Source organism: Fusibacter ferrireducens, assembly GCF_015352425.1.
GTDB classification, from domain to species: Bacteria; Bacillota; Clostridia; order Peptostreptococcales; family Acidaminobacteraceae; genus Fusibacter_A; species Fusibacter_A ferrireducens.
Genome location: NZ_JADKNH010000007.1, coordinates 173,015 through 230,685, shown reverse-complemented (window position 1 = coordinate 230,685; position 57,671 = coordinate 173,015). Strand labels below are relative to the sequence as shown.

At 36.9% G+C, this 57,671-nt stretch carries 47 protein-coding genes and 1 riboswitch (2 of these 48 running past the window's edge); of the genes, 44 read left to right on the top strand and 3 right to left on the bottom strand.

The features are described from left to right. The 24 genes from ISU02_RS13065 to rpoN form a co-directional block, all read left to right on the top strand. A protein-coding gene (locus tag ISU02_RS13065) for a methyl-accepting chemotaxis protein (RefSeq protein WP_194702277.1) crosses the window boundary here: on the top strand, positions 1-454 show its 3' end. Its footprint begins 1,688 nt before the window's first position; only the last 454 of its 2,142 coding nucleotides appear in the window; its start codon lies off the left edge, out of view; the stop codon is at positions 452-454. A gap of 25 nt (positions 455-479) precedes the next feature. After that, positions 480-1,139 carry a phosphate signaling complex protein PhoU gene (gene phoU, locus ISU02_RS13060; protein ID WP_194702276.1) on the top strand — a complete coding sequence of 220 codons (660 nt, stop codon included), beginning with the start codon at positions 480-482 and terminating at the stop codon, positions 1,137-1,139. Between the two features lie 208 nt (positions 1,140-1,347). Continuing rightward, entirely contained in the window at positions 1,348-2,370 is a 1,023-nt protein-coding gene (locus ISU02_RS13055; RefSeq protein WP_194702275.1) for a lysylphosphatidylglycerol synthase transmembrane domain-containing protein, read from the top strand. A 20-nt stretch (positions 2,371-2,390) separates the two neighbouring features. After that, positions 2,391-3,539 carry an aminotransferase class V-fold PLP-dependent enzyme gene (locus tag ISU02_RS13050; RefSeq protein WP_194702274.1) on the top strand — a complete coding sequence of 383 codons (1,149 nt, stop codon included), beginning with the start codon at positions 2,391-2,393 and terminating at the stop codon, positions 3,537-3,539. Between the two features lie 16 nt (positions 3,540-3,555). Beyond that, positions 3,556-5,343 (top strand): HD domain-containing phosphohydrolase, encoded by a 1,788-nt coding sequence (locus tag ISU02_RS13045; RefSeq protein WP_194702273.1) that lies wholly within the window; start codon positions 3,556-3,558, stop codon positions 5,341-5,343. A 98-nt stretch (positions 5,344-5,441) separates the two neighbouring features. Continuing rightward, a complete protein-coding gene (locus ISU02_RS13040) occupies positions 5,442-7,103 on the top strand; it encodes a glutamine--tRNA ligase/YqeY domain fusion protein (protein ID WP_194702272.1) in 1,662 nt (553 codons plus the stop codon). Between the two features lie 109 nt (positions 7,104-7,212). Then, positions 7,213-7,563 (top strand): PilZ domain-containing protein, encoded by a 351-nt coding sequence (locus tag ISU02_RS13035; protein ID WP_194702271.1) that lies wholly within the window; start codon positions 7,213-7,215, stop codon positions 7,561-7,563. A 25-nt stretch (positions 7,564-7,588) separates the two neighbouring features. Next, on the top strand, positions 7,589-9,361 hold the full coding sequence (pepF, locus tag ISU02_RS13030; protein WP_194702270.1) for an oligoendopeptidase F: 1,773 nt from the start codon (positions 7,589-7,591) through the stop codon (positions 9,359-9,361). Positions 9,362-9,429: 68 nt separating this feature from the next. Then, positions 9,430-9,523: riboswitch (THF riboswitch) on the top strand. Between the two features lie 61 nt (positions 9,524-9,584). Then, on the top strand, positions 9,585-10,343 hold the full coding sequence (locus tag ISU02_RS13025; RefSeq protein ID WP_194702269.1) for a folate family ECF transporter S component: 759 nt from the start codon (positions 9,585-9,587) through the stop codon (positions 10,341-10,343). 122 nt (positions 10,344-10,465) lie between these two features. After that, positions 10,466-11,107: an endonuclease III gene (nth, locus tag ISU02_RS13020; protein WP_194702268.1), complete on the top strand. Its 642-nt coding sequence runs from the start codon at positions 10,466-10,468 to the stop codon at positions 11,105-11,107. Next, positions 11,104-13,191, top strand: a complete 2,088-nt coding sequence (locus tag ISU02_RS13015; protein ID WP_194702267.1) for a cell division FtsA domain-containing protein — start codon at positions 11,104-11,106, stop codon at positions 13,189-13,191. Before nth ends, ISU02_RS13015 begins: the two co-directional genes overlap by 4 nt. Before the next feature lie 18 nt (positions 13,192-13,209). After that, positions 13,210-13,914: a DUF2225 domain-containing protein gene (locus ISU02_RS13010; RefSeq protein WP_207736299.1), complete on the top strand. Its 705-nt coding sequence runs from the start codon at positions 13,210-13,212 to the stop codon at positions 13,912-13,914. Between the two features lie 3 nt (positions 13,915-13,917). Next, a complete protein-coding gene (gene cobC, locus ISU02_RS13005) occupies positions 13,918-14,514 on the top strand; it encodes an alpha-ribazole phosphatase (RefSeq protein WP_194702265.1) in 597 nt (198 codons plus the stop codon). 263 nt (positions 14,515-14,777) lie between these two features. After that, positions 14,778-15,242 (top strand): chemotaxis protein CheX, encoded by a 465-nt coding sequence (locus ISU02_RS13000; RefSeq protein WP_194702264.1) that lies wholly within the window; start codon positions 14,778-14,780, stop codon positions 15,240-15,242. A 17-nt stretch (positions 15,243-15,259) separates the two neighbouring features. Further along, positions 15,260-15,730 carry a tRNA (uridine(34)/cytosine(34)/5-carboxymethylaminomethyluridine(34)-2'-O)-methyltransferase TrmL gene (gene trmL, locus ISU02_RS12995; RefSeq protein ID WP_194702263.1) on the top strand — a complete coding sequence of 157 codons (471 nt, stop codon included), beginning with the start codon at positions 15,260-15,262 and terminating at the stop codon, positions 15,728-15,730. A gap of 307 nt (positions 15,731-16,037) precedes the next feature. Beyond that, on the top strand, positions 16,038-17,690 hold the full coding sequence (locus tag ISU02_RS12990) for a Na/Pi cotransporter family protein (RefSeq protein WP_228727814.1): 1,653 nt from the start codon (positions 16,038-16,040) through the stop codon (positions 17,688-17,690). A gap of 148 nt (positions 17,691-17,838) precedes the next feature. After that, positions 17,839-18,780, top strand: a complete 942-nt coding sequence (gene trxB / locus ISU02_RS12985) for a thioredoxin-disulfide reductase (RefSeq protein WP_194702262.1) — start codon at positions 17,839-17,841, stop codon at positions 18,778-18,780. Between the two features lie 10 nt (positions 18,781-18,790). Continuing rightward, complete coding sequence (locus tag ISU02_RS12980) at positions 18,791-19,108, top strand: thioredoxin family protein (protein WP_194702261.1); 318 nt, start codon at positions 18,791-18,793, stop codon at positions 19,106-19,108. Between the two features lie 327 nt (positions 19,109-19,435). Beyond that, the gene (locus ISU02_RS12975) at positions 19,436-20,542 is read left to right on the top strand and encodes a BMP family lipoprotein (protein ID WP_194702260.1); all 1,107 of its coding nucleotides are present in this window, start codon (positions 19,436-19,438) and stop codon (positions 20,540-20,542) included. Between the two features lie 237 nt (positions 20,543-20,779). After that, a complete protein-coding gene (locus ISU02_RS12970) occupies positions 20,780-22,303 on the top strand; it encodes an ABC transporter ATP-binding protein (RefSeq protein ID WP_194702259.1) in 1,524 nt (507 codons plus the stop codon). A gap of 45 nt (positions 22,304-22,348) precedes the next feature. Beyond that, entirely contained in the window at positions 22,349-23,464 is a 1,116-nt protein-coding gene (locus ISU02_RS12965; RefSeq protein WP_194702258.1) for an ABC transporter permease, read from the top strand. After that, entirely contained in the window at positions 23,464-24,393 is a 930-nt protein-coding gene (locus ISU02_RS12960; RefSeq protein ID WP_194702257.1) for an ABC transporter permease, read from the top strand. Before ISU02_RS12965 ends, ISU02_RS12960 begins: the two co-directional genes overlap by 1 nt. Positions 24,394-24,549: 156 nt before the next feature. Then, on the top strand, positions 24,550-26,562 hold the full coding sequence (locus ISU02_RS12955; RefSeq protein WP_194702256.1) for an EAL domain-containing protein: 2,013 nt from the start codon (positions 24,550-24,552) through the stop codon (positions 26,560-26,562). 190 nt (positions 26,563-26,752) lie between these two features. Then, complete coding sequence (rpoN, locus tag ISU02_RS12950) at positions 26,753-28,192, top strand: RNA polymerase factor sigma-54 (RefSeq protein ID WP_194702255.1); 1,440 nt, start codon at positions 26,753-26,755, stop codon at positions 28,190-28,192. Positions 28,193-28,388: 196 nt separating this feature from the next. Here rpoN and ISU02_RS12945 read toward each other — a convergent pair whose 3' ends face one another. Then, the gene (locus ISU02_RS12945) at positions 28,389-30,122 is read right to left on the bottom strand and encodes an IS1182 family transposase (protein ID WP_194702254.1); all 1,734 of its coding nucleotides are present in this window, start codon (positions 30,120-30,122) and stop codon (positions 28,389-28,391) included. A 505-nt stretch (positions 30,123-30,627) separates the two neighbouring features. Here ISU02_RS12945 and ISU02_RS12940 point away from each other — a divergent pair. The 9 genes from ISU02_RS12940 to ISU02_RS12900 all read left to right on the top strand — a co-directional run bounded on the left by ISU02_RS12940 (position 30,628) and on the right by ISU02_RS12900 (position 41,118). Continuing rightward, entirely contained in the window at positions 30,628-31,713 is a 1,086-nt protein-coding gene (locus tag ISU02_RS12940; protein WP_194702253.1) for a sugar-binding transcriptional regulator, read from the top strand. A gap of 19 nt (positions 31,714-31,732) precedes the next feature. After that, positions 31,733-32,743 (top strand): type I glyceraldehyde-3-phosphate dehydrogenase, encoded by a 1,011-nt coding sequence (gene gap, locus ISU02_RS12935; protein WP_194702252.1) that lies wholly within the window; start codon positions 31,733-31,735, stop codon positions 32,741-32,743. A gap of 125 nt (positions 32,744-32,868) precedes the next feature. Next, complete coding sequence (locus ISU02_RS12930; protein ID WP_194702251.1) at positions 32,869-34,059, top strand: phosphoglycerate kinase; 1,191 nt, start codon at positions 32,869-32,871, stop codon at positions 34,057-34,059. A gap of 10 nt (positions 34,060-34,069) precedes the next feature. Beyond that, positions 34,070-34,816, top strand: coding sequence for a triose-phosphate isomerase (gene tpiA, locus ISU02_RS12925; RefSeq protein WP_194702250.1), 747 nt, complete (start codon positions 34,070-34,072; stop codon positions 34,814-34,816). A 7-nt stretch (positions 34,817-34,823) separates the two neighbouring features. Beyond that, complete coding sequence (gpmI, locus tag ISU02_RS12920; RefSeq protein ID WP_323985046.1) at positions 34,824-36,350, top strand: 2,3-bisphosphoglycerate-independent phosphoglycerate mutase; 1,527 nt, start codon at positions 34,824-34,826, stop codon at positions 36,348-36,350. 88 nt (positions 36,351-36,438) lie between these two features. Beyond that, positions 36,439-37,728: a phosphopyruvate hydratase gene (gene eno, locus ISU02_RS12915; protein ID WP_194702248.1), complete on the top strand. Its 1,290-nt coding sequence runs from the start codon at positions 36,439-36,441 to the stop codon at positions 37,726-37,728. 236 nt (positions 37,729-37,964) lie between these two features. After that, on the top strand, positions 37,965-38,201 hold the full coding sequence (gene secG, locus ISU02_RS12910; RefSeq protein WP_194702247.1) for a preprotein translocase subunit SecG: 237 nt from the start codon (positions 37,965-37,967) through the stop codon (positions 38,199-38,201). A gap of 449 nt (positions 38,202-38,650) precedes the next feature. Further along, a complete protein-coding gene (locus ISU02_RS12905; RefSeq protein WP_194702246.1) occupies positions 38,651-40,633 on the top strand; it encodes a sodium-translocating pyrophosphatase in 1,983 nt (660 codons plus the stop codon). A 251-nt stretch (positions 40,634-40,884) separates the two neighbouring features. Continuing rightward, the gene (locus ISU02_RS12900) at positions 40,885-41,118 is read left to right on the top strand and encodes a hypothetical protein (RefSeq protein WP_194702245.1); all 234 of its coding nucleotides are present in this window, start codon (positions 40,885-40,887) and stop codon (positions 41,116-41,118) included. A 5-nt stretch (positions 41,119-41,123) separates the two neighbouring features. Here ISU02_RS12900 and ISU02_RS12895 read toward each other — a convergent pair whose 3' ends face one another. Further along, on the bottom strand, positions 41,124-42,272 hold the full coding sequence (locus tag ISU02_RS12895; RefSeq protein WP_194702244.1) for a GGDEF domain-containing protein: 1,149 nt from the start codon (positions 42,270-42,272) through the stop codon (positions 41,124-41,126). Between the two features lie 191 nt (positions 42,273-42,463). Here ISU02_RS12895 and ISU02_RS12890 point away from each other — a divergent pair, with 191 nt between their 5' ends. From ISU02_RS12890 to ISU02_RS12870, 5 genes are all read left to right on the top strand, one after another. Next, the gene (locus ISU02_RS12890; protein ID WP_194702243.1) at positions 42,464-43,012 is read left to right on the top strand and encodes a helix-turn-helix domain-containing protein; all 549 of its coding nucleotides are present in this window, start codon (positions 42,464-42,466) and stop codon (positions 43,010-43,012) included. Between the two features lie 232 nt (positions 43,013-43,244). Beyond that, on the top strand, positions 43,245-45,614 hold the full coding sequence (locus ISU02_RS12885; RefSeq protein ID WP_194702242.1) for a glycyl radical protein: 2,370 nt from the start codon (positions 43,245-43,247) through the stop codon (positions 45,612-45,614). A gap of 21 nt (positions 45,615-45,635) precedes the next feature. Further along, the gene (locus ISU02_RS12880; protein WP_194702241.1) at positions 45,636-46,541 is read left to right on the top strand and encodes a glycyl-radical enzyme activating protein; all 906 of its coding nucleotides are present in this window, start codon (positions 45,636-45,638) and stop codon (positions 46,539-46,541) included. A gap of 340 nt (positions 46,542-46,881) precedes the next feature. After that, positions 46,882-48,996: a ribonuclease R gene (gene rnr / locus ISU02_RS12875; RefSeq protein WP_194702240.1), complete on the top strand. Its 2,115-nt coding sequence runs from the start codon at positions 46,882-46,884 to the stop codon at positions 48,994-48,996. Positions 48,997-49,142: 146 nt separating this feature from the next. Next, the gene (locus tag ISU02_RS12870; RefSeq protein WP_194702239.1) at positions 49,143-49,961 is read left to right on the top strand and encodes a Cof-type HAD-IIB family hydrolase; all 819 of its coding nucleotides are present in this window, start codon (positions 49,143-49,145) and stop codon (positions 49,959-49,961) included. 300 nt (positions 49,962-50,261) lie between these two features. On the opposite strand, the gene ISU02_RS12865 is transcribed toward ISU02_RS12870, so the two are convergent. Next, entirely contained in the window at positions 50,262-51,593 is a 1,332-nt protein-coding gene (locus ISU02_RS12865; protein WP_194702238.1) for a WG repeat-containing protein, read from the bottom strand. Positions 51,594-52,109: 516 nt separating this feature from the next. Between ISU02_RS12865 and ISU02_RS12860 the strand changes: the two genes are divergently transcribed. The 6 genes in view from ISU02_RS12860 to cas3 are tightly spaced (at most 59 nt apart) and all read left to right on the top strand, a layout consistent with a single transcriptional unit that may run on beyond the window. Next, positions 52,110-53,063 carry a helix-turn-helix transcriptional regulator gene (locus tag ISU02_RS12860; RefSeq protein WP_194702237.1) on the top strand — a complete coding sequence of 318 codons (954 nt, stop codon included), beginning with the start codon at positions 52,110-52,112 and terminating at the stop codon, positions 53,061-53,063. Positions 53,064-53,122: 59 nt separating this feature from the next. Further along, positions 53,123-53,854 carry a CRISPR-associated endoribonuclease Cas6 gene (cas6, locus tag ISU02_RS12855; RefSeq protein ID WP_194702236.1) on the top strand — a complete coding sequence of 244 codons (732 nt, stop codon included), beginning with the start codon at positions 53,123-53,125 and terminating at the stop codon, positions 53,852-53,854. A 12-nt stretch (positions 53,855-53,866) separates the two neighbouring features. Next, positions 53,867-55,576, top strand: coding sequence for a type I-B CRISPR-associated protein Cas8b1/Cst1 (cas8a1, locus tag ISU02_RS12850; protein ID WP_323985044.1), 1,710 nt, complete (start codon positions 53,867-53,869; stop codon positions 55,574-55,576). Beyond that, positions 55,576-56,448: a type I-B CRISPR-associated protein Cas7/Cst2/DevR gene (cas7i, locus tag ISU02_RS12845; protein WP_194702235.1), complete on the top strand. Its 873-nt coding sequence runs from the start codon at positions 55,576-55,578 to the stop codon at positions 56,446-56,448. Before cas8a1 ends, cas7i begins: the two co-directional genes overlap by 1 nt. Further along, entirely contained in the window at positions 56,435-57,181 is a 747-nt protein-coding gene (cas5b, locus tag ISU02_RS12840) for a type I-B CRISPR-associated protein Cas5b (protein ID WP_194702234.1), read from the top strand. The genes cas7i and cas5b overlap by 14 nt, the downstream gene beginning before the upstream one ends. Before the next feature lie 9 nt (positions 57,182-57,190). After that, on the top strand, positions 57,191-57,671 hold the start of the coding sequence (gene cas3, locus ISU02_RS12835; RefSeq protein ID WP_207736298.1) for a CRISPR-associated helicase Cas3'. It continues 1,748 nt past the right edge of the window; 481 of the gene's 2,229 nt are visible here — the first part of the coding sequence; the start codon lies at positions 57,191-57,193; its stop codon lies beyond the right edge, outside the window.

The following is a 57,671-nucleotide window of genomic DNA, read 5'->3' as shown; positions in this document are numbered from 1 at the left end:
TTTTTCTGTGGTGGCCAATGAGATCAGACTCTTGGCGGAACAGTCTAAAGTGTCTACTGGCATCATCAATGCGATCATTGACGACTTGACTGAAGATAATCGGAATATAATCACTACAGTTGAAGAATTGATTTCCATTTCAGAAGATCAGATGAAAAGTGTGGGCATTACGAGAGAAAAATACAATGAAATTGCAAGGTCAATTAAAAATATTGAAAATAAGCTGGGTTTGCTTGAAGTTTCCAGGGTAAACATTGAAGAAGCACGATTAGAAGTCGAAGAGATGATTCACTCGCTTTCTGCAGTAAGCGAAGAAAACTCTGCGAGTACGGAAGAAGTTGTGGCATCTGTTGAAGAACAAAGCAATGTGATCAATGGTATCTTTAATGCTTGCGAGAGACTTAGCAAATTGGCTGAGAAGATGGATGATACGATTCAAGTTTTCAAATTATAAATAGTGGATTACAAGGAGAATATAAATGAGAGTCATGTTAGATAATGAACTTAAGTCCATTCATGTGGATATCATCAAAATGGGCACATTGATTGAAAAGACAATTGATGAAACAATTAACGCGTTGGTGGATCATGATATCGAAATGGCAAGGAGGATCATTGAAGGTGATGACCGATTTGATAAAATGGAACTCGAGATAGAAAGCAAATGTATCAATGTAATTGCAAGACGACAACCTGTTGCAACGGATTTGAGAAAATTGATGTCCATTTTAAAAATTGTTACTGATCTTGAACGCATTGCAGATCATTGTCAAGATATTTCAAAATTGACAATTGACTTAGCTGGGAAAACGTATGTTAAACCTCTTATTGATCTGCCGAATATGGCGAAGCAAGTGAAGAGCATGGTAAAAATGACCATTGATTGTTATATTGATGAAGATGTTGAAAAAGGTAAACTCATCTGCGCAAATGATGATATTGTAGACGATTATTATGATATGATTTTTGCTGACCTAGAGAACATTATGAAAGAAAATCCGAAAGAAATTAGACAATGCATGGACTTTATGATGATTGCAAAGTATTTCGAGAGAATGGCTGATCATGCAACCAACATTGCAGAATGGGTTATTTATGGTGTTGAAGGCAAACATTTTGATATTAATGAGACGATTTAATATCAAGTTAATCCATTTAGCCATCTATCTAAAAAATTATTCATGACCCACCTAAAATAGAAAAAGGCGACCCTAAGAGTGATTCTGAATCCTCTTGGGGTTCGTCTTTTTTTCTTGAAATTGTTTTTATAACATGTGATATAATAATCTCATGTATAATTATTTCGCATGCATATTCCATTTGATTTTATACAGAAGGTGATTTAATTTGACTAAAAATGACATTTCTTTAAAAAAGTATCTCGTGCTTATGCTGGTTTTTATAGTAATTTCCGTTGGGTCTGTCATCGGCATTAGCAAATTTTTAAAACACGACATCAACCTCCAGGGCATCCCCTACTATTGGTACTTTATCTTAAGTGCAATGACTTTAATCTACGTGTTATTAGATGGCTTTAGATTTTATATAATCTTGAAGACCCTTAAGATCAACTTGACGTATAGGTTCGTTGTAAAACAAGCGGTTATAGGGACTTTTGTCAGCAACGTAACGCCCTTTTTAGCAGGAGGGAGCATTGCTCAAATTTACTTCCTTAAAGAGCATGGTATTCCAATTTCAGAGGCGGCAGCAGCTACCTCTATTAGAGCGATTTTAGCCTCGGCTTTTTTCTTTATTTCTCTGCCTTTAATGGTTTATTTCAACCCCGAACTCTTGAGTCGATTGAATATTCAATCCCCTAAGATATTGCCCTTTGTCTCGCTTTTCTATTTGCTTTGGACGGCGTTCATTGTGATCGTTGGAAAATACAGAGAGAAGAGTATGCATTATTTAGGAAAGCTCATCTATAGATTACCTTTAAAGGAAACTCATAGAACGAAATTGTATGCGGGGTTAGATGACTTTCTGCTTCATTTAGATTTATTTCTCAGAGGCGATAAAAAACATTTGCTTTTGAGTTTTTTAGTGACCGTTTTGCATTTTGGATTTGTCTTTATGTTTTCTGTGGTTATATTGGGCCTCTATGGCTATCATATTTCACCACTGATTGTGATTTCCGGGCAAATGCTTTCCAATTTTATCATGTATTTCGGGTTTACACCTGGCGCATCTGGATTTGCGGAAGGGGGATTCGCCTACTTTTTTTCACAGATTGTGGACGAAAAGGATCTTGTCAATATTGTATTTCTTTGGCGTGGCTCAACAGTATACCTGACCATGATTATGGGTATGTTTTTATTCGCAAAGGAGAGCTGGCATATTCGTATGAAGCATCACAAGGCACATGAATGAAAGGACTTAGGGGTATAAATATGAAAACAATTTATCTTGATAATGGCGCAACATCGTTTCCAAAACCAGAGACTGTGAAAACGGCAACACTGGATTATTTTGATTTTGTCGCTGGAAATGCTGGTAGGAGCACTTCTTCTTCAAGAGGTGTCGATAGAATGATATATGATCTTAGAGAACACCTTGCACAGTTTTTTAATTTTGAATACTCTGATCACGTAATCTTTACAAAGAACATCACGGAGTCGATTAATACCATACTTTACGGTTACTTAAAAGAAGGAGATCATGTGCTCATATCCAACTATGAACACAATGCAATGCTCAGACCCTTAGTTGCCCTTGCCAAGTCTAGGCATATAGAGTTTGAATTTATCCCCTTTGACCTCTATGGCGAAGTGGATGCGATGGATGTTCAGGCGATGATTAAACCCAACACGCGCCTTATTGCGAGTTTACACGCTTCCAATGTCACAGGACAGATACTGAACGTTGAAAAATTAGGGACAGTGGCAAAACAGAATCATATCAAGTTCTTGCTAGACACGGCTCAGACAGCTGGATTTTTAGAGATAGATATGAAAGCGCTCCATATAGACTGTCTCACGTTCACAGGGCACAAGTCTCTTATGGGGCCAACAGGAACAGGTGGTTTTTTGATCTCACCTCAAATGGCCAGTGAAACGCAACCTCTTGTTTGTGGGGGCACCGGCAGTTTATCGGAGTCATATGAGCAACCGGAAATAATGCCAGATCGGTTTGAGTCGGGCACTCTGAATTTAGCAGGGCTTATGGGGCTTTATGCGGGCCTTAGATGGCTGGATGAAAAAGGTTATGAATTGATCCAGTGCCATGAGAGAAGTTTAATACAGAGGCTTGAAGCGGGATTAGAGCCTATAGAAGGTGTTGTATGTCACAATGAGGTGCCTTTTACTCAGAGGACCGGTGTTTTGGCCCTTTCATTTACGCATAAGGATGCTTCATGGATTGCCCATGCGCTTCATCAAGAGTATGGTATTATAACGCGTGTGGGCTTACAATGTGCACCTGTGGCACATAAAACCATGGGCACATATCCATCAGGTGTCCTCAGGATAAGTGTATCCCCTTTTAGCACAGCGGATGAAATCGATCAATTGATTGCGGCAATAAAAACGTTGATGAAATAAATTTATGGAGGTGCTTATGGCTCGTCTTCCAGATGTAATCTCAATGGATTTACAAGAAGCTTATGATATCATCAAGCAGACTAATTTGGTCATTTTTAAATGGACAATGTCAGGAGATATCCCCACTGATTTCGTGTCCGATAACATTTCAATATTTGGTTATAAACCAGAAGACTTTTATACGGGGGCACTTAAAGATTATTGGGCTTTTGTCTATGAATCTGATCGAGAAAAAATTCAAAATCTGTTTTACGATTTGAGTGAACAAAATTTAAGTCACTTTAAGAATCAATATAGGATTGTTTGCAAAGATGGTGAAGTGAGATGGGTTGAAGAATGTGTTATTCATGAGAGAGACAGTTCTGGCCAATTGATTCATAAAAAGGGCATCCTAAGGGATATTCACGATGCCGTACTCATTTCAGAAAAGCTTAAAGAAAGCGAAGCGAAATACAAAGAACTCTTTGATAATGCATCGGCCATCATTTTTACTTTTAACAAGCAGGGTGAAATTACCAATTACAATAAAACCTTTGTAGAGACGCTTAGAATTAAGAACAGTTCTGAAAACCATCTCATAGAAGATTTTTTAACGCCTTATTATAGGGACCATTCTCTGTTTACTGAGTGTGTTCAGAAGGTTGGCACGCGATTTGAACTCGAGATCATAGATCTTGAAGGGCAAAAGAAATTTGTTGAGCTCAACTATAGAATTGTTTACGAGGCGGGAGAACCATCTGTGGTTCATGCTGTGGGGCAAGACATTACGGTACGCAAGCTCGCCACAGAAAAAGTAGATTTTTTGACTTCACATGATGCACTGACAGGACTTCATAATAGGACCTATTTTGATCAGAAACTGTTGGCTTACAGAGAGGATGAAGAGAAGCCTGTATCCATTATCATAGGAGATGTCAATGGCCTTAAAATGGTAAACGATGCCTTTGGGCATAAACTTGGAGATGAGCTTTTGGTTAGAATGGCTCTCATTTTCAAAAGTGTTTTTTATGCGCCTAAAGACGTGATTGCAAGACTCAGCGGAGATGAATTCGCCATTATTACAGAGCGCAGGCATATTGAGGCATTAATTGATCGAATTCATGAAAAGTGCAATGCTGTGGTGGATTTTCCATTTAAAATTGATATTTCACTGGGATACTCAAGTCGCAGAAAATCCAATGTGGATATTGAAGGTATTTTTCGGGAAGCAGATCATCAAATGTATAAAAATAAGCTGAAAACCTCTAAACACATCAAGGCTACAATGATTCAAACCTTACAGCAGAAATTGTCTGAAGAGTCATTTGAGACGGTTGAACACACAGAACGTATTAAAATACTTAGTGAGAAAATAGGCAAATATCTTAATTTGAGTGAAACAAGCATGGAAGAGCTTGACCTGACGGCCATCATGCATGATATTGGGATGATTTCTATTCCAAAAGAAATTTTAAATAAACGTGGCAAGCTCACTCCAAAGGAAATGAAGGAAGTTATGAAACATGCTGAAATAGGCTACCATCTCTTAGTGGCAACCCCTAATTTGGCTGGCATTGGGGATTATGTTTTGGCGCATCATGAGAATTATGATGGCACGGGGTACCCTCAGGGATTGAGTGGCGGCGATATTCCTTTGATATCGAGAATTATTTCTGTTGCAGATGCCTATGAAGCCATGACGAACGTCCGCAATTATAGAGCAGTAAAAACACATAGACAAGCTGTTGATGAAATACTTCACCTGTCGGGAACACGATATGATCCTAGTGTTGTGCATGCTTTTTTGAAATCAATTGAAAAATAGAAAGGTTTTTCTGTGTAAATCAATTTTATATGGATTTTGGCTGTAATTTTTCTGGTTTTTAAGTATAATAGAGCTATGATTACTTTGGGAGGCAATTTATGAAAGACGAAACCATAATGGCATCAAATTTTATTCACAACATGATTGATGCAGATTTAGAAAACGGAAATGTAAAGAAAATCCATACGCGCTTTCCACCTGAGCCAAACGGTTATTTGCATGTGGGTCATGCGAAAGCGATTTTGATAAACTATTTGACCGCAAAAAAATATGGTGGGGAGTTCAATCTAAGATTTGATGATACAAACCCAGTAAAAGAAGACGTCGAATATGTCAATTCCATCAAAGAGGACATTCAATGGCTTGGATGTCAGTGGGATCACCTTTTCTACGCGTCAGATTACTTTGGTAAAATGTATGATTATGCCATGGAACTGGTCAAAAAAGGATTGGCTTTTGTGGATGATCAAACGGCAGAAGAGATAAGTGATACCAGAGGTTCACTAACGGAACCCGGTGTTGAAAGCCCATATCGCAATAGAAGCATCGAAGAAAATGCAAGTTTATTTGAAAAAATGAAAAAGGGTGATTTCCCAGATGGGTCACGTGTTTTAAGGGCAAAGATTGATATGAGTAGTCCTAATATTAACATGAGAGATCCTGTTATTTATCGAATTGCAAGGGCTACGCATCACAATACAGGTGACGAATGGTGTATTTATCCTATGTACGACTTTGCGCACCCCATTGAAGATGCCATTGAAGGCATATCGCACTCGTTGTGTTCTCTTGAATTTGAAAACCATAGACCACTTTACGATTGGGTTCTCATGAACCTTGACGATTATAAAGTGGAGAGACCAAGACAAATTGAGTTTGCAAAACTTTTCATTAAAGACTCTGTTTTGGGCAAACGCTATCTAAAGAAATTGGTGGATGACGGTAAAGTCGAAGGCTGGGATGATCCAAGGCTTGAAACGATATCGGGCATGAGACGAAGAGGGTTTACGCCAGAGTCTCTTAGAGACTTTACTGAAAGAATTGGTGTGGCGAAGAGCAATAGCATTGTGGATAGAGCGCTTCTTGAGTACTGTGTCAGAGAAGATTTGAAATTAAAAGCAAAACGCAAGATGGCCGTTCTTAAGCCGCTTAAAGTGACGATCACTAATTATCCAGAAGGGCAAGTTGAATGGCTTGATGATGAGGATAATACAGATAATGAAAACATGGGCGTTAGAAAAGTGCCATTTTCAAAACATCTCTATGTAGAGCAAGAAGATTTCATGGAAAATCCACCTAAAAAGTATCATCGCCTATATGTCGGCAACGAAGTTAGGTTTAGAAAAGCGTATTTTATCACTTGCAATGACGTGGTTAGAGATGCAGAGGGCAAAGTTATAGAATTACTTTGTACCTATGATCCTGAAACCAAAAGCGGCAGTGGCTTTGAAGGTCGTAAAGTCAAAGGAACGATTCACTGGGTATCGGCAGATCATGCAATGGATGCAACTGTGAGATTATATGAAAACTTAGTGATTAGAGAAGATGAAGAAGATGAAAATAGTGAACTTGTTCTCAATCCGAACTCTCTAATTACCTTAGAAAATTGCAAACTTGAACCGAGCTTTGTTGAAGTGAAACCGGGTGAACATGTTCAATTTCTGAGGAATGGTTATTTTGTGGCAGATACCAAATTAAGCACTGCTGAACATCTTGTATTTAATAGAGTTGTTTCACTAAAGAGTTCTTATAAAATATAAATTGAAAGCAGTTCCCTTGTGGGACTGTTTTTTTTATGGGATAAAAGGTATACTAGGGGTAGGTATAAAGTATTGACAGGTGTTCTCGTCAAGACAAGGAGTGAGAAAAATGGATAGACGCCATAGGCGACGACTTAGTAATTTGGGGATGATTGAGTCATTTAATTTTCACACGAACAATAGACTTGTGGAAATTAACAGTCCTGTTGAAATTTCATTAAAGGATATTTCGTTAGGAGGTCTCGGGATCAAATCAAATTGCTTTTTTGAAAATGATACAACCTTGAGCTTAGACATTCAATTTAATGAAGAGAACCATGTGGTTATCGGGAAAGTGGTATGGTGCCGAAAAAGTGGGAATTTTTACGATTGTGGTCTAAAATTGATTTATATGCCAGAACCACTCATCAACTTTTTAATGGAAATAGATGAAGATGAAGAAGTTAAGTATATGAATTAACGATTTTTTAGCAGAGGAGGATAAGATGGAAATTAATGAAAAATATAAATGGGATCTATCTGCACTTTTTATTTCAGATGATGCTTGGGAACAGGCTTACAGCGATGTGCAAAAGAGTACTGCAAGCATTGAAAAATTTAAAGGCAGACTTCTTGAAAGTCCAGAGGTTCTTTTAGAAGCCATACAGGTCAGTGAACAAATCGAGCGCAAATTGAGTGATGTTTCAGTTTATGCGCATCTCAAAAATGATGAAAACACAAAAGCGAGTCATTATCAAGGGTTGTATTCTAGAGCAGAGAGTTTAGTGGTTCATGTTTCAGAGAGCATGGCCTTTTTTGTGCCTGAGATCATGGCTGCCGATCAAAAACTTGTGGACCAATTTATATCAGAGCATAAGGGCCTTGAAGTCTATAAACACTTTTTTGAAAATCTATACAGAAATAAACCGCATGTGCGCTCAGAAGAGATCGAAATGATTTTAGCTCAGATGGATGAGATTTCAAGTGCACCGCATAATGCTTACAGTATGTTGCTCAACGCGGATATGAGTTTTGAACCCGTGATGGATTCAGAAGGTGTAGAACATAAGATTACAAATGGCAGCTACATTCCCTTGATGATGTCACAAGATAGAACACTTAGAAAAAATACTTTTGAGCGTTATTATAAATCATATGAAGCACATATTAATACCATTGCTTCTTTAATGCAAAGCGAAGTCAAAAAAAATATCTTTAACAGCAGAGTGAGAGGCTATGCTTCTGCACGTGAAGCTGCCCTGTTTGGAGGGAATATTCCTTTATCAGTACCCGATAAGTTGATTGAAGCGGTCAATGAGGCTCTTCCAGCTTTTCATAAGTACATGAAGCTCAGAAAAGAAGTGATGGGTCTAACGGAATTGCATCTTTATGATCTCTATAATCCAATGATTAAAGAGATTGATTTTAAAGTCACTTATGATGAAGCTGTGAGTCATGTTAAAGAAGCAGTTAAACCACTTGGAGAAAGTTATGTAAAAATGATGAGTCAAGCGTTCGATGAACGCTGGATTGATGTATATGAGACTGAGGGCAAGAGAAGCGGTGCCTATTCAAGTGGTACTTACGATTCAAAGCCGTATATTTTGCTCAACCATAAAGACAATGTAGACAGTATGTTTACACTGATTCATGAATTAGGGCATTCGATGCATACCTATTTATCCAGTCAACATCAACCTTATGTGTACGCCAATTACTCAATCTTTGTTGCAGAAGTTGCCTCTACCACAAATGAAGCTCTACTGAATGCCTATTTGATGGAGACATTAGAAGATGAGAGTCAAAAGAAATATATACTCAATCACTATTTAGAGCAGTTTAGAGGGACTATATTTAGACAGACAATGTTTGCTGAGTTTGAAAGAGACATCCATGCTCACGTTGAAGCTGGAGGGGCTCTAACGGCAGATTACCTTTGTGATCATTATTTAGCTCTAAACAAGAAATACTTTGGGGAAGACGTCTTTATTGATGAACAAATAAAATACGAATGGGCAAGGATTCCTCATATGTATTACAATTTTTATGTCTACCAATACGCAACGGGGTTTTCTGCAGCGGTGGCACTTGCCGATCAGATCCTTACAGGTGGGGAAGCAGCGGTAAAAAAATATTTGAATTTCTTATCCAGTGGTTCCAAGGCTTATCCAATAGAGGTTTTAAGGGCAGCAGGCGCGGATATGGAAACGGAAAAACCCGTGAAAAATGCACTCTCTGTTTTTGAGAAGACAGTCGAAGCCTTTTCACAATTGATATAACAGTTCATATATTAAAAAAAATTAGCTTGCAATGCTGTGGAAATCATGTAAAATAATCATACTACGGTGACAGAGTAAGTAAAATGCGTTAAGTGTTAAGGAATGGGAAGTTGTCCTTAAACGAAAGATTTATTTCTGCGATATTTTACTGCATCCGCTGTTGCATTATGATCTTCTTTAAGTAATGTGATAGTAGGATTACTATGAAAGGAGATATAAAAAGATGGAACTTAGAAAAAAGCGCTTGATGTCCACATCAAGTCTAGTTAAGGCTGCCTTGTTGGCGGCAATCAGCATTGTATTGACCAGAGTATTTTCAATTATGGTGCCACTCGGTGGCTTGCCAGCACTTCGCGTGGGATTTGGAAATATCCCCATTATCTTATCCGGTATGTTGTTTGGACCTTTAGCTGGAGGTATAACGGGACTGATTTCAGATTTATTAGGATATATAATGAGCCCGCAAGGTGCTTATTTTCCAGGGTTTACTTTAAGTTCGACACTTTTGGGCATTATACCAGGCGTACTCTATAAGACTTTAAAGATTCAAAAGCAAAGATTTAATTATAATTATGTGAACGCTATGATGGTTTTGAGTCTTGCAGTGGGCATCATCTGGGTGCTGTTTAGAAGTGAAGTCGTCGGGGTGAACAATGGCCATTTGATTTTAAACGATACGGCGTCGATTTATTTGTTCGCCGGCATTTCAGGGGTTGCTTTGTTGTTTGGCATAATGCCATTTTGGATATCCAAGCACATGAAGGGCGCGATCCCCAAAATTGGACTGGATAAATTGACGTTTACAGTGACATTGACTTATGTGTTGGTTTCACTTTTGATGAACACTTACTGGCTTTCTATCATGTTTGGTAAAGGTTTCATGATCTTTCTTCCCGGAAGAGTTGTGGCAGCTATCCCAACGATCCCGATTTACACCTTTATCTTATATACATTATCTCGATTTGTAGATTTTAGAGAATAGATTTAGAGAACATTATGTGATAGTCCACGCAAAAGTGTGGACTATTTTTATAAATATTTGCGACAATTATGATATAATATTTTTTGATGGAAACAGGGACAAAAGTCATAGATGAGGTTGATATGAAATTGACAAAAAAACAAACGATGGAAGTAATTGAACAACTTTTAGAATTGTATCCAGATGCAAGCCCTGAATTGGATTTTAGGACGCCTTACGAGCTATTGATAGCGGTAATACTCTCTGCACAGTGCACAGATGTACGCGTCAATATGGTGACGAAAGTTCTATTTGAAAAAGCAAATACGCCAGCACTTATGTGCCAACTCGAGATTGAAGAACTTGAGCGCATCATTAAACCTTGTGGCCTGTATAAAAATAAATCGAAAAATATATGGGCAACTTCTGAGATGATTATGAATGATTTTAATGGCGCTGTCCCCGAAAGCATAGAGCTTTTAATGACGTTGCCAGGTGTGGGTAAGAAGACAGCTAATGTGGTGGTCAGCAATGCTTTTGGTATTCCAGCTATTGCAGTAGATACGCATGTTTTTAGAGTTTCTAATAGAATCGGAATCGTATCAGCCAAAACAGTTGAAGATACGGAGAACCAATTGATGAAGAAAATAGATAGAGCACTTTGGACTAAATCGCACCATTTGCTTATATTCCACGGTAGAAGGGTCTGTAAAGCGAGAAAACCACTTTGTGAAGCATGTCCTTTGACATCAAATTGTGTTTACTATAAAAGGAGTGTCTTATGATAAATCCAGTAAAACTCAATGAAGTGCCTAAAAATTTACTCTATGCGCTCGATATTGGTACGCGCAACGTTGTGGGAACCATTGCCAAAAAAGAGGGCAGTGACTATGTCGTTGTGGATTACGAAATAATAGAGCACCCGGATCGGGCTATGTTTGACGGTCAGATTCACGATATCGGCAAAGTGACGGAAGTTGTTAAAGCTGTGACGAATCAATTGGAGCAAAGAAATGGTTTTAAGCTGGAACGTGCGGCGATAGCGGCGGCAGGTAGAGCACTTAAGACTGAACGTGCAAGTGCTCAGCGAGAACTCGATTTTACAAAAGAAATTAAGAAGACGCTACTGGATAGCATTGAAATGGAAGCCATTCAACAAGCTCAAAAAATACTGGTGGATGAACATCAAATAAAGTCCAACTATTATTGTGTGGGCTATAGTGTTATTAACTATTACTTAGATCAAAGCTTGATCCTAAATCCAATTGGGCATCGTGGTTCCAATATTGAAGTAGAGATTATTGCCACCTTCCTGCCGCACATAGTTGTAGACAGCTTGTATACCGTTATTCACAAATCAGGCCTTGAAGTCATGAATTTGACTCTTGAACCCATCGCCGCAATAAATGTTGCAATTCCAAATAATCTGAGACTTTTAAATCTGGCGCTTGTGGATGTAGGTGCTGGCACATCGGATATAGCCATATCCAAAGAGGGCACAGTGACCTCTTATGGGATGGTGTCTTTAGCAGGCGATGAAATCACAGAAAAATTAGCCCAAACTTATCTGCTCGACTTTAACAGAGCAGAAGCACTTAAAATAAGGCTTGCCACAACTGCTCAAAATACGTTTACAGATGTTCTTGGCATGTCACATGAAAAAGACACCGATGAGATTATGACACACTTAACAGAGACAATTGATTATATTACAACAGAGATCGCGGAAAATATTTTACAGCTCAATAAAAAACCACCCAGTGCCGTTTTCTGCATAGGCGGGGGCTCTCAGATACCAGGTTTTACAGAGTCTTTGTCGAAATCGCTTGGATTGCCTAAAGAACGTGTTGTGATTAAGACATGTGATGCGCTTGAAAAAATTAGATTCGAGAAGGCCCCTCTTGTTGGACCTGAGTTTATAACTCCTATTGGAATTGGTATCACTGCGTTTGAAGAACGAGAGCATGATTTTATACAAGTGAATGTAAATGACAGTGCGCTTAGACTCTTTAACTCTAAGCAGCTTCAGGTATCTGATGCGCTCATTCTTGCGGGTTTTAATGCAAGACGTCTCATTGCAGAGAGAGGACCTTCATTTACAGTGAACGTCAACGGCATCCCTAAGGTCATTAAAGGCGACTATGGCGAGCCGGCTCAGATTTATATCAATGGGGTTTTATCCAGCCTGGATTCTAAGATTAATCATAAAGATCAAATCAATGTGGTACCAGCAACTAAAGGCATCATTCGAACAATGTGCTTAAAAGAGATTATTAATTTTGATGCGGCGATTACTTTAAATGGTCAATCGATTAAAATCATTGATGGCGTGCGTGTCAATGATAGTTATAGAACCGGTGATTATGTGTTATGTGAGGGTGATGTTATTGAAACCGTCGGCATAGACACAATAAGAAATCTTGCGAAGCAGACAGAATTGGACATTAGAAGAGTGGTGTTTTCAAAAGGCGAACAAAATCTCGAACTGGAATACTGCCTTCAAAATGGCGATCAAATTGATTTCAAAATAGTAGAATCATTTGATTATGAGATTGAAGTGGATGAAATGGCGTCCACAGATGATTTTGACAATGTATTCGTGAATGGGCAGGAGATCTTGACAGAAACAGATTCTATTTTAGAAAAAAAGAGTGTAGGCGCTCAGGAATCCATTCAGGTTACTGTCAACGGAGAGTCTATCTGGATTTCTCAAAAAAATAAAGAAACGATATTTGTCGATATATTTGACCATATCGACTTTGACATTACACGTGCAAAGGGCATTCTCGTACTCAAACTCAATGGGGAACGTGCGCGTTACACAGATATTTTAAGACATGGTGATATTATAGACATCCATTGGCGTTAGGAAAGAAGGTTTTATTCATTGAGTGATTTGTTTGATAGGAAATACACTTGTGGCATATGTGGCAATCAATTTACTTCAAAGCAGGTAAAAACTTCGGCTTTGAGAGTTAAATCAAGAGAACGTGATTTCCATGCGTACTATAACAGTGAGAGTCCTATTTATTACGGCGTCATATGTTGTCCAAACTGTGGCTATGCAAAATTTGAAAGGGATTTCAAAATGCCCATATCGAGTGCAGATGTCCAATTGGTGAAATCGGTTATTTCATCCAATTGGCGATATCAGGATTTTTGCAATCAACGCGATGTCAAAACCGCTCTCAGGGTTCATATGGTTGCACTTGCAAATTATAAGGTGCTCAAGGTCAGTGCATATGTGCTAGGGAAACTTTATTTAAGATTGGCTTGGTTTTATCGAGAAGAAGCACAGCATGAGGAAGAGCTGAAATATTTAAAACTGGCTTTGGATGCATTTGTACAAGGGTTTGAAACGGAAAAAGATAATGGGAACGATGAAGGGGAACTCGAGACAATCTATATTGTTGGAGAACTCAACAGACGTATTGGCAATTATCAGGAAGCCATAAAATGGTTTAGCAGTGCAGTGAATCACGAACTGGCCTATAAGAATAGAATGATCAAAAATTATGCAAGAGACCAATGGGCACTTTGTGCAGAAGCTTATAAAATGGAAAAAAATAAGAGTAATAGTCAAGGAGCATAAAATATGAATATTTATCTGATTAGACACGGTGAGACATATGCCAACGAAAACAGTCAATTTGCGGGTTTTTGGGATGTTGAGCTCAATGAAAAAGGCAAAATACAAGCGGAGGTTGTGGCTGAAAAACTAAAAGATACGGTTTTTGATAAAATCTTTGTCTCTGACCTTCAGAGAGCACAAAATACCTGTGCGGCCATTGCAAGAAATCGTGATGTGACACCAATTGTCACAGAAAACCTCAGAGAGATGAATTTTGGAAATTGGGAAGGGTTAAAATTTGAGGACATTAAGGCACGTGACCCTGAACTTCTAAAGCAGTGGTTTGAGGATTACAAGCATTTTAAAGTGCCTGGTGGCGAAAGTACAGCTGAAATGTACGAACGCGTCACTCGATTTTTCAAATCTGTCCTAAGCGATTACAATACTGAAGAGCCTGTAAATTTACTCTTTGTTGCACATGGTGGCGTCATTCAAGCTTTGCTCAGTTATGTATGTCATGGGGCGCTGGAGGGCTATTGGCAATTCCGCGTTGAGAATTGTGGCATCAATCGCATAGAATATGTTATGGGGATGCCTGTGATCTATGCTATAAACAAATAGACAGATGGGATTATTGAGATTATTTGAGTAGTAAGATAAATTTTGGGGTATTATCGGATTAACAGTAATTTGGGTCATCGTCATTTACCCGTTATTTAGTTTAAATTATTTTATTTTTTCTTTAATTCATCCCCAAATGAAGTATATGAAAATTTGATTTGTGTATGTAGCACAAAAATTACAAAAAAAGCATTATTTATTGAGAAGTATGGTATATTATATATATTAAGAGAGTATGGGGACTCTAGATTGGAGGCGTTAATGTGAATGTAGAATATATTAATGCATTTGTCAAAGCATCAACAGAAGTTCTGAATAACTTTGTGACTGAAAAGTTTACAGTAGGAAAGCCAACGATAAGGAAAAATCCCTTTCCGACAAAAGAAATTGTCATCATGCTTGGGATTACAGGAGAAATTAAGGGACAGGCTGTGTTTAGTCTTTCTGAGGAAATGGCTAAGACGATTGCTTCAGGGATGATGATGGGAATGCCTGTGCCTGAGATTGATGAAATGGCGAAAAGCGCGCTCTCTGAACTTGGGAATATGATTATGGGTAACTCTGCGACATTACTGTTTAATCAGGGAATTCAGATTGATATCACGCCCCCAACTTTAGTAAGAGGTAATTCAATTGAAATTTCATCTGCGGGCATGGAGACGATCTTAGTGCCGCTTATTTCTTCAGTGGGAGATGTGGAATTCGATATTGGCATAAAAAAAACCTAGGAGAAATGATAGACGTCATGGCAATTCATATTGTATTGTATCAACCTGAAATACCACCTAATACTGGCAATATTGCTAGGACATGTGCGATTACTGGTGCAAAGCTACATTTGATTAAACCATTGGGCTTTTCCATCGATGACAAGCATGTTAAGCGTGCAGGGCTGGACTATTGGGAGCACTTAGATTTAGAAGTGCACGAGGATGATCATGCTTTCTTTGAAAAGTATGGTCATGAAAAGCTTTACTTTGCAACAACTAAGGCGGACCGTTATTACGATGAATTCAAATTTGAAGACGAGTGCTTCATCGTATTTGGCAAGGAGACAGCGGGATTGCCTGCTTATATTCATGAACGATATAGTGAAACAAGATTTAAAATACCCATGAGGCAACATGAGCATTTGAGAAGTTTGAATCTTTCAAATTCTGTGGCGATTATTTTATATGAAGCCCTGAGACAGAATGCTTTTTTTGATCTTAAATAATTAAGAATGAAGCCAAGGTTTAGAGAGATATATCATTTATTGGGCTAATAGATGTTCTGAAATTTGGTTAAATAAGATCACTACAATGATTAAAAAATCATTAATTGTAGTGGTTTTTTTATGAATACAACCCTTTGGGAGATGTCTCCCACTGAATGCAATCCTAACGGATTGCGAAAGGGCTACGAAGGTAGCGAAGCAGACTGAGTATGCTTCTACTATAGTTTAATGGTAGGCGCAAATGTTGTACAAAGGTTGCTAAGTGGACTGAGTATACGTTTTTAATGAGATTTGAAGGGAGATTTGTATGGAGGTTATATCTTCAAAGGAAATTATGGGAATCCTGTTTCCTTTGCTGGGTGGATTGGGGCTTTTTCTTTATGGTATGACAATAATGAGTGAGGGGTTGGAAAAGTCAGCAGGTAATAAACTTGAAAAAATCATTGAAAAGATATCCGGGAACATTGTTGTGGGTGTTTTTGCTGGTGCTCTGGTGACAGTGATCGTTCAGAGTTCGTCTGCAACAACGGTGATGGTTGTGGGTTTTGTCAATGCAGGCATCATGAATCTCACACAAGCGATTGGCTTGATTATGGGTGCCAATATAGGGACGACGATTACAGCGCAATTGGTCTCTATAGAGTTGACTGCACTGGCGCCAGTTGCAATTGCAATTGGAACGGGTGTGAAACTCTTTTCCAAGAACAATAAAAATATTGTCATTGGAGAAATCGTACTTGGATTTGGTATTTTATTCTTAGGCATGGATCTCATGAAAGAAGCTATGGCACCTCTTAAAGGTTACCAAGGCTTTAACGATATGATTATCAGTTTTGGAACAGGTGGCATTTGGGGCACTATTAAAGGCTTTTTTGCAGGCTTTTTAATCACTGCTGTGGTACAGAGTTCAAGTGCCACCACAGGGATACTTGTGGCGCTTGCCGGGACAGGAGTTTTGCCTATAGAGGCGGCTTTACCGGTGTTGCTTGGAACAAACGTGGGCACTTGCGTAACTGCTCTAATTTCATCAATAAGTGCCAATAGAACTGCAAAGAGAGCTGCTGTTATGCATTTGCTCTTTAATGTCATTGGGACATTTATCTTTATCGTCTTCTTCAGCCATATTACGGTGTCCTTTGTTAAATCGATCAGCAGTGATGCTTCAAGGCAACTTGCCAATGCACATACTTTTTTTAATCTCCTCAATACACTGTTATTGTTGCCATTTGCTGGTCTCATTGTCAAAATGGTGGAGAAAATCATACCAGAGAGTCAAGAGGAAAGAGATGCAGTGGTAATGGGTGTTAAATATTTAGATGATCGTATTTTAGAAACGCCATCTATTGCATTTGGTCAAGTGATTAAAGAAGTGCTTCACATGGGTAATTTGGCAATGCTCTCATTTGATAGTGCAGCTGAAGCGGTTCAAACCAATAACCCAAAGATGGTTGAAAAGACCTTTAGAATAGAAAAGACAATCAACGCACTCGAAAGAGAGATCAGCAACTATTTGGTCAAATTGTCCAATACTGCAATTGGGGATAATGATCGTAAACTATTAGATGGCCTATTCAGTACGGTAAACGATATTGAACGGGTAGGGGATCATTCGGATAATCTTGCGGAATTGGCTCTATTTAAAATTGAAAATAACATTGAGTTTTCTGATAAAGCTGTTTTGGAGCTCGTTGGAATGGTTGGCAAAGTCCGAAGCGGTTTTGAGCTTTCACTTAGTTCTATGAAAGATACAGATTTTAAAGAGGCGCAGGAAGTCATTGAACTTGAAGGCGAAATCGACCTGATGGAAAAGACACTGAGAAAAACACATATCAGGAGATTAAACGAAGGCCGTTGTGAAACCAACGCAGGCATTATATTCTTAGATATCATTTCTAATCTAGAGCGTATTTCTGATCATTCATCCAACATTGCATTGGCAGTAATGGATGTTAGAGGTTAACTTACTGTATTGCAAAGACCTCTTGGAGCATGCCTTTAGTTTTTAAATCTTGTTGACAAAAGAAAAAAGCATGTCAAATTGCTTGCCATGTTTTTTTCTTTTGGTGTATAGTAAAAGAGGAGATGTTATCTCTTAAGGAGGCAATAAAATGTTATATGATGTAATCATAATTGGTGCAGGTCCTGCAGGTCTTTCTTCTGGACTCTATGCAGCAAGAGCAAAAATGAATACTCTGATCATTGAAAAAGATAAAAATGGTGGTCAGATCACAGGCACGGATGAAGTTGCAAACTATCCGGGAGCAATGCCTGAAGTCACGGGAACTGAGTTAGTTGCCAGAATGGTGGAACAGTGCGATGCATTTGGCACTGAAAGACTGAAAGCAACTGTGGAAAGACTGGATCTTCAAAACGATATTAAAAAAGTATACACTGACAAAGGCTTATATGAAGCAAAATCGATTATTCTATGCATGGGAGCTGTCCCAAGAAAACTTGGCGTTCCAAACGAAATTGAACTCACGGGCAAAGGGGTATCTTACTGTGCAACTTGCGATGCAGATTTCTTCACTGATCTTGAAGTTTATGTAGTAGGTGGTGGGGATACAGCTCTTGAAGAGGGTATATTTATCACTAAATTTGCACGTAAAGTTACGGTTATTCATAGAAGAGATACTTTTAGAGCGGCAAAATCTATTGTTGAAAAGGCCTTGAAGAATCCTAAAATGGCATTTATTTATGATTCTGGCATCAAAGAAATTTTGGGTGATGGTCTCGTCCAAGGTTTTGTGCTTGAAAATTTTAAAACAGGTGAAGTCAAAACGATTATGGCAGATGAAAATGATGGCATCATGGGCATTTTTATCTTTGCAGGATATCTTCCTGAAACGCATCTTGTTAAAGACATGATTGAATTGAACGAACTCGGTTATATTCAAACAGATGAGAATATGAAAACTAACATCCCTGGCGTATTTGCCGCGGGAGATATACGTGTTAAGTCATTGAGACAGGTTGTAACTGCTACTGCAGATGGCGCTATTGCAGCAGTTCAAGCAGAAAAATATGTAGATGAACACTTCGGTGAATAGGAGGCATGGCATGATTGAATTAAATAAAGCAAATTTTCAAGAGGAAGTAATGAATAAAAGTGGGCTTGTAATTGTGGACTTCTTTGGTGATGGTTGTGAACCATGTAAAGCATTGATGCCTGAATTTGAACAAATTGCCACTGAATTTGATGGCAAAGCGCACTTTGGCAAGTTGAATACAACAGCAGAGCGAAAGTTGGCAATCAGTCAACGCGTACTTGGAATTCCAACGGTTGTTTTCTATAAAGATGGTCAAAGAATAGCTGAATGCACAAAAGATTCTGCCAATAGACAGGTAATTGTGGAAAATATCTTAAAGCACTTGTAGATCTGAAACCTGATGATAAAAGTTTATGAGAATTATACAAAGCAATTGTGAAAAAAATCAAACAATGGCTGTTTTTCGAAATAAAGTTTATAAAAATAATATAGTGATTATTGATAGGTAAATTGGATATAATTATTAGGTAAGGTTTAAGGATTATGTTAATTCAATGTAATTACATACCTAATAATCACATCCAAGGGGGATTAGTGGCGTAAAAATTCCAAACTTTTTTTATAAAAAAACAAATAAAAAAGAGGAATTTTTCACTTTGTGTAGAATTAGTATAATTCGGGCAAAAGTCTATATTAATAAGAGGAGGATTTATTAATGAGTAAAAGAGTTATATCACTAATGATGGTAGTAATGCTTGTTGGAATGATGTTAGCAGGATGTGCATCTAAACCAGAACCAGCGGCAGAACCAGCACCAGCAGCAGAACCGGCTGCAGCAGAACCAGCGGCAGAACCAGCTGCGGAGCCAGCAGCAGAGCCAGCAGCTGAACCAAAGAGTGAATTGGTTATGGGTATGATCACAGATACAGGTGGACTTGGTGATCAATCTTTCAATGATTCAGCTTGGTTAGGTCTTGAAGAAGCTGAAAAACAGTTTGGTATTAAAAGACAAGTTCTTGAATCTCAAAGTGCTGATGATTATTCGCCGAACTTAGTGTCATTTGCTGAAGAGAAAACAGATATCATCTATGGTGTTGGTTTCTTGTTTGTTGAAGCAATGAAAGCTGCTGCGGATCAATTCCCAGATCAAAAATTTGCAATTGTTGATTCTTCTGGTTTAGAGAAACCAAACGTTGCAGAAATCGTCTTTGCTGAAAATGAAGGGTCTTTCTTAGTAGGCGTTATTGCTGGCCTTAAAACTGAAACGAATAAAATTGGTTTCATTGGCGGTATGAAATTCCCATTAATCGAAAAATTTGAATACGGTTTTAGAGCTGGCGTTAAAGCTGTAAACCCTGATGCTGAAGTTATCGTAAACTATGCAGATTCATTTGATGATGCTGCAAAAGGTAAAGAAATTGCTTTAGTTCAACATCAAGCTGGCGCAGATATTATATTCCATGCTGCAGGCGGCGTTGGTGCTGGTTTAATTGAAGCGGCTAAAGAAGAAAAATTCTGGGCAATTGGCGTTGACCAAGATCAATCGCATATGGCTCCAGAAAATGTATTGTGTTCTATGATTAAACGTGTTGACGTTGGTGTTCTTTCAGTTGCTAAGTCAGTCGTTGATGGTAATTTCCAAGGTGGAACATTGTTATTTGACTCTAAAAATAATGGCGTTGGTTACAGCGATAAAGCAGGTAACTTAACGGATGATTTAAAAGCAGCTGCTGATAAATATCTTGAAGCTATCAAAGCAGGTACATTTGTAGTTCCTGCAACAGAAGCAGAATTTAATGCTTTTGAAGCACCATCATTATAATAGTATGTGATTAAATTGTTAAGAGTCAGGTGTCCCCGACATCTGACTCTTTCTTAATATAACCCTTTGGGAGATAGCTCGCACTTCTTAAAGTGGGGGGGATATTCCTAATTCAGAGGGAGTTCAAACTCACGCTGAATGCAATCCGATAGGATTGTGAAAGGGTTACGAAGGTAGCGAAGCGGACTGAGTATACACTTTGATCTTGCTTTTATAAACATCATTGGAGGGAATAAGATGGCAAAAGTTGTCGAAATGAAAAACATAACCAAGATCTTTCCTGGTGTGGTTGCAAATGACAATGTGAATTTTGAACTTGAAAAAGGTGAGATTCACGTATTATTAGGTGAAAATGGTGCAGGTAAAACCACATTGATGAATATTCTTTATGGCTTGTATGAGCAAACATCAGGCGAAATTTTCGTCAATGGGCAACTCGTAAACATCAAAGATCCTAACATTGCAATTAAACTTGGAATTGGAATGGTACATCAACATTTTATGTTAGTTGAGCCATTCACAGTTACTGAAAATATCATTTTGGGTGCAGAGACTTCTAAAGGACCTCATAATATTCAACTCGATATGGAAACTGCCTCAAAAAAAGTTAAAGAAATATCAGAATTGTATGGATTAGCAGTTGATCCAAATGCCAAAATTGAAAACATTACCGTAGGCATGCAGCAGAGAGTAGAGATTTTGAAAACCCTTTACAGAGGGGCTGAAATTTTAATTTTAGATGAACCAACAGCCGTTTTAACACCGCAGGAAATTGAAGAACTCGGCATGATATTAAAAAAATTAGTAGGTCAAGGCAAATCGATCATTCTCATCACCCATAAACTCAAAGAGGTTATGGCAATGAGTGATCGTGTGACGGTAGTGCGTCGAGGTAAAGTCATTGAAACCCTTAAAAAAGAAAACACTAATATTGATGAGCTTGCTGAGCTCATGGTAGGACGTAAAGTAAACTTAAAAGTTGATAAAGCAGATCATAAAGCGGGTAAAACTGTTTTAGAAGTTCACGGCATAGAAGCAATGAATAATAGAGGTTCAAAAGCGCTTAAAGAAATCTCTTTTGGAGTTAAATCGGGTGAAATATTTGCGATTGCTGGCGTAGATGGCAATGGGCAGACAGAACTCGTCGAAGTACTCACCGGTCTTAGAAAGTCCGTTAAAGGGACCTTTTCTATAAATGGAAAGGAACTTCAAAAGGTATCTAGTAAAAAAATTATTGATAGTGGTATGGCTCATATACCGGAGGATAGACATAAAAGAGGCTTGGTTCTTGAACATTCTCTTGCTGAAAATGGTTGCTTAGGCAATCATAAAGACAAACCTTTTAGCAAAAATGGTATACTCAATTACGATTATATTCATGAATACAGTCAAAACCTTATTGAAGAGTATGATGTGAGAACACCAAGCGAGAATGTTGCTGCTAAGTCACTCTCAGGTGGGAATCAGCAGAAATTTATTGTGGCGAGAGAGCTTAACAGGCATCCAGAGCTCATTATTGCAGCGCAACCTACAAGAGGGGTTGATGTTGGTGCAATTGAGTTTATTCATAAGAAGTTAGTAGAACAACGAGACATGGGAAGAGCTGTTTTGCTGGTGTCCTTGGAACTTGATGAAGTTTTAGCACTAGCTGATCGCATTGGCGTCATTTATGACGGTCAAATCGTAGGAATTGTCGATGGTGCTACTGCGAATGAAAAAGAACTAGGTATTATGATGGCTGGTGGTAAAGTGAATAAATAGATTGAGTCGGATTGTGTTTATTTGACTCAAATTAGGGGTGATAAAATGCAAAACAAGAAGAAAAATTTACTACAAGTAGTTATGGACAATCTCAAGTTTCCATTGCTTGCAATTTTATTTTCATTTATCGTAGGCGCTTTGTTTATCGTGTGGACTGGACATAGCCCTTTGGTTGCATATCGTGAATTGTTCTCAGGAAGCCTTGGCAATTTTGGCCGATTTGGAGAAAGTCTGTTAAAGACAACACCTTTGATCTTTACTGGGGTAGCATTTGCTTTTGCCTTTAGATGTGGCCTATTCAATATCGGTATTGAAGGGCAATATATCATGGGCGCTATTTTCACAGTAGGTGCAGGCTGGATTTTTAGAGACCTGCCAGGTGGATTGTTGATTATTTTGTTATTGCTTTCAGGTATATTGGGAGGTGCACTATGGGCCTTTATACCGGGTATTCTCAAAGCTAAAAGAGGCGTACATGAAGTTATTGTCGCTATTATGTTGAATTATACTGCACTTTATCTCTCGAACTATATCGTTCGAACTGTTTTAAATCCATCCGTGCTTTTGGGAACGGAAAAAAAAGCGAGTACGGTTATGTTGCCAGAACACGGTCGATTACTTCATCTTTCTAAAATTATGCCAGCTTTTGGCTATTCATCTGTAAATATTGGATTTTTAATAGCTGTGATTACTGCAATTGTCATATGGTTTGTACTTTTCAAAACGACACTGGGGTATGAAGTGCGTTCAGTGGGACATAATCCATATGCTTCAGAATATGGTGGTATAAGTATCGCGAAAAATATAACGCTTGCAATGGTTATTTCAGGTGCTATAGCTGGTCTTGCTGGAGCGGTTACAGTGGCAGGTTTAAGTTATAAGGTGGATCAAGCGGCAGGCATGCCGGGTTACGGCTTCAGTGGAATTGCTGTTGCACTTGTGGGGCAAAACCATCCTATAGGTATTTTGGCGAGTGCTCTATTATTTGGCGTTTTGGCAAATGGAGAGCGGAAAATGCAAATGGCAGGTATCCCAAAAGAAGTTGTTGGCATCATTCAAGCGATTATTATACTCTTCATAGCAGCGGAACAAGTTGCGAAATATTTGCCAGATATCAAAAAGAAATTTTTCAAAAATAAAACTCAGGAGGTGCAAAAATAATGGTTGTATTTATTGCTTTACTTGCATCTGCGTTGAGACTTGCAACACCTTTGATATTTTCAGCGCTTGGCGGTGTTTTCACTGAGCGATCAGGTATTACGAACATCGCACTAGAAGGTATGATGATCATGGGCGCATTCTTTGCGATCCTAGTGACTGAATTTACGAATATGCCTTGGCTTGGTGTACTTGCGGCAATGGTTGCTGGTATTTTGACTTCAATGATATTGGCAGTGCTTTCGATACATTTGAAAGGGAATCAAGTTGTTGTCGGTACGGCGATCAACTTGTTTGCAACGAGCATTACGGCATTTTTACTAGAACTTGTTTGGAAGAGATCAGGACAGACAGATTCTGTGGAAAGAGCACTGACTACAAATCCATTTCACTTTTTAGAGAATATACCTCTTATAGGAAAGTTGTTTAGTGGCATGACGCCATTTGTCTATCTGGCATTTGTTGCAGTGGCAGTCTCTTATTACGTGCTGTATAAGACGCCGTTTGGTCTGAGAATTAGAGCGGTTGGCGAACATCCAAGAGCTGCAGATACAGTGGGCATCAATGTCTATAAAATCAGATATATATGCGTAGGTATTTCTGGCATGATGGCAGGGATATCTGGTGCTTCCATGTCTCTTGGTACGATTAGCCTTTTTAGAGAGGGGATGACGTCTGGGAAAGGTTTTATTGCACTTGCTGCCATGATCTTTGGAAAATGGCATCCTGTAGGTGCAATGTTTGCCAGTCTGTTCTTTGGTTTCTGCGAAGCGCTTCAAATTCAGGCTTCTACGCTTGGCTTTGACTTTGTACCATCAGAATTTCTACAAATGTTACCTTATGTAGCTACCATTATTGTCTTGTCTGGCTTTATTGGTAGAGCAGTTGCGCCAAAGGCTGTTGGTACTGCATATGAAAAAGGTCATAGATAAACTTTAGATTACATTATAGAAAAGTGTTTTGAATCTTGCTGTTTTTCGAAAGCAGTAGGGTTAAAACACTTTTTTATTTTGTGAATATTTTCCACTGAGAATGGGTATATTTAAACCAGTATTTTAAATTTTTCTAATAGTGTATTGGAGACAGTGATGACAGATTACATCGAATTTATTTTGAAATTGCTAATGAGTTATGGATTGATATTTCTCTTAACCTACTATGTGATCGTTATTTTAAATAGGCGCATTGCTTTTAAAAGCCAAGTCTACTATATTGGCTTTTTAATTGCCTTGATTGCGTGTTTTCAGATTTACGCTATGGATCGATTTGGATATAGAGATATTCCGGATGGCAGATTTTTCTTAACAGGATTGGCAACTTATTTTTGGGGTATAACGCCAGGAGTCATCATAGCCTTTATCATATCAATCTTCAAATATATGGTATATGGGATTGATGCTTTGCCGAATTTGATTTTGTTTGGTGTGAACATCATCTTTTTTAAATGTGGAAAAGTTTTCATTGAAAAATATAAAATTAATGAGCATGTCATGTCATATTTTTTTCTATCAAGTGCCTCTATTTTATGCACGATTCTTGTGGGAAGTTTTGTTCTCGATGGGCACATTAGTCCTTTGCCAGCAATAGAACACTATATATCTGTTTTGCTGTTGGGTGCTTTTACGGTATCTGCGCTTTTTTTTATGGTTAAACGTGAACTCGACGAGATTGATTTGATTGACTCTCTAAGTAGACAAAAATCAGAATTATTAGAACAAAAAATAGAAATTCAAGCATTATATGAAGAGATGTTAGCTTCAGAAGAAACCCTTAAATCCAATTATGATGAACTTAAACGCTATCAGGAAAAAGTTGAATTTTTAGCATTTCATGAAAGTCAAACGGGTTTTAGTAACAAAGAACACCTTTATCAAAGGCTCAGAGAGCGTCAAAAGAACAATTCAAAGATCTTGCTGTTATTAGCAGTAAAAGATCGAGGAAAGTTAAATTATACACTTGGAAATACGATTTTTGAGATGCTTCATTTCATAATAGGTGCTGAAATTCATCAGTATTTTGAACCCTATTCCACGAACGAACTCTATAGTTTGGGAAGTGGGTTATATGCCGTACTCATTACAATGGATATCTCAGAAGCGGATATAGATAAAATATTCAATAGGCTCTATGAGATTTTTTTAAAGAATGAACTCATCAATTCTATGGGATTTTCTCTTAGTCTTGAAGTGGGTGCAGTTCATCTAAATAGAGACACGATAGAACCAGAGGTATGGGTAGAATATGCAGAATCTGCTCTATTGATGTCGGGACATCTCAGTGGGGATAGCAAAATCGTTTGGTTTAAGAATAGCTATTACGAGCAGCTTCAAGCAACCTCTTATTTGGTTACAAATTTGAAGAAAGCGATTGCCAATGCAGAATTTTATGTGGTATATCAGCCTAAATTTGATCAAAATAGTCAACTAAAGAGTGCAGAAGCGTTGATCAGATGGCATCATCCAGAAAACGGTGAAATAGAACCGTATACATTTATTCCACTTGCGGAAATGAATGGTGTGGTTGCTGAAATCGGTGAATTCGTGATGCAATCTGTTTGTGATATGATCAAGACTGTTGAAGCTAGGCATTTGAATTGTATTCCGATTGCTATAAATGCCTCTATACTTGAAATTCTCAATCCTCAATACTCGGGAAAAGTATTTCAGACATTTGAAGAAAATGGGATTGAGCATTCCAACATTCAAATTGAAGTTACTGAGAGCGCCATCTCTGAAAGTTATGAAGACGTCATTAGGACGCTAACAACTTTATCCAATGGAGGGGTGGAAATTCATCTAGATGATTTTGGAACAGGTTATTCTTCATTGAGCCACATTGGCATTATGCCCATAGCGGTTATCAAAATTGATAAAAAATTTATCGATCAGATTTTTGTGGATGAAAAGTATGAAAACTTGATTGAGATGATGATTGATTTTTCACATCGCTCCAATATTAAAGTGGTTGCAGAAGGGGTTGAGAATGAAGCACAGTTTAATTGGCTTAAAGAAAGACATTGCGATTACTATCAGGGGTATTATTTTTCAAAACCGATTTCTAAAGAAGATCTCATGGAACTGATCCAAATTTATAATGGATAAAGATTAAAAAAGGTATGAGCTTGAAGCTGATATCTTTTTTTCTTTCATTTTGAGATAAAAGACTTGTACATTTTGTGTTCAAAAGTGGCAGCAAATTTGCTATAATAAAGAAGTGTTTTAGAGAGGAACGTAGAACTCACAATATTTGACAATATTTCTAGTGAAATAACAAAGAATGGGTGAAATTAATATGAAGATGAATTTTAATTTAAATTTAGTTCAAACACAAAAGTTAATTATGACGCCAGAGCTGAAACAAGCGATTGAAATTCTACAATACAATGCACAAGAACTAAATGAATTCATTGAAGAAGAACTTCTTAACAACCCAATTTTGGAGAAGCTCTCCAATGCTGCAACAGATCAAGAGGAAACACAACCACTTAAAGTTGATAATGATGTAGAAGCAGAGCCCGATTATGAATATGATTTGGATAAAGGCATCAAGAAAGAAATTGATTGGGAAGAAATGATCAATTATTTTGAAGACGCCAGACCTATGGGCAATGTCAGTTATGATTTTGATCAAGAATTCAGTTATGATAATTTTGTTGCTGCTGAAGAGACTTTAAAAGATTATCTTTTGATGCAGTTAAAATTTGCAAAATTAGAGAAGCGTTTTTATAATATTGGTGAATTTATAATTGAAAGTATCAACGATAATGGTTATTTAGAAATAAATATGGAAGAGACGGCTGAGTTTTTCAAGCTCTCATTAGATGAATTGGAAACGCTGATACGATTGATTCAATCTTTTGATCCGCCAGGTGTTGGTGCAAGAGACTTAAAGGAATGCTTGCTCATACAGATGTATCAACAAGGTTTTGAGGATAGTATTGAAGAAATATTGGTTAAAGATTATATCGAGGATTTAGGACAGAAGAGATTTGCCCAAATCGCCAAAAAAATCAACGAGACAGTTGAACGCGTCCAACTTGCTTATGACTATATTAAAACGCTTGAACCAAAGCCCGGTCGATTGTTTGCTTCCATGAGAGATGTAAGGTATATTGTGCCAGATGTTTACGTTGAAAAGGTAAAAGGTGAATACGTTATTGCGGTTAATGAGGCCGCAAATCCGAGACTTCAGATTAATGGATTTTATAAAGCTATGCTTAAAAATGTGAATAGAGACGAGCTCACCAGTGACTACCTCAATAAAAATCTACAGGCGGCACTTCGAATTATAAAGAGTATAGAGCAAAGACGAAACACCATTTATAAGGTTTGTAAGGCCATTATAGAGTATCAATATGAATTTTTTGAAAAGGGATTATTGTATTTGAAACCTCTGAACTTAAAAGATATCGCTGATGAGGTAGAAGTACATGAGTCCACAGTGAGCAGGGCGGTTAATGGTAAATACATTCAATGCCCAAATGGACTCTTTGAAATCAAGTATTTTTTCCAAAGTGGTGTCAAAGGTGCAAGTGGTGAGGGTGTTTCTTCAGAAAGTGTGAAAATTGTTATTAAGGAAATGATTGATGGTGAAAATTCTAAGAAACCATTAAGTGACCAATACTTGACAGACGAACTCAATCGCAAAGGGATTAATATTTCAAGGAGAACTGTTGCAAAATATAGAGATGAATTGAATATTCCGCCTTCTTCAAAACGGAAAAGGTTTTAATGAAATCAAGGGGCAATCGGGAAAATACCTAATTGACCTCTGAAAAACAATAAACATGAAGAAATGCTAGAAATGAGGCTTACGTTGAGTCCTTTCTAGCATTTTTTTATCTGGATTTTGTTTTTATCTCACTTATGCCTGATTTTTGAGCATAACAAAAACAGGTTTGATCCAGAGACGATTGTCATAATTAAAATTATGCTGCTTGGTCAATTTTTCCTTCAAATCTTTTGATTTTACCCATTAAAAACTTATGATATTTGTCTATGTTTTTACCAAAAGCGAATAGCATAAATTCTTTTAGTACCTTATCTTGTGAACGATGGTTAAACTGTCTAAAGTTATCGTTTGCTTTCATATCTCCAAAGAAACCTTCCGTTTGAATAGAACGAATTTGTCTGTTTAGAATGCCCTTGTCACTGTGTATATTATTGTATGATTTTTCTTTTAAACCGTCCCAGCATTCATTGACTTTTATCACTTTGTTTTTAGCACGGTGCTTGTTTTCATCGTATTTGTATAAACATTTTGGCTTTAGTTCACAATTACTGCAATCTTTGCAAGAGTAAACTTGATGTGTTTGCGTATAGCCTTTCGAGTGGCTGACCTGTGTTTTATCAAATGTAATCAAGCGATTATTTGCGCAAAGATAACCTGAGTCTACTTTCGTCATATTTCTATACTTACCAATACCACCTTTGTAAGCACGCTTTTTCATCCTTTCATGTTCTTGGAGTTTGATAAAACTCTCAATCCCTTTTTGCTGAAGAAAAAGCAAGTTCTTTTCACTACTATAACCGCTGTCTGCCGTCACTTCGTTCGGATAGTGGCCAAGATGTTCTTGATGCATCTCAAGTACGGGTATCAAAGGATTGTAATCTGTGCGATCTGCACTCACATAACTATGCACCACAAAGTAGTTTTCAACTGCAATCTGTACATTGTAAGCCGGTTTGAGTTGACCATTCATCATATGATCATCTTTCATCCTCATAAAGGTTGCTTCCAAGTCTGTTTTAGAATAACTATTTCTATCTGATCTCATGATTTTAAATGATGTTTTATATCTCATCAGTCGCTCACCAAAGACTTCAAATCTTTCGTATAGCTTTTGAAGATCGCTTTTCCGTTGGCCTTTTCCATCAACGAATGCAATGCCTTCTCCTTTAGCAATCACCATAAGTTTCGCTTGTATTTTAAGCATTTCTAGTGGCGACATGTTATCAATCTCAATGAGTGCATTATTGGATAACTTTTTCTTGTCGTTAACTTTTCTTAATCGGTTCTTTTGGATGACTTCACGCACTTTTTCCATACCTTCAATTATGAACATGTTCATGGTGGAAAGTGTGTACTTCACATCGTAAGCATTTTCTGTAATTAGGGTATTGTAATCATTATAACTATTCTCAATAGCATCTAGTAATCCTACAAGGTGGTAATTTAAACTGCCGCGCCAAACAAATGTATAACGATTGGCATTCGCTTCAATTTTTGTTCCATCAATGAACAGCGCTTTTAATGACACAAAGCCTTCTTTTTCTAGTTTTCTTATGAACTGATAATGTAAGTCCTTAAGAATCTCGTTCGTTAGTTTGTTATTGATGAAATCATAGAAAGCATCGCGCTGTGGCCTTTCTCCTTGAGCAAGCCAAATGTAGGCAAGGTCTCTTGTGCAGAGTTCTACAATTCGGTCTACTGCTCTTACACCTCTAAGCGCAGAATAGACTAGTATTGAAAATAACATAATGGGATTGTAACCTTTTCGTCCCAACCTACTGTACTGATTTAACAAACTGGAGAAATCCAGTTCTTTCATAACACGTTTTACGATGTGTACAGAATCATCTGATGGAACACCAATTTGGTATAAATTATAATTTATTCGTAGTTGCCCTAATTCAAAAAAATCGTTATAATAATTATGCATGTTTTTATTATTTTGTACGTATGTTGCAAGACTATGTGCAACGAGATTAAGATGGTGGTCAGACCATCTTTTTTTCGTACAAAAATCCTCCTATAATGTCTATTCGACACTGATAGGAGGATTTCCTTTTTGATTATAATTTTTTTCTGGAACTATCTATTTCCCGACAGTCCCTTTTTTAAAGGGAGCCAAATTAATCGTTGACTTGAGTCGAAAGATGTGATGAGGGGTGTTCAACCCCAAACAGTGTCAGCAGAAATTATTTTGGGGCATCGTGGGATGGCTCAAATGTGGTCAATCAAAGGGAAAAATCGAAAGGGACAAAAAATACCCAGTGGGGATGAAAAAAGTCCACTTTTTTTCAAAAAACCCTTGTATTTTGTTTTTGGGGTGCTATAATTAACATGTAAGTCGGACACAAAAGATAATGTTGAAATGGAAAATTGAGCACCGATTTATTGATCATTTTTTTTTATGACAGCTGGGACGCGGAAAAAAATAGAGGATGAATAGCATCCCGATGGTTGGTGATAAAATGGGACAAACACAAAATTCTGATAGAGAAAAATTAATATTTGTTTTAAAGTATGCTTTTCCAGAAATGGATGAACTTTTGCCGTTGAGATTTAACCTTTTAAATACGGTAAAGTTTAACCAGCCCATAGGTAGAAGAATTTTATCGACTACGATGGGATATACGGAACGTGTTGTCAGAAGAGAATGTGATATCTTAAAAGACAATCATTTAATAGATTATTATCCAGATGGCATGAGAATAACCCAAAAAGGTGAAGATGTATTGGCATCGTTGACGGATATTTTTTATCAAGTTAACGGCATTAATGAGCTTGAGGTTGAAATTTCAGAGAAATTGAAGATCAAAAAAGTGATTGTTGGTTCTGTTGGACTTCATGATGCACATGTGTCTCTCAATGAAATTGGTTATGAAGCAGCAAAATATCTGAGCACTCTCATTAATTCAAAAAGTATTATTGGATTAACAGGAGGTTCTTCGATAGAAAAAGTAATTACTGGGTATAAAGCGGAATGGACGCAATTTGACCATAACGATATCATGGTTGTCCCTGCCAGAGGTGGTCTTGGGAATAAAAATGAATATCAAGCCAACACACTTGCAGAAATACTATCCAATAAGCTTGGTGCAAAGTACCAGATGCTTTATACACAAGATAACCTGTCAAAGGCAACCATTGAAGAATTGAAAAATGAACCTAATATCAAGCGTATTTTAGAGTATATTGACAAACTTGACGTCTTGCTCTTTGGTATTGGACGTGCAGATGTCATGGCAACGCGTAGAGTGTTAGATGCCGATGAAATCGAAGGTATTCTTGAAAAAGGTGCCGTGGCCGAATCATTTGGATATTACTTCAATAAAGACGGTGAAATAGTCCACGAAATCAGTACTATCGGTATTGATTTAGATAAATTTAAAGCTCTCAAGGATGTAATAGCAGTTGCTGGAGGTATAGATAAGGCTGAATCTATAATTGCTATCAGCAAGCTCAATCCAAACTTAGTTCTTGTCACAGATGAACAAACAGCTAAGAAAATCAACGAACTTTTATAACTTTAAGGAGGATTTAAAAATGGTAAAAGTAGCTATTAATGGTTTTGGTAGAATTGGTAGAAATGCATTTAAAGTAGCAATGGGTTTAGAAAATCCAGGTTTTGAAATCGTTGCAATCAATGATTTAACAAGTGCAGAAACATTAGCGCATTTGTTAAAGTATGACACATTATTTGGAAAGTTTGACGGTACTGTTGAAGCAAAAGACAGTAGCTTAATCGTAAATGGTAAAGAAATCAAAATCTTTGCTGAAAGAGATCCAGGTGCATTACCTTGGAAAGCATTAGGTGTTGACATTGTTGTTGAATCAACTGGTTTATTCACTGATGCAACTAAAGCAGCGAAACATATTGAAGCTGGTGCTAAAAAAGTAATTATTTCTGCACCTGCTAAAAACGAAGATGTTACAATAGTTTTAGGCGTTAATGACAGTGACTATGATCCTGCAAAACATCACATAGTTTCAAATGCCTCATGCACAACTAACTGTCTAGCACCTTTTGCTAAAGTAATAGATGAAGAATTTGGCATTGTTAAAGGTTTAATGACTACAGTTCATGCTTATACAAATGACCAAAAAATTCTTGATGCTCCTCACAAAGATTTAAGAAGAGCTAGAGCAGCAGCTGAAAGTATGATTCCAACCACAACTGGAGCTGCAAAAGCTGTTGCTTTGGTACTTCCACAGCTTAAAGGAAAAGTAAACGGTATGGCGATGAGAGTACCTACACCTACAGTATCAGTTGTAGATATCGTATTTGAAACGGCTAAACCTGTTACAGCTGAAGCTGCTAACGCTGCTCTTAAAGCGGCTGCTGAAGGGTCTTTAAAAGGTATTTTAGGATTCTCTGATGAGCCATTAGTATCAATTGATTACAGACAAGATCCAAGAAGTTCAATCATCGATGGTTTATCAACTATGACTATGGGTGATAACATGATTAAAATTTTATCTTGGTATGATAATGAGTGGGGTTACTCAAACAGAGTTGTAGACCTAGTTTCATTAATGGTTCAAAAAGGATTATAATTCGGTTCTAATAGACAATAGCCCTGAAATTTTATTTCAGGGCTTACTATATATATCGATCAAATAGATATGTTCCCTTTGGGAAACATTATGAAATATAAAATATAACTTGGAGGCGCAAGGTTATGTATAACAAGAAAACCATAGAAGATATTAGTGTTAAAGGCAAAAAAGTCTTGGTCAGATGTGATTTTAATGTCCCTATTCAAGAGGGCAAAATCACAGATGAAAGCAGAATTTTAGGTGCTATGCCTACTCTTGAATACTTAGTAAAGAATGGCGCAAAATTGATCCTCTGTTCACATCTTGGAAAACCAAAAGCGTTTGAATCCAAATTCAGTTTAAAACCTGTAGCAGACCGCCTTTCTGAATTGTTGGGACAAACCGTTATTTTCAATTCAGAAGAAGCAGTAGTTGGAGAAAAATCGAGAGCAGCAGCTGCATCATTAACTGAAGGTCAAGTGATGCTCCTTGAAAATACAAGATTTAGAAAAGAAGAAACAAAAAACGGCGAAGCTTTTTCAAAGGATTTAGCTTCTATCGCAGATATATATGTCAATGATGCATTTGGCACAGCGCATAGAGCGCATTCTTCAACCGTTGGTGTTACCGAATTTGTTGAAGTTGCAGTATGTGGGTACTTAATTCAAAAAGAACTTAAATTCTTAGGGGAAGCAGTTGATAGTCCTGAGAGACCTTTCTGTGCAATCCTTGGTGGTGCCAAAGTTTCTGACAAGATCAAAGTCATTGAAAACTTATTAACAAAAGTAGATACGCTTGTCATCGGTGGTGGTATGGCTTATACTTTCTTAAAAGCACAAGGTTTTGAAGTGGGTAAGTCTTTAATCGAAGCAGACAAAGTAGACTATGCAAAACAAATGCTTGAAAATGCAAAAGCTAAAGGCGTTGAATTATTATTACCAGTGGATCACATTGTGGCAGCTGAGTTTAATAAGGATTCAGCACCAATTGTAACAAAAGATGAAAATATTTCAGCAGATTATATGGGACTTGATATTGGTCCTAAAACAGCTGAAAATTATGCGGCTGCAGTAGCCAAAGCAAAAACAGTTGTCTGGAATGGTCCAATGGGCGTATTTGAATTTGAAAACTTCGCTAAAGGGACGATTGCTGTGGCAAAAGCACTTGCTGATTCAGATGCGACAACTGTCATTGGCGGTGGCGATAGTGCTGCTGCTGTGAATATTTTAGGATTTGGTGATAAAATGACGCATATTTCAACAGGTGGCGGTGCATCACTCGAATTCTTAGAAGGATTGGTACTACCTGGAATAGACGCGCTAAACGAAAAATAGGAGGCATAGCATGAGAAAACCAATTATTGCAGGAAACTGGAAAATGCATAAATCAATTAAAGAGGGTGTTGCCTTTGTTGAGGCAATCAAACCGGATGTGGCAAATACAGACGTAGAAGTGTTGATCTGTGCACCTTATACTTTACTTCAAAACATGGTTGAGGCTGCAAAAGGCTCAAATATCAAAATCGGTGCTCAAAATATGCACTTTGAAGATAAAGGCGCTTTCACAGGAGAGGTAACTGCGGATATGTTACTTGAGATCGGTGTAACACATGTGATCATCGGTCACTCTGAAAGAAGACAATACTATGGAGAAACAGATCAAACAGTAAATCTAAAAACTAAGAAAGCACTTGCAAAAGGGCTTGTACCTGTTGTTTGTGTGGGTGAAACTTTAGAACAAAGAGAAGCTGGCGAAACAAAAGATGTATGTAAAACTCAAATTGTAAATGCATTTGAAGGCATTGACGCTAAAGATGTCCCTACAATTGTTGTGGCATATGAGCCGATTTGGGCGATTGGAACTGGTAAAACGGCTAGCAGTCAAGATGCAAATGATGTGATTGCATATATCAGAGAAGTTCTTAAAGACCTATATACAGATGCTGTATCTGAAGAAGTTAGAATTCAATATGGCGGAAGTGTAAAACCTGCTAATGTAGAAGAAATTATGAATGAATCGGATATCGATGGCGCACTTGTTGGTGGCGCTAGCCTTCTAGAGGCTGATTTCGTTCAACTTGTAAATTTCTAAGGAGTAAATTATGAAAAAACCTACAGCACTCATTATAATGGATGGGTGGGGACAAAGTGAAACTGATACTGGGAATGCGGTCGTTCTTGCAAATACGCCTCATTATGACCAGTATCTTGAAAAATACCCTCATACACTAATTGGCGCAAGCGGATTAGATGTTGGTTTACCAGAGGGACAAATGGGTAACTCTGAAGTAGGCCATCTCAATATTGGCGCAGGCCGTGTGGTTTATCAAGAGCTTACGAGAATCACTAAATCCATTAAAGACGGTGATTTCTTTGAAAATGAAGCATTGTTGCTCGCTATAGAAAAGGCTAAGGCAAATGGCACAAAACTTCACACTTGGGGACTGCTTTCAGATGGTGGCGTGCACAGTCATATTGAGCATTTAAAAGCCGTTATAAAACTTGCAAAAGATCAAGGCTTAGATAATATATATGTACATGGTTTTATGGACGGTAGAGATACTTCACCTACGAGTGGCATTAATTATGTTAAGGCTCTTGAAGCTTATATGGCTGAAATTAACTTTGGTGTGATTGCATCGATTTCTGGTCGATATTATTCTATGGATAGAGATCAGAGATGGGAGCGTATTGAAAAATCATATAATATGCTTGTTCGCGGTGAAGGTGCTAGTGCAGAAGACGCCGTTTCACTTATGGAAGCTTCGTATGAAGCGGGTGTAACAGATGAGTTCATCATCCCAACGAGGATTGTTAAAGATGGTAAACCTGTTGCAACTGTTGGTGAAAATGATTCTGTGATCTTTTTCAATTTTAGACCAGATCGCGCTAGAGAAATCACAAGAACGATTGTGGATGAAAACTTTGATGGTTTTAAAAGAGATTATTTTGAAACGACCTATGTGTGTTTAACTCAATATGATAAAATGATGCCAAACGTTTCAGTGGCTTATAAACCGCAGACCATTGACAATACGCTTGGACAATATATGGCGAAACTTGGTAAAAAGCAACTTAGAATTGCCGAAACTGAGAAATATGCACATGTGACGTTCTTCTTCAATGGTGGCGTTGAAGCGCCAAATGAAGGAGAAGATAGAGCACTTATTGCCTCTCCTAAAGTGGCGACTTACGATCTTAAGCCAGAAATGTCAGCTTATGAAGTAACGGAAAGACTCTTAGAGGAACTGGATAAAGATTTATATGATCTGATCATTTTAAACTTTGCAAATGCAGATATGGTTGGACATACGGGGATCATTCCAGCGGCTATAAAAGCGGTGGAAACGGTGGATACGTGTTTAGGTAAGATTGTCAGTAAGTTAGAGTCCCTTGGTGGAAATTTCATCATCACTGCCGATCATGGCAATGCAGAAGAAATGTTAACTGAAACAGGCGAACCTATGACAGCACATTCGACCAATCGCGTGCCTTGTATCGTGGGCGGTGTTGGAAATCCACAACTGTCAGGAGAAGGGAAGCTCTGTGATCTCGCACCGACATTGCTCGAAATGATGGAACTTGAAAAACCAGTTGAAATGACTGGGCAGTCTATTATTTTGTGAGTTTGTCCACAGGCAAGCTGAAAAAAAATAAGTTACCAACACATGAAAATGTGACACATAAATTATATATTATATGGAGGTATTCGTTATGTCATTTATTACTGATGTATTTGCAAGAGAAATTCTTGACTCAAGAGGCAACCCTACTGTAGAAGTAGAAGTATTTTTAGAAGACGGTTCTATGGGTAGAGCAGCAGTACCATCAGGTGCATCAACAGGTGCATTTGAAGCAGTGGAATTAAGAGATGGCGACAAAAGCAGATATTTAGGAAAAGGCGTTGAAAAGGCAGTTCACAATGTCAATGAAATCATTGCACCTGAATTAGAAGGTTGGGATGTATTTGATCAAGTGGGTATTGACAAGTTAATGATCGAATTAGATGGCACACCAAATAAAGCTAAATTGGGTGCAAATGCAATTTTAGGGGTATCTCTTGCATGCGCAAAAGCAGCTGCAGAATCTGTAGGTTTATCATTATATGAGTATGTTGGAGGTACAAACGCTAAAACTTTGCCAGTGCCAATGATGAATATCATGAACGGTGGTGCTCATGCAGATAACAACGTGGACATTCAAGAGTTTATGATTTTACCTGTTGGTGCAACGAGCTTCAAAGAAGCTTTAAGATGGGGAGCAGAAATCTACCATACTCTTAAAGGCGTTCTTAAAGCAAAAGGTTTAGCAACAGGCGTAGGCGACGAAGGTGGTTTTGCACCAAATCTGCCTACAAATGAAGATGCATTAAAAGTAATCATGGAAGCAATTGAAAAAGCAGGTTATAAACCAGGTGAGCAAATCAGATTGGCGCTTGATGTTGCAGCTAATGAATTATACGATGAAAAAACAGGTAAATACACTTTAGCAAGTGATGGTAAAGAATATACTTCAGCTGAAATGGTAGACTATTATGCGAACCTTTTAGAAAAATATCCAATCATCTCAATCGAAGACGGTTTATATGAAGAAGACTGGTCAGGTTGGCAGTTAATGGTTGAAAAACTAGGCAGTAAAATTCAAATTGTTGGTGATGACTTATTCGTTACAAACACTGAAAGATTATCAAGAGGTATCAAAGAAAAATCAGCTAACGCAATCCTCATTAAATTAAATCAAATTGGCTCATTAACTGAGACATTAGATGCAATTGAAATGGCAAAAAGAGCTGGATTCGCTACAGTTACATCACATAGATCTGGTGAAACAGCGGATTCAACGATTGCAGACGTGGCAGTAGCAGTTAACTCTGGTCAAATCAAAACAGGTGCACCTGCTAGAACTGACCGTGTTGAAAAATACAATCAATTATTAAGAATTGAAGAACAATTAGGCGATAATGCGATCTATGCGGGATTATCTGCATTCTACAATTTAAGATAAATAAAAGGAAATACTTGTCTATTTTAGTTTTAAGCTGACTTGAGTTAGCATCTCAAGCTAGAAGTAAATGTAAATAGCAAATTTTGGTTACAAACTAGGGTGAATTGTTCAAAGGCTTGATGAATAGCAACATCAAGCCTTTGTGCATTTTTGATAAAAAAGAAACAATTAATTGTATTTTAGGACATACTGTGTTAAAATACCTATGTTAAGCAAGTATAAACGGAGGTGTTAAAATGTTTTCGACAATCGTAACTGTGTTTTTAGTACTGGCATCGGTAGTCTTAATTGCGAGTATATTGTTACAATCCGGTAAATCAGCGGGATTATCAGGTTCAATTGGTGGCGGCGCTGAACAAATATGGGGTAAAAATAAGGCGAGAGACTATGATGATAAATTTGATAAAGTGACAAAAATATCAGCGATAGTATTTATGGTATCAGCATTACTATTAGCATATATACAAAAATAGGTCTACACCTATTTTTGTATATTTTTTTATCTCTAATCTGCATGAGGTAAATTGGCAGGAAATCATTTGATCCATGGCAGTTTTGATTAGGGATAATTATGATGCAATGAGTTTCAATAATATCTAGAAGTGTTGCACAAGATATTTCATTTTATTGTGCAAAAGTGATAATAATCCGATGGCTCAATGCCAAGGGTTTTATTATAAACAACAATTTGAGCAGAAAGGTTTTACTGAGGCACCAATCGGTAAAATCATCAGCGAAAATATTCTTTACAAAACCAAGTTTTGTTGAGAAACAATTTAAGAGGCGTAACGGATCTCTTTTTAGCAACTTACGTTATGATGGTTAGTGGAAAAGAGCTTGTTACTTGACCATGTTATGAGAAGAAAAGTTTAAACTAGTGTGTTTGTTTTCATTAAATCTTTATTGTGGGGAGGAATTTTAAATGAACTACGCATTATATTCAGCGGGTATAGGGATTATAGCACTCGCGTTCGCATTCTTCTTGGTTATAAGAAAAATCGATACAGTAACGGTCACGCATGATCGAATGAATGAGATTGCTTCTTATATTCACGAAGGATCTATGGCTTTCTTGAGAAGAGAGTATAAAGTTCTAGTTATCTTTGCAGGTGTTTTAGCAATCGCTATCGCTGTTGGATTACAGAGCTATCAAACTGCAATCGCTTTTTTATGTGGTGCATTTTTTTCTGCTTTGGCAGGATTTTTCGGTATGCAAGTTGCAACGAAAGCTAACGTGAGAACGGCTTTTGCTGCAAAAGAAAATGGCATGAATAAAGCTTTGTCAGTTGCTTTTTCAGGTGGTGCTGTAATGGGCATGTCCGTTGTGGGGCTTGGCCTTTTTGGTGTCAGCATACTTTATTTTGTTTTTAAAGATCCGCAGATTGTAACTGGTTTTGGACTTGGTGCTTCTTCAATTGCACTCTTTGCACGTGTTGGCGGCGGTATTTACACTAAAGCGGCAGATGTTGGTGCCGACCTTGTGGGTAAAGTTGAAGCAGGTATTCCAGAGGATGATCCGAGAAATCCAGCAGTAATCGCTGATAACGTAGGCGATAACGTAGGTGATGTTGCAGGTATGGGAGCCGATTTATTTGAATCATATGTGGGTTCTATTATTGCATCGATTACGCTTGGGTTAGCGGTATATGGTGTAGAAGGTGCTTACTTCCCGCTCTTGTTATCAGGGTGTGGTATTCTAGCATCGATCATAGGGACATTCTTTGTAAAAGGGAATGAAAATTCTGATCCTCATAGTGCTCTAAAAAAATCGACATATGCAAGTGGATTTTTGGTGTTGGTTGCAGCCTATTTCTTAAGCAATTATTTCTTTAATAGTCTTTCGGCATTTTATGCAATTGGAGCAGGACTTGTATGTGGGACTTTAATTGGCGTTGTTACTGAAATATACACTTCTGGAGATTACAGATATGTAAAAAAAATAGCTGAACAATCTCTAACAGGTCCAGCAACTACCATTATTTCTGGTCTTGCAGTGGGTATGGTCTCAACAATGTGGCCAATTCTTTTCATTTCAGCGGCGACACTTTTAGCATATCATTTTATGGATCTTTATGGTATTGCACTAGCAGCAGTAGGGATGCTTTCGACAGCAGGTATTACTGTGGCGGTAGATGCATATGGTCCTATAGCAGATAATGCTGGTGGTATTGCAGAAATGAGTGAATTACCAAAAGAAGTTAGAAAGATCACAGATAAACTAGATGCCGTGGGCAATACAACAGCAGCAATCGGTAAAGGTTTTGCAATCGGTTCTGCAGCATTAACTGCGCTTTCATTATTTGCATCGTACTCTCAAGCTATTAATCTTGAAACGATCAATGTTTTAAACCCTAAAGTTGTGGTAGGGTTATTTATTGGTGGTATGCTACCTTTCTTGTTCTCAGCAATGACTATGGAATCAGTGGGTAAGGCAGCTTTCCAAATGATCGAAGAAGTGCGTAGACAATTTAAAGCGATTCCTGGCATCATGGAAGGTACTGCTAAACCTGATTATGCGCGTTGTGTAGACATCAGTACTGGTGCTGCGCTTAAAGAAATGATGATTCCAGGGATCATGGCAGTGCTTGCACCAATCGTTGTTGGTCTAATTTTAGGACCAGAAGCACTTGGCGGTATGTTAGCAGGCGCTTTAGTAACAGGTGTTCTCATGGCAATCTTCATGGCAAATGCAGGTGGTGCATGGGATAATGCTAAGAAATACGTTGAAGAAGGTCATTATGGTGGTAAAGGTTCAGAAGCACATAAAGCTTCTGTTGTTGGAGATACAGTAGGCGATCCATTTAAGGATACTTCAGGGCCATCGATCAATATCTTAATCAAACTAATGACAATTGTTTCGCTTGTATTTGCACCTTTATTCGCATCTATGGGTTCATTATTATAGAGATAGGCCGTCCATTTAGATCTGAAAATGGGAAGATCCTATTAAAAAAATAATCATTAATCAAACATTATAATTAGTTTAAACAATAATTCAATAATAATCATAACGCTTTCAAAAGAGCCCATATAGGGGCTCTTTTTTAGCATACTCAAATATATTGTGGACAGGGTAGGATTAAAAATCATCAAGAAGCATCGAAAATTATTGAAAGCTCTTGCATATAATAGATTAGATGAATCCAAAAGTATATAATGTATCAAACAGATATTTTAGAAATTATGGAGATTCTCGTGAATTTGGGTGTAAGGGATCAACGTATGGAGGAAGCAAAGGATTTGTTGATTCAAAAAAGAAGGGCTGATGGTAAATGGTATCTTGAAAATACCTTCAATGGAAAGATGTTGGTGAATATAGAGAAAAAAGGTGAGCCTTCAAAATGGCTTACTTTAAAAGCGATTTGTACCCTTGACAAATGGTACGATTGAAGGTCTCACCGGAGTTTTGGCATATCGTGTAACTTGTGGTATTGTTCTTTTGAAAGATACATTTTCTGATCCAAATATCTTATGAAATCGTCAATTGTCGCTTGTTTTTTGGGGTCAAAAAGATCGTATCCAATGCTAAAACTTAATTTAAAAGGAAATGTCGTATTCTTGTTAAATTTCTCAAGATTAGATTCAACACGGGAAACGGTTTGCGATAAGCCATCATAGTCTTTGACCATAAAGATGATTACGAATTCGTCGCCGCCGTACCGTGCAATAAAGTCGTCTTTATGAAAACTTTTCTTTAGAATCAATGCGGTTTGCTCTAAAGCAATATCGCCCATCATATGACCTTGTGAGTCATTAATACTCTTCATATCGTTTAAATCTATCATCATGCCAGCAATCTTATGTGCTGAAGATTGGAAATGGCTAAAGCGCTTTAGATGTGAATCGAGTTGTCTGCGGTTGTATAACCCTGTCAAGTAATCCGTGGATACATTGATTTTTTGAATATTTATATAGATCACAAGGATTGAAAAAGTAACACTCATCCATAGCGTTGACACACCTTGAAAACGAATTTGAATCATAAATCCAATAATGGGTGGAAAAAGAAAAAATAACATCGGAAAAAAATCTTTGGAACTGATGTTTTTTCGATTTATAAGAGTGATTAAAAAAGTATAGAATAAATAAAAACAGCATATGAGCGTTAAAAGCCAATTGTATGTCCCGCGATGATATTTATTAAAAGTATCGATATAGAAAAAAAAACCTTTAGATATGCTCATAATAGAGAGCAGAGTCAACACAATGGTGGGAATGATCATCACGGTAAACATTTTTTTTAAGCGAGAGGGACTATCAAATATAAGTATATCTGCGTACAAACACCAGATGAGACAAGGGATTGGGTTAAATATATAATAGAGACATGTTACCAGTTGATTTGCAGACAAAAAAAACGAGCCTGATCTCATATCCACTAAATACATGAGCACATCTAAAACTGTAACACAGGCAGTGGAAAGAATAAGGGCTTCAAAGAGTTTACGATCCATTTTATCCCTATTGAGATCCGAGCGGACATTATAATAAATTACGATGAGTATCATTAAAGAAAAAAGTCCTATTTGAATATAATAAACCATAGAAATCTCCTGAAATTAGTATTCGACTTATATCAATTATAACATATTATAATACCGTTTTAAGCTACAAAATAGGCCTAGATTAAGCATAAAATAAGTATAAAATATCTGAAAAAGAATCGACAAATCTCTTTTTAGATGCTATATTAATTATATAGATGCTATAACGGTTAAGAAAGAGGACTTATAAGATGACAGACCCAAGTTCAAATATCAGCACAGTTTTAAAAAAAAACAGATTTGAGAGAGGCTTAACCCTTGAAGAAACTGCTAAGCTGACAGGCGTCAGTAAAGCTATGATTGGTCAGATAGAAAGAGGAGAGTCCAATCCGACCATTTCAACATTGTGGAAAATTTCTGCAGGATTGAGAATTGCTTTTTCAGATCTCATAGGCACTCATGATGAAAATTATGAAGCCATCAAAATTGATCAATTGAAACCTGTTTATGAATCCGATAATAAAATGATTTTATATGATGTTTTTCCATTTGATCCGCTATCAGGATTTGAATATTTTTATATAAAACTGCTACCGGGGGCAAAACATACATCGCCACCGCATTTTAACTCTACTGAGGAATACCTTGTTGTTACAAGCGGGACTTTGGTTTTAACAGTTGCGGATCAGGAATTTATTTTGAAAGCACCGGAGGCGTTGAAATTCAAAGCAAATGTACCACACACTTATAGTAATCCCTATGACGATGTTGTCGTATTACAAAGTATTATAAAGTACTAAACAGCATTAACAGCACTAAAAAACCAGAATGATTACAATTCTGGTTTTAATTTAAAATCTGAGGATGCTATAACGTATAATATGCACTTAAACATAATGAATGGGACATATTATAAGACTATAGCACTTTAATAGAGGAAAAATATAAAAGAGATACAAAATGATTGAACTTATTATGATCTCATGTAGTAGTCCATAACTCTATCCAGAACTTTTTAGGAGGATTTAAACGATGTTAACAGAAAGAATTGAAAATGCAAGGCAACAGTATATCAATAACAAACCTTCTATTTCATATGATCGTGCAAAAATTTGGACAGAATCTCATATGAAGACAGAAGGTGAAGCTGTACCAATTAGAAGAGCAAAAGCTTTTAGAGATACTTGTGAAGAATTGACGGTCAATATATTTGAAGGAGAACTCATTGTAGGGGCTGTGGGAGAACACAGACGCTGTGGGATATTGACGCCAGAGTTTTCATGGACTTGGGTAGATCGTGAAATGGACAATTTTTCCAATAGAGTTCAAGACCCATATGTGATTACAACAAGTCAAAAGTCTTATATTCGCAAGCATATTTTTCCTTACTGGAAAGGCAAGTCATTAGAAGAAGCCTTTTTATCTCAGCTGCCTAAGGAAACTGCAAAAGTGGTTGTAGATACAGGTTTTGTGGACAATGATTCCAAATGGAGACAAGCTGTTGGCGAGATTACACCTGATTATGAAGGGGTTCTCTTTAAAAAAGGGTTTGGTGGTATTATTGAAGATGCTAAGATTGCTCTTTCGAAACTATCACGTACGGATGCAGAAGACCTTAAGAAAAGAGAATTTTATGAATCTATCATTTTGACTTCACAAGGCATCATCAGATTGGCGGAAAGGTATTCTGAAAAGGCTAAAGAAGTGGCTGCAAGGGAAAGTTCTAAAACCAGATGTGCTGAACTCATCAAGATTTCAGAAGTTTGTGCCAAAGTGCCTAAGAACCCGCCTTCAACATTTTATGAAGCAATTCAGTTTGTATGGTTTACGCAGTTGGGAGGCATTCTATCTGAAAACCCATTGGCGTTAAATCCAGGGCGATTTGATCAATACATGTACCCTTATTATAGAACAGATATTGACAATGGCATCATGACGGATAATGAAATTCAAGAGCTTATAGAATCCTATTGGCTTAAGCTTTCTGAATGGGTGTGGACAATATCAGCTAATACTGCAGAGTTCTTTGCAGGTTATAATCAATTCCAAAATTTGACTGTGGGTGGCAAGACGCGAGAAGGTAAAGATGCCACAAACGAGCTTTCATATATGTGTCTCAGAGCTACGGAGCGTGTAAAAACGCATCAACCGGGGCTCAGTGTGAGGATTCACCAAGATTGTCCAAAAAGTTTCTTAGATGAGGTGACACATCTGGTGAGTAAAGGCACTGGATTCCCTGCAATTCACAATGATACTGTGGGATATCAAATGCTTTTAAATGCTGGATACGAGCCAGACGATGCAAGAGATTGGAGTAATTGTGGCTGTGTAGTGCCACATTTTAGAAAGACCAGTGAGTGGACCTCAGCCGTCAATATCAATTTTACTGCTGCGCTTGAATTTGCACTTAATGAAGGGAAGAGTAGATTACTGGGCGAAACAATAGGCCTTGATGAGAAAAAACCACATCAGTTTTTAGATTATGAAGAAGTAGAAGTTGCTTTTTACAAACAATTCGATTATTTGATTGAACAATCGGTAATTGCCACTTTATTAGCTCAAAAACTGCATAAGGAAATGGTACCAAGACCGTTTTTATCGTCGTGCATGGAAGAATGTCTTGTAAGTGGTAAAGATCTAGTGGATTGTGGTGCTAAATACAATATTGGGCCAGTATTAACTGGAATCGGACTTGCTGTAACTGCCAATTCATTAGCGGTTATCAAAAAGTTAGTTTTCGAAGAACAATCTGTGAGCATGAAGACTTTAATGCATGCTATTGAAGTCAATTGGGAAGGTTATGAGACGCTTAGACAGCAAGCTATAAATGTGCCTAAGTATGGAAATGATGATGACTATGTGGATGATATAGCGAGAAAAATCGCGAACTACTACTACAAAACTTGTCATCAGTACAAGGACATCAATGGAAATGCCTTCAATACAGCTTTCATGGGGATTTCTAATTATTTGCCAACTGGAAAAGTACTCGGTGCAACACCATGTGGCAGAAAGGCGAAGGAACCTTTATCAGAAGGCGTATCGCCTGTGGCGGGCTCAGATACGTCAACACCGCTTAGCGCAATGCGATCTGCTGCAAAGATAAACCAAGATGTCCATTCGGGAGGCACATTACTCAATCTAAGATTGAATGAAGAGTTGGTTAATACTAAAAGAGGACAAAGTAATCTAGGTGCTATGATTCAGACCTTCTTTGCACTGGGTGGTTTTCACGTTCAATTTAATACGATTTCAACAGAAACATTATTGGAAGCTCAAGAAAAACCTGAGCAGTACAAGGATTTACTCGTCAGAGTTGCTGGTTATAGTACACAGTTCGTCAATCTATCTAAATCTATGCAAGATGCTATAATTGCTAGGACAGCTCATAAAACTTATTAGAGCAGTAGGGAGCCTATAAATATGAAATTGTTAAAGGGTGATTTTCTAGAATTACAGAATTTTTCAGTGAATGATGGCGATGGCATAAGAACAACTGTTTTTTTTGCAGGGTGTCCCTTGATGTGTGAATGGTGCGCAAATCCAGAAGGATTTACAAGCGCGCCCAAAATAGCCTATTATGAGGATCTCTGTGTCAAATGCGGTGCTTGTGTGCCTGTGTGTCCTCAAAATATTGGAATAGATCTCAATTCTATGGAGGCACGTGGGGCGTGCAATGCTTGCGGTGAATGTGTGAAAGCTTGTGAAACGGGCGCACGGAGGCCACTGGTGCATTCATACACTGTGGAAGAGGTTCTAAAAATCATTGAAAGGCAAGCTATTTTTTACAGATATTCTAAGGGCGGCGTGACTTTTTCTGGCGGGGAAGCTACGCGCCAAGTATCTGTATTAAAAGCGCTTGTTGATGTGCTATATGATCAAGGCATCTCTCTCAGTATTGAAACTTCAGGGTATTTTCAATTCGAAAAAGTGGCACCGATACTTCAAAAAATGGATTTGATATTTGTGGATATAAAGCATATGGATGCGCAAATACATTTTGATTATACAGGTGTCAGTAATCAAATGATTCTCGACAATATTGTCAAAATGAACACTTTAAAGATACCCGTCGTGATTCGGATTCCCGTTATCAATGGCGTCAATGCAGATGTGGAAAACATAAGACAAACCGCAATTTTTGTTAAGAAAACACTGGATCTCCCACAGATAGAATTGTTGCCCTATCATGCTTTTGGCAATGAAAAATATAGAGCTCTTGGCATGAAAACACCGTCTGAGCATTTTTCATCTCCTGATGCTGATCAGATAACAGCTTTGGAAGAAGTGATCAGAGCAGAAGGTGTTCATATTGTAAGTTATAAATAGATAAAGTTTGGAAAATTTATTTCGCGTAACCCCTCTGCCTAATGCTGCGTCGTATACTTCTTGTAAACAGCAGCATTGGGCAGAGTGTTGCTCTATTTTTGACACTTTAAACTAAAATAGAATTTTTTAGTGACATTAGATGTTTCTCATTGATTTAAGCTGGTTTCTTTCTTTTACTGAAGGGCCAGTTTTTTTATCTTTCCATAAATTTTACATAAGTCTTCTATATATTATGAGGTTAATACGTTATAATTAAGGTATAAATCTTACTATAGAATAAATTTTCTAAAGGCAGATGATAATCGAGGCTGTAATAGTGCATCGGTAAAGGAGGCAACAAATGAATAAAGAATATTTACTGCAATTTTTTAAATCAAACAGTGAAAGAGCTTTTATAGAGATGGATTTAGTTGAGCAAATGAATGTTGATAAAGAAGATATTCCTTTAATGTTTACTTATCTTGATGAAATGGTGGCAGAAGCTAAACTTATTAAGACTAAAAAAGGCAAGTATGCCTTGCCTGAATTTTTCCAAATATATGTAGGTAAAATTCAAATGACTGCCAAGGGTTTTGGCTTTGCAATTATTGAAAGTGTTGAGATGCGGGATGTTTTTATCCCTTCAAGTGCTCTCTTTGGCGCGATGAATGGCGATAAAGTCATGATCAAACTCACAAAAGTAGGTGGAGCTGACAAGAAGAGTGAAGGCGAAGTGATCAAGATTGTTGAACGTTCTAACACGGTAATTGTGGGCACATATGAAGAGAGTAAGAACTTTGGATTTGTAGTCCCTGATGATCAGAGAATAAGAAGTGATATCTTCATTTCACGCAACAATGCACTTGGGGCCAAACAGGGCGATAAAGTCGTGGTTGAAATTTCTAAGTGGCCTGAAGATCGAAGAAATCCAGAAGGTAAAATCACTGAGATTTTGGGTCAAACAGGTGAACCGGGAGTGGATATCTTATCCATCATCAGAACCTATAAACTGCCAGAAGTTTTTAATACGAAAGTGCTTCAAGAAGCAGAGAACATCCCCATTGAAGTGGAAGAAGATGAAATTAAAAAGAGGGAAGACTTTAGAGATTATAAAGTCGTCACCATTGATGGCAAAGACGCTAAGGATTTAGATGATGCCGTGCATGTGATTAAACTGCCTAACGGCAACTATGAGCTTGGTGTGCACATTGCGGATGTTTCTTATTATGTTAGAGAACGTTCTAAAATAGACAAAGAAGCGCTTAGACGTGCGACCAGTGTGTATTTGCTCAACCGTGTTATTCCGATGTTACCTGAGAGACTCTCTAACGGTATCTGTAGCTTAAATCCACAAGTGAATCGTTTGACCATGTCATGTGTTATGGAAATTGATCCAAATGGTGACGTAGTCAATCACAGGATTTGCGAGTCAGTGATCAAAACGGTTGAGCGCATGAATTATGATGATGTATCTGACATCGTGGAAGGTAAAATTTCACACGAGCTCAAAGAGAAATATGAGACGCTCTTCGGCGAATTTGAAAACATGAAAGAACTTTCGTTAATTTTGAGAAAGAAACGCAATAGACGCGGAGCAATTGATTTTGATTTTGCAGAGTCTAAAATTCAATTAGATGGTGAAGGCAAGCCAATTTTTGTGGGTAAATTAGAGCGCAGAATTGGTCATAAAATTATTGAGGAGTTCATGCTTGCGGCAAATGAAACTGTGGCAGAGCATATGTTCTGGCTTGAATTGCCTTTTGTATATCGGATTCATGAAATTCCAAATGAAGAAAAAATTGAAACACTCAACAAATTTTTGCATAACTTCGGCAAGAAAATTAAAGGGAATTCAGAAGACTTGCATCCAAAGGCAATCCAGCAGATGCTATCCGAAGTTAAGGGCAGTCAAGAAGAGCATGTGATCAGCAAATTGACGCTAAGATCCCTTAAACAGGCAAGGTATTCGCCTAATAATGATGGTCATTTTGGACTTGCGGCCAAGTACTATTGTCACTTTACTTCACCGATTAGACGCTATCCAGATTTACAGATTCATCGGGTCATTAGAGATATGCTACAAGGCAAACTCAATGGAGATCGAATCAAGGCTTTAAGGGCAATTGTTGATGAAGTGTCCCTACAGAGTTCTGAGAAAGAGCGTAATGCTGAATTGGCAGAGCGTGACGTGGATGATATGAAAAAAGCGGAATACATGATGAGTCATATTGGCGAACAATTTACTGGACTCATTTCGACGATCACCTCTTTTGGAATGTTCGTGGAATTAGAGAATACCATTGAAGGGTTAGTGAGGATGGAATATTTAGACGACGACTACTATGTATATGATGAAGAACATATGCAATTGGTTGGCGAAAGGACTAAGAATGTCTATAAGCTGGGACAAACGGTTGAAGTTGAAGTCATAAAAGCGGATGCTACCCTTAGACAAGTTGACTTTGATCTGGTGTAGTTATCAATTTGAAACGGATTTAGAGATTGAATGGATATTAAAGAGGGCTTAAAGAGAGCTTAAACGGCGATCATAAGAATAAGAGGTCTATTTTAATTGTAAGTTGTATTTTAAATGAAAAGAAATAGAAAAGGATTGGCAAATTAATGGCAAATAAAAAGTTAATTGTAAGTGATATTGATGGAACGCTTTTGAGAAGCGATAAAACAATTTCTGAAAAAACAAGGCATAAGATATTTGATCTAATTGAGCAAGGGCATTTATTTGCAATTGCAACTGGCAGAATGCACAATGCAGGTCGAATTGTCACTATGGATCTTGATTATGATGGCTTTCTCATCTCCTGTAATGGTGCTGTGGTAAAGCATCTGAAGACAGGTGAAGTGATTCAAGCAATTGAGATTCCAAAGGCGTTGGTGAAAGAGGTTGTGAGCATATGTCATAAGTACGATGCTTATTTTCACCTCTATGATAGTGACATGATTTATTCAGAAAAAAACATGAACTTAGCACATAAATACGCAGAGGGCATGAAAAAACTTCCCAATGCTTATCACTTTAAGGTGGCATTTCACTCAGATTTGATGCCACTTGTGGATGATGTAACCGTCTATAAAATTGGGCTCTGGAGTGAAAAACCAGAAATCTTTGAAACGATCATGTCTGAAATAAAAAAGATCGAAGGCCTTGAGACTTGTAAATCGCTTGAAACTTCATTTGATGTGATGGCAAAAGGGGTCACGAAAGCCACGGGTATAGAAGCGATACGCGCTCATTACGACATTCCACTTGAAGATGTGCTTGCATTTGGTGATAATGAAAATGATATGGACATGATCCAGTATGCAGGTGTGGGAGTTGCTATGAGCAATGCAACGGCAGAACTTAAAGCAGTTGCTAATTACATTGCCAAGAGCAATGATGAAGATGGTTTGCGCCTTGCACTTGAAGATTTAATCGGATAAAGTTGGTGAATATACTTGTTAATCAGTACCGGCAGTCCAGCGCAGTGGATACCGCGAGTGAATAACCTAAAGGTGATTAAAACTCCATAATTAAGCCCTGTGGGACTACTTAAAATTTTAGTAGAACCGCAGGGTTTTTTGTTTGAAAGTGGTGATTATAAATCCGATTTTTATCAGAATAACAAGATTTGAGTCAAAAGATTTTCTCAATGACCTTAATTGAGAAAATCATCTGTGAAAATGAGTTTGAGGCATCAGAAAAGGTCAAAATATTGTTACTATTTTTTTTATGAAGCATGACTACTGTGTTTTAGTATTGATGATCCGCCAACCTTTTTCATCTTTTGCACCTATAATGCCTTCCTTTGTATAAAATGCCATGGCTTCATATTGTGCGGGTACTAAGACCTCGCCATTGGTATTTTTGACGCCCCATACTTCCGCTTCATCCTGATACGCTTTATAGAAATAAGTGCCGTCTTTATAGGACCGTACATCAATTTCTTTAGTAGGCAGTTCATAAAAATTGTTATGGTCAAGATCGTAAATAGTAGTGATGTCATTTTTGGTAACATAGTAAAAATGCCAAGTGAATTTGATTTCTTTATCACTAAGTGGGAATATAACTTGTCCGTTTTTATCCATTAAACCACTTTGACTGCCTTTTGAGAATAGATAATGTCCCGAATTGAGGACGTCTATAATGGCATCGTATTCGGGTGGTAGTATTTCTTCACCAGACTGATTGATTAAGCCCATTTTTCTATCCCGATAAACCGCAGCAATATTAAAATCATCAAAGGGTAAGCCAAACGAGTAAGCAGTATCCAGCACAATATCGCCTGAGCGATTAATGTATTTAAGATTTCCAGTGACGCTTTCTACAACAGGGGCATAACCATTATTACCGTTTTCAATATTCATATCAGAACTTGCCACAACAAATTGATCATAAGTCGCATTTTCAAGATAAAAATTTATTGGTAAAGCCTCAGATGTATGACCTTGCAAGTCGATGCTGTAAAACCCAGTATCATCTTGAACAATTGCATGACCATCTATAAAGGGTGATCCTTCAGTGTATTCAAAGGGGATTAGGGTGTTTCCCTTAAAATCAACGTAGCCTGTTTTACCCTTTTTGTTAACTGCTTTTATGCAATCAGCTGAAATAGAGATATATTTGTACTGAGGTTCTACTGTAAAACCAGTCTCTTTCTCAATATAACCGTATAAATTATTGTGAAGTATTTCTAAATAATGTTCACTGGTTACAGATTGGTAAATCGCATCGTATTTAGGTTCAATTTGTAATGACTGATTCAGCGTATAGACACCGCATTTAGAGTCTTGTTTAACAATGAAAAGATTAGCGTCAACGAGTTCGATGTCTTGATACTGGGGTTCTACGATGACATTAGATTCAAGGTCAACTATACCATACAAGCTCTTTGGATCATCGGACTGAACTTTAATGAGCCGATCTGAGATTAACTGGACACTATCATATATCGTTTCTGTTTCAACCTTTGGGTCTGTCGAACAAGCCGCTATAAATCCGAGTTGCATGCAAATGAAAGTGATGAGTAAGGGTTTAGTTAGTTTTGGGGTGAGTTTTGATTTTGAGTTTAACATGGCTGACCTCGCATATCTATTATTATTATTATTTAGTTATTGTGTTATAAATTTATTATAGACATATATTAAATTGGGAATTTGTTTACTAAGGCAGTTGCAGTGGCAGCGATCAATTCTGATTGAATTTGAGTATTTTGATCAAATTTTTTACATAAAAAAAAGATTTCAGCGATTAAAAAATATCAAAAAAAACATATAATGTCAATAAAGGTGTAGTACTATTCTACTTTATATTATATGCTATATGGCATTAAATATACTTTTAAATGACTATCAAATGATGTGGAGGGTGTTGCTATAATATATTTTATAAAGCCTGTAATGGCGATTATAGAGATTTGATTTTGGTTTCCAATAATAATCTTTATAGAAGGACTCTACTTTTATAAAATGATATCTTCGGTAGGACTGGAATTAGAGATTGCATACTAGCAAGAAATTATAAAATATTAGAAAATATGATATAATTTACTTAAATTGCGAATTGGAAAATAAGAGGGAAAGGAGTGAATTATGTCTCGAGTATCAAATGCATTAAATATGATGTTAGAGTTAGAAATAAAAGGTGCCATGAGCATCGATGAATTAGCTCGTAGAATTGAAGTAACGCCCCGTATGATAAAACAGTATAAGAAAGATCTAGAAATGGCGGGTATTTACATTGGGTCAACACGTGGTAGGAATGGTGGTTATTTTTTAGAGACGAGTAGATGTATTGCGAATTTGGGTATAACAGAGGATGAGATTAAATCTATAATTATGGCAAAAGAAATAATATCAAGTGGGAAATTTCATTTTGATAATACATTTCAAAATTTTGTAAATAAAATGACTTTAGTTATGAGTTCAAGTGAAGACATTGCTTATCATAATAAAATGTTATATGAGAATGAAACCATCTTAAAAAAGGAAAAAGAACTTTGGAAAAATCTAAATCTAGCAGTTTTAGAAAAACAAAAAATAAGACTGGATTATAAAGCACTGAAACCAGAAGGGATTGAAATATCTAATAGAATAATTCAACCGTATGGTATTTTTGACTACAAAGGTGCTTCTTATGTGTATGGCTATTGTGAAAATGCAAAAGATATAAGATTCTTTAAATTATCTAGAATTTTAACCTATGAAGTTATGGACGAAAAATTTGAAGTTGACACTCAATATGATTTTTCAGAAGTCATGAGTAATTCATTTGGCATTTATAATGATGAGGCTCAAATGGTAAAATTAAAGATAGGCTATCCGATGAGCGAGATTGTTAAAGAAAAAATTATTTCAGTGAACCAGAAGATTACCATTATTGATGAAAAAAACATTTATTTTGAAGCAGAGATGCAAGGTTTCGAAGAATATAAGAGCTGGGTAATGAGCATGGGGAGTCTAGTGGAAGTTATTGAGCCCAAAATGCTCCAAGAGGCAGTTCTAAAGGAGGCGTTAAAAATAATTGAAAAGAGCAAAAAAAAATAGTTAAATAGACCTTATAGTACCTATTTATAATGGTAAACTATACCTAAGGAGGTGAATACATGAGATTTGCTGTGGAAATTAATTTAAAAAACCCTTATTTTCCAAAAGATAAGAATCGTGTGATTTTATCTTTACTAAAACAGTTTTATCAAGATTTAGATGTAAGCTACTACAATGATATTTTTGTTAATAAAAAGACTCAACCGAAGCAGTATACTTTCTCTTTATATTTTGGAAAGTGTAAATTTGAAAGTGAGACTATTTATGTGCCAGATCAAAAAGTCATGTTGAATTTTTCGACAATAGATCCTAAAGATGGCATTATGTTCTACAATGCATTTATATCTAATAAAGGAAAGTCTATCTTAATTAAGGAAAATGAAATGCAGATTCAATCCATTCGATTAATTCAAGAAAAGACAATTACCAGTGAAGACGTGGTATTTAAAACAATGAGTCCAATTGTTGTTAGAGAGCATGAAGGTGATAATAAGAAAACTTGGTATCATTCTCTTGGCACTATTCAGGGGAGAAAACAGTTTGAGCAGAATTTAAGAGTTCAACTTATTGAATACTTTGGTGAAAGCATTCAATACGAATTAGAGACAATCCAGTTTGAATATTCTGAAGCTTTTAAAGTGGTAAAAGTGAGAAACTATGGCATCGAAGTGGATAGCAATATAGGCATCATAAAAATGAAAGCAAAACCATTTATTACTGAATATCTTTATAAATCTGGCATCGGAAGTAAGCGTGGAAGTGGTTTTGGCATGGTGGATATCATATCCTAAGGGGGTGAATAAGTGGCTAAAATAAGAATTGAAATGAACGATTGGCTTTTTAATGCGGGTCTTGTAGGTCTTGTCAATATCTTAAAAAAAGCGGGAGATGAGGCTCTATTAGATGTTAAAGATTATTATGTTGAGTTTGATACACAATTATTGGAGCAATTTGAGGAGAAATACTTCAACTATTTTATAGAAACTTATAAAGAAACACTTCCTTGGTTTAAAATTGTATCCTATGAAAAAGAAATCATTCATCATATAGGGACTGATTATGAACACTTTGATGAAAATGCTTTAAAGACGTTAAACGAATATGTTCAAAAGACCCTCAAAAATAATTTGAAAAAGGATAGTTTTGTGGCAGCATATCCACTAGTTGATGATGAGCGTGATGTTATAGCTATGGGCAATCAAATTGAAATGATTTCTTTGAAAAAAGGAGAGCAGATTTCTGATGTTTTAACACAAATTAAAGAGACTCATGAAAAAATTCAACCCATCATAGCTTATTGCAATAGGGATGATGCAAAAAAATACTTAGCGGCTAAAAACGTCATCTATACGATTATAAAGATTGCATGGAATGGCGTTTGCTTTCTGAATCCTCAAACCAAGATAAAAGATATGTACGTGGATTACAGGCAATATTTTTTAGAGCCAGCACAAGTTTATTTTGATGCTTCTAAGAAAAAATATAAGTATAATTGTTTCAATTGCGGAGATTTAATAAATGATAATAGCAATGTTATGAGTTTTTTAAATGCGATTGGATTTGATGTTGGGAAAAAAACATCCCACGTGTGGGCATTCAATAATGATATTGCACTATGTCCTTTATGTAAACTGATCTATTCATGTGTACCTGCTGGAATGACTTATGTCTACAACAGAGGTGTTTATATTAATGAAAATCAAAGATTAAGCAGAGCAATCAGAATTAATGAGAATTTAAAAAATCATATTTTAGAAAGTCATGTGATGAATACTACAACAACTTATAAGGGCATGATTACAGCATTTAATGAGCAGTTTCAAATAAACTTAAAATACGAACTTGCTGACGTACAATTAATTCAGAGTGAATTAATAAAAAAAGGAAAAAATGAAAAGATTCTTTATAAATTCAGTCTGTTTGCAAAACATATGATTGAAGTTTTTTATAATTCTAGAGATATTTTAAAAATTTTAGAAAAAGCAGGTTATGAAATCGGTCCTAAAAAAGCCAAAATTTACTTTAGTGTTTATGAACAGGTCATCGAAAGAATTTTTAATAATCAAAACTTATTCACATTGATTCATAAATTGATTCTATATAAGTTGACAGATCCCCAAAATTGCTATTATCAGACCTACCATATTACAAGCATACTTGAAATGAATACTGAAATTTTGAAAGGAGTTGGCGCTGTGGAGAACATAGAAAAAGAAGTTATCAAAAGGGCAAATTCATCGGGGTATTATCTTAGAGAAGCATACAAATCAAAAGGGGCGAAGGACAAATTAAACGGTATTTCTTACAGACTTTTAAATGCACTTAAAACCAATAATATAAACATGTTTATGGATACAGTGCTTAACTGCTACTTGTATACTCAAAAATCGGTAGCAAGTATTTTCTTAGAGACATTTGAGGATGAAGAGCATTTTAAGAGTATAGGCTATGCATTTGTTACAGGTTTAATCGAGGGCAAAGAAAATGACAAACCAAATGGAGGGAATAACTAATGAAAACAAAAGGATTATCTATCAGCATGATATTTGAAGCGGAAAGTGCAAATTATGGAGAGGCTGTAGGGAATGTCGCTTCCTTAAAGAAAATTTCTAGAGGTAAAGGCGATCAGTATACTTATATATCAAGACAAGCTATTCGTTATAATATTATAGAGCAATTAGGATGTGAACTTGCTACCGTTAAAGCAGAAGGTAGTGGCGAAAAGAAAGTCGTACAATTTGATAAGGATGCTACCATTGAGAAGTATCCCGAAATTGATTTTTTTGGGTATTTGAAAACAGAAAAAGGCAATAATGGGAAAAAACGTTCTGCCAAAGTTAGATTGTCAAATGCTATTTCTCTTGAGACGTTTAAAGGTGATCTTGACTTTTTAACGAATAAAGGACTTGCGGATCGTATTAAATCGGATTCCAATATTGCTCAAGCAGAAATTCATAGATCATACTACAGATATACAGTGACTGCAGATTTAGATCAAATTGGAATAGATGGTGAATATGATTTAGAAATTTCAAATGAAGAAAAGGCAAAACGTGTGAATCAGCTGTTAGATACAATTTCACTTTTATATAGAGATATTAGAGGCAGACGAGAAGATTTAAAGCCTATTTTTGCAATTGGTGGTGTTTATGATACCAAAAATCCTGTTTTTCAAAATATTTTGGATGTTCAAAAGAATAGACTAGATGTGAATGCCATAGAAAGTGTCATGTTTAGTTCTATAAAGGAGGAGACTTATTCTGGTATTATTGAAGGCCGTTTTGAGAATACAGCTGAAATAAAAGAAAGGCTTAATTGTATGAAAATGCCTGAATTTTTTAATGAATTAAAGATGAAAGTAAGTGCTTACTATGCAAGCTGTTAAAGTTAAATTATCTCAGGATTTGGTAAATTACAAAAAGCCTACGAGTTTCCAACTTAAAGAAACATATCCTTTGCCGCCCTATTCAACTGTAATTGGCATGATTCATCGACTTTGTAATTTTGAAACATATCAACCAATGGACGTTAGCATTCAGGGCAAATATTTTTCTAAAGTCAATGACCTGTATACAAGATATGAATTTAAAAATGGCATGACCTATGAAGCGGTTAGACATCAAGTCAATGTAGATGGTTTTGGTGTCGGTAGAGGGGTTGCAACGATAGAATTATTGGTAGATGTGGAATTACTAATTCATATTATTCCAAAGGAACAATCTTTAGTGTCTTTAATTGAATCTTCTTTTAGAGAACCTTGGGAATATCCTTCACTTGGACGAAGAGAAGACTTGGTGACTATTGAATCAGTGAAGTGTGTTGATGTGCGCGAAGAAAGACTCACGGAAGATAAAGTAATTGAAAAAAAAATGTCAGCATATATTCCATATGATCTTATTAAAGATGAAAGTATACTCATTGAGCGAGAGCAAACTGTAAACATTAAAGGTGGAACACGTTATTTGTTGCCTAAAACTTATGAGCTGAAAACATTTGGCAAAGGGAAAACTTTTAGAGCTTGGGAAAAAGTTGAAGTTTTATACACCAGTAGTATTATTGCATCTGAGGAAGCTAAAGTTTTTATTGATGACGAAGAAACACTTGTTTTTCCAGTGTAGGGAGGTCCAATGATAAATCAATATTTAGCAAAATCCCACCCTGTGGAAACCATACAAGAACATACGGATCGGTTAATGGAAAATTATAACCTTTTAAAATCAATATATCCCAATTTAAATGTAAATTGGGATATATTATACTATGGTTGCTTGTACCATGATTTAGGTAAGATGAACTTAAGATTTCAGAATAAAATTGTTAATGGTATCAGAGATGAACATGAAATTCCACATGGAATCTTGAGTTTGGCCTTTTTGGATACAACATACTTTTTAGAAAAGGGGCTTTCAAGCAACGATCTTAAAATTCTTGCTCAATCAATTGCTTTTCACCATGAAAGAGATATTACCTATTCAAGTGAAGCTTTAGAAGTTGAAATTGAATCGCTAAAAAATGAAAGAAGAGCATTTGAGTATGATAAACTCACAACCCAAAGTGTAAAGAAACTGGCAGTTAAATACTTTGATAAAACAAGATTTTCTCAAGAAA

What these genes read in the sequence shown, in the direction of transcription:
- phoU (WP_194702276.1), top strand. Translation starts at nt 480, where the DNA reads ATGAGAGTCATGTTAGATAATGAACTTAAGTCCATTCATGTGGATATC.
- ISU02_RS13050 (WP_194702274.1), top strand. Translation starts at nt 2,391, where the DNA reads ATGAAAACAATTTATCTTGATAATGGCGCAACATCGTTTCCAAAACCA.
- ISU02_RS13045 (WP_194702273.1), top strand. Translation starts at nt 3,556, where the DNA reads ATGGCTCGTCTTCCAGATGTAATCTCAATGGATTTACAAGAAGCTTAT.
- ISU02_RS13040 (WP_194702272.1), top strand. Translation starts at nt 5,442, where the DNA reads ATGAAAGACGAAACCATAATGGCATCAAATTTTATTCACAACATGATT.
- ISU02_RS13035 (WP_194702271.1), top strand. Translation starts at nt 7,213, where the DNA reads ATGGATAGACGCCATAGGCGACGACTTAGTAATTTGGGGATGATTGAG.
- pepF (WP_194702270.1), top strand. Translation starts at nt 7,589, where the DNA reads ATGGAAATTAATGAAAAATATAAATGGGATCTATCTGCACTTTTTATT.
- ISU02_RS13025 (WP_194702269.1), top strand. Translation starts at nt 9,585, where the DNA reads ATGGAACTTAGAAAAAAGCGCTTGATGTCCACATCAAGTCTAGTTAAG.
- nth (WP_194702268.1), top strand. Translation starts at nt 10,466, where the DNA reads ATGAAATTGACAAAAAAACAAACGATGGAAGTAATTGAACAACTTTTA.
- ISU02_RS13015 (WP_194702267.1), top strand. Translation starts at nt 11,104, where the DNA reads ATGATAAATCCAGTAAAACTCAATGAAGTGCCTAAAAATTTACTCTAT.
- cobC (WP_194702265.1), top strand. Translation starts at nt 13,918, where the DNA reads ATGAATATTTATCTGATTAGACACGGTGAGACATATGCCAACGAAAAC.
- trmL (WP_194702263.1), top strand. Translation starts at nt 15,260, where the DNA reads ATGGCAATTCATATTGTATTGTATCAACCTGAAATACCACCTAATACT.
- ISU02_RS12990 (WP_228727814.1), top strand. Translation starts at nt 16,038, where the DNA reads ATGGAGGTTATATCTTCAAAGGAAATTATGGGAATCCTGTTTCCTTTG.
- trxB (WP_194702262.1), top strand. Translation starts at nt 17,839, where the DNA reads ATGTTATATGATGTAATCATAATTGGTGCAGGTCCTGCAGGTCTTTCT.
- ISU02_RS12980 (WP_194702261.1), top strand. Translation starts at nt 18,791, where the DNA reads ATGATTGAATTAAATAAAGCAAATTTTCAAGAGGAAGTAATGAATAAA.
- ISU02_RS12975 (WP_194702260.1), top strand. Translation starts at nt 19,436, where the DNA reads ATGAGTAAAAGAGTTATATCACTAATGATGGTAGTAATGCTTGTTGGA.
- ISU02_RS12970 (WP_194702259.1), top strand. Translation starts at nt 20,780, where the DNA reads ATGGCAAAAGTTGTCGAAATGAAAAACATAACCAAGATCTTTCCTGGT.
- ISU02_RS12965 (WP_194702258.1), top strand. Translation starts at nt 22,349, where the DNA reads ATGCAAAACAAGAAGAAAAATTTACTACAAGTAGTTATGGACAATCTC.
- ISU02_RS12960 (WP_194702257.1), top strand. Translation starts at nt 23,464, where the DNA reads ATGGTTGTATTTATTGCTTTACTTGCATCTGCGTTGAGACTTGCAACA.
- ISU02_RS12955 (WP_194702256.1), top strand. Translation starts at nt 24,550, where the DNA reads ATGACAGATTACATCGAATTTATTTTGAAATTGCTAATGAGTTATGGA.
- rpoN (WP_194702255.1), top strand. Translation starts at nt 26,753, where the DNA reads ATGAAGATGAATTTTAATTTAAATTTAGTTCAAACACAAAAGTTAATT.
- ISU02_RS12945 (WP_194702254.1), bottom strand. Translation starts at nt 30,122, where the DNA reads ATGCATAATTATTATAACGATTTTTTTGAATTAGGGCAACTACGAATA.
- ISU02_RS12940 (WP_194702253.1), top strand. Translation starts at nt 30,628, where the DNA reads ATGAATAGCATCCCGATGGTTGGTGATAAAATGGGACAAACACAAAAT.
- gap (WP_194702252.1), top strand. Translation starts at nt 31,733, where the DNA reads ATGGTAAAAGTAGCTATTAATGGTTTTGGTAGAATTGGTAGAAATGCA.
- ISU02_RS12930 (WP_194702251.1), top strand. Translation starts at nt 32,869, where the DNA reads ATGTATAACAAGAAAACCATAGAAGATATTAGTGTTAAAGGCAAAAAA.
- tpiA (WP_194702250.1), top strand. Translation starts at nt 34,070, where the DNA reads ATGAGAAAACCAATTATTGCAGGAAACTGGAAAATGCATAAATCAATT.
- eno (WP_194702248.1), top strand. Translation starts at nt 36,439, where the DNA reads ATGTCATTTATTACTGATGTATTTGCAAGAGAAATTCTTGACTCAAGA.
- secG (WP_194702247.1), top strand. Translation starts at nt 37,965, where the DNA reads ATGTTTTCGACAATCGTAACTGTGTTTTTAGTACTGGCATCGGTAGTC.
- ISU02_RS12905 (WP_194702246.1), top strand. Translation starts at nt 38,651, where the DNA reads ATGAACTACGCATTATATTCAGCGGGTATAGGGATTATAGCACTCGCG.
- ISU02_RS12900 (WP_194702245.1), top strand. Translation starts at nt 40,885, where the DNA reads ATGTATCAAACAGATATTTTAGAAATTATGGAGATTCTCGTGAATTTG.
- ISU02_RS12895 (WP_194702244.1), bottom strand. Translation starts at nt 42,272, where the DNA reads ATGGTTTATTATATTCAAATAGGACTTTTTTCTTTAATGATACTCATC.
- ISU02_RS12890 (WP_194702243.1), top strand. Translation starts at nt 42,464, where the DNA reads ATGACAGACCCAAGTTCAAATATCAGCACAGTTTTAAAAAAAAACAGA.
- ISU02_RS12885 (WP_194702242.1), top strand. Translation starts at nt 43,245, where the DNA reads ATGTTAACAGAAAGAATTGAAAATGCAAGGCAACAGTATATCAATAAC.
- ISU02_RS12880 (WP_194702241.1), top strand. Translation starts at nt 45,636, where the DNA reads ATGAAATTGTTAAAGGGTGATTTTCTAGAATTACAGAATTTTTCAGTG.
- rnr (WP_194702240.1), top strand. Translation starts at nt 46,882, where the DNA reads ATGAATAAAGAATATTTACTGCAATTTTTTAAATCAAACAGTGAAAGA.
- ISU02_RS12870 (WP_194702239.1), top strand. Translation starts at nt 49,143, where the DNA reads ATGGCAAATAAAAAGTTAATTGTAAGTGATATTGATGGAACGCTTTTG.
- ISU02_RS12865 (WP_194702238.1), bottom strand. Translation starts at nt 51,593, where the DNA reads ATGTTAAACTCAAAATCAAAACTCACCCCAAAACTAACTAAACCCTTA.
- ISU02_RS12860 (WP_194702237.1), top strand. Translation starts at nt 52,110, where the DNA reads ATGTCTCGAGTATCAAATGCATTAAATATGATGTTAGAGTTAGAAATA.
- cas6 (WP_194702236.1), top strand. Translation starts at nt 53,123, where the DNA reads ATGAGATTTGCTGTGGAAATTAATTTAAAAAACCCTTATTTTCCAAAA.
- cas7i (WP_194702235.1), top strand. Translation starts at nt 55,576, where the DNA reads ATGAAAACAAAAGGATTATCTATCAGCATGATATTTGAAGCGGAAAGT.
- cas5b (WP_194702234.1), top strand. Translation starts at nt 56,435, where the DNA reads ATGCAAGCTGTTAAAGTTAAATTATCTCAGGATTTGGTAAATTACAAA.